Below are 57,671 nucleotides of genomic sequence, written 5' to 3' on the forward strand. Positions count from 1 at the left end.
TGCCAGCCCCACCCCGCCGCCCAGCGCCAGGGCCAACTGCCCGGCGAGTCCCGCCAGGATCACCGTGGCCGCGCCGATGGCGCCGGTGTACAGCAGCGCGCGGACCGGTTCGGCCCGGTGCGCGGAGACGGCCGGTCCCGGCACGGTCGGCAGGCTTTCTCTGATCATCGAATCTGGCCCCTCGGAACTGGTGTCGTCGGACCGCCCGCTGCTGGGTCCACCGCTGCGCCGGCTCAGTCGGTCGCGTCGGCGCCGAGATCCTCCTGATAGAGCCGGCGCGCGTCGTGCGGGGTGAGCGTCCCCTCGAAGAGCCGGACCGACCCGACCGATCCTGGCCAGTGGTCGACAGGACTGTCACGCCAGTACGCCCGGCCGATCTGGACCGGTGCGTCGGCCTGCCAGAAGGGCCAGTGGGAGACGAGCGTCGCGGTGCCGTGGTCGCCGCTGGCGGGCAGGTAGAGATGAGCGGTCAGCGACTCCCGGTCCACGACGCCGACCACGAAGACCCACCGGTCGAGTTCGGAGGAGTCGAGCTGGTTGGTGGAAAAGGCGTTCTCCCAGACGAAGGGCCATGGTGGACCGGGCGGATCGCCATCGACCGGTGCCACCTCCAGGCACCACTTCATCACCTCGGGGGTCTCCTCGTCGCGGGCCCGGACGCCGAGATAGAACGGCGAGTGGGTGAGCGAGTCGGCTGCCGGACCCGGCTGGCTGACCGCGGTGAACGCGTGCCACCCGGCCGGGAAGGCGAGGTGGTCGCCGAGGACCGAGACGTCCAGGCGCAACCACGCGGCCACGCTGAAGCTCTGGTCGGTACGGAGCACTGGTCCGGCCGTCTCCAGGTGCTGGTCCTTCCCGTTCAGCGCGATCGCGCCGCCGGGGACACCACGGATCCAGGCCGGATCGCCGACCAGGCGTAGGGTGTGGCCGTTGCCGGAGGAGTCACTGGCGACGTCCCCCGCTCCCTCGTCAAATCTCCACCAGGCCAGCAGGCGGGCTTGGTTGTCAGGGCTCGACATCTGGGCGACTCCGTTCTCCTTGGGGCCTGCCTCGCGGTTCGGCGATCATGGCCTGTGTGGGTAGCTTCTTCTCGGCATTGCCTGGGCACCGCGTCGTGCCTCGACGAAAGGCGGAGCGTTGGAGCGACACCAGATCGTCGTCGTCGGCCTGGGCCCGGGGCCGCGTGCCCTGGCCTGCGCGGCCGCCGTCGACATCGTCCGGTCGGCGGCCCGGGTCTTCACGACCGTGCCGGATCATCCGGCGATGTCGGTCGTCGAGAGGGTGGCCGTGCTGCCGTCGACCGAGCCGGCTGCGGTCGCGGACCGACTGCTCGCCGCCGCGGCCGACGGGGAGTCCCCCGCGGTGCTCGCCGTCGCAGGCTCGCCGTACGTCCTGGAGCCGGCCGTGGCGTGGTTGTCGAGCCAGCACCAGGCGGTGCTTAGGGTCATCCCCGGCACATCCTTCCTCGACCTGCTCTGGCAGCGCCTCGGCGTCGATCCGTTCGGTGGTGGCGTCCGCGTCCGTCCGGCCGCCGGGGTCACCGCCGCGTCGGTGCGCCGGGGTGGACTCGTCGTGGCGGACCTGCCGCCACGATGGGCATCCGTCTCCGGTTCTCGAATCGGTGTGGATCCGGCCAGCCCGGTCACCGTTCTGCACCGTCTGGGTCTGCCGGGTGAGTCGGTCACCGCCGTCACCTGGTCCGATCTCGGTGAGATCGCCACCGACGGGTACACATCACTATATATCCATGAAAACCGATCTGGGGTCGAGTCGCCACTGGCTGCGGCACTGCGGGCCCAGCGGCGCGGCGCGCGGCTGGGTTTCGGGCTGCCGGATCTGGCCGCCGCCCTCGCTGATGTCGAGGACGAGGTGGCTGAGGCCCGGGCAGACCCCAACGCCGCGGAGGTCGGCGACATCCTGTTCGCCGCCGTGCAGGTGGCGCGAGAGATCGGCGTCGATCCCGACGATGTCCTGGCCGCCGCCGTGCGGCGGTTCGTGGCCCGGCTCGACCACATCGAGGCGCGCGGGGAGGACACCGTGGCCGCCTCGCCCCAGCGGCGTCGAGAGCTCTGGGCGGAGGCGAAGCGCAACCACGGCTAGGGTGCGTCAGACCGCGCTAGGCGAACCGGTTCTCGCGTGCGGTCGACAGCCAACTTGGCCGCTTGTAGGCGGTGTCCGGACCGTCGGCCCCCCACGGCCACGCGCCGAGCAGACCCATGAGCGCGGCGAAGCGGGACGAGTTGCGTTCGAGCATCTCGCGGGTGGTCGAGGCGAAGAAGACCTCCTGGGGCAGCAGGTGGTAACGGATCATCGGCATCACGAGGGTCACCCGCTTGCCCGGCGCCGTGCGCGGCATGGCGCCGTGCCAGAGGCCGCCGTGCCAGATGATGACCGAGCCGGCCTCCGCCTCGATCACCCTGAGATCGGGATGGTCGTGCGCCATCTCGAACTCGTGGGGCACATCGGTGCAGAGCTTGTGCGTGCCGGGAAAGACGCACACCGCACCGTTCTCCCTGGTGTACTCGCTGAGCACCCAGGTGACCGTGCAGTACTGGGCGTCGCTCGGCCACGGAGCCGGCACCTTGCGGCTCTGATCGGCGTGGATCTCCATGGGTAGGACGGAGGTGTCTTCCTTGACGATCCCCCGGAACTGGCTCAGCTTGGCCCGGTATCCCATCAGGTACGCCACCAGTGCGAGGGGTGCCGGTGCCATCAGGGCCTGCTCGAAGAGCTGGTCCCGGGGGAGCAGGTGCCAGAGGTTCCGGCCACGGGAGTGACCCGGCTCGGGTGCGTCGGGCTGCTCCTCCTCGTCGATGGCGAGGATCAGGTCCCGGAGCCTGGGCCAGAGGTCCACAGTCCCGGCGACCCCGGGCGGAAGGACCGTGTACCCGTCGGTCTCCAGGTCGACCGCGTAGCTCTCCAGCCCGAGCCGGCTCAGCTCCTCGCGCACCCGGAAACCGGCCTCCAGACCGGTGGGCAGCCGGTCCTGTTCTACCCTCTCCGCCGCCACCTGCCTGAGTTCGGCGAGGTGACGTGACAGCTCCCGGTGATCGATCAACATCTCGGCTCCTCGATGACAGCATCCGCAGATGCCGATTGACGTGGCTACGGCGTCGCGTCCGTGTCGCCGGTCAGACGACCGGATCGGCGAGCACCTGGACCAGTACCCTCGTCTGGACGCCCTCCGGATCCGGACTGGAGAGGCCGGCCATCGTGGCCAGCGCCTTCCACAGCGCCCACCCGCGTGCGCGGCGCCAGGCGTCGGCCGGGAGCCCCACGGCGTCGGCGAAGACCCTTCGTTCGTCTCCGGCGAAGTAGGTCCAGGCCATCACCAGGTCGCACGCCGGGTCACCGACGCCACAGGTGCCGAAGTCGATGACGGCGGCGAGTCGGCCGTCGGTGACCAGGAGGTTGCCGGCCGCCACGTCGCCGTGGAACCAGACCGGGGCCGTCGGCCACGCGGTGGTCAGCGCGGCACCCCAGATCGTCCGGCAGGCGTCGGCGTCGACGGCGTCGCCGAGGCGGTCCAGTGCCGTCTCCACCTGTTCGCCGTAGACGCTCGGGTGACACCCTCGGAAGTGCGAGTGCCAGCCGCCCGCCGGCCCGTGCTCCGTAGGGACACGGCGCAGCGCGGTGAGGAAGTCACCGAGGCCGCGCGCCAGCGCCGTCCGGTCCACGGCCGGGCTGCTGTCGACCGGCTCGCCCGGCAGCCAGCGCCGCACCGACCAGGGGAACGGGTACGTCGCGGAGGGCGCGCCGATGGCGACCGACTCCGGTACGGCCAGGGGCAGGTGCTTGGCGAGGATCGGCAGGCAGCGTTCCTCCTTGGCCACGGCCGCCACGTACCCCTCGGCGCTGGGCAGCCTCACCGCCAGGGCGTCCCCGAGGCGGAAGGTTCGGTTGTCCCACCCCTGGCGCGGCACCGGAGCGATCGGCAGGTCCTGCCAGGCGGGGAACTGCTCCTGGATGAGACCCTGTACGACATCGACTGATATATCGATCACCGTCATATTCTCCTGTTTTTGGGGAAATCTGTCTAATCCCCGGGCGCGGATCCGGCCGGTACGACGCGGACCGGCAGGCGGGCTGGTCCCCGGACCACAATGGATGCTACCGACACCACGGGGCCCGCCGGCTCCACCCGGAGGCCGGCGTCGAGCAGTTCGGACAGGAACACGGCGTGCTGGATACGGGCCAGTGCCGCACCGATGCAGCCGTGAGCCCCCGCACCGAAGCTGAGATGGCGGTTGGGGCGCCTGGTCACCCGGAACTCGTCAGGCGCGACGAACGTCTCCTCGTCCCGGTTGGCCGACGGCAACCAGAGAACGACCCGGTCGCCGGGGGCGATGACCCGGTCGCCGAGCGACATCGGTGCCGTGGCCGTACGCAGGCTGTGGGTGGCGCTGGAGGTCCAGCGGAGCACCTCGTTGACCGCGCTCGGCACCTGGTCCGGATGTCGGGCGAGGAGTGCCCACTGCGCCGGGTGCTCGGCGAACGCCAGCATGCCCGCCGCGATCGAGAGGCCGGAGTTCTCCGCCGCCCCGATGATGTTCTCGCAGTTGAACAGGATCTCGACGTCGGAGAGGGGCGCACCGTCGACCGTGCCGGACACCAGCCGACCGACGACATCGTCGCCCGGCGCCGCCACCGACCGGTCGATGAGTTCGACCACGTACCGCATGAGCTCGTGGTGCGTGGCCAGCGAGCGGCCCGCCGTGAACGCCTCGTTGGTCCAGCGCAGCACGTCGTCGTGGTCCGACTCCGGTATCCCCAGGAGGGTGCCGATCACGACGACCGTCAGGTGTGCCGCGACATCGTGGACGAAGTCGCAGCTCTGGCGCTCCCGTGCCGTGTCGAGCAACGCACGGGCAGTCCGCCGGATGTTCCTCTCGAACGTCCGGACCTGCCGGCCGGCGAAGACGTCCGAGACCAGGGCGCGGATCCCGGTGTGCCGAGGCGGGTCGGTCAGTGCCAGGGTCAGGCCGGAACCGGGGTCGGCGCCGGCCGTGGTGGGGCGCAGCATCACGCCCCGTGCCGAGCTGAAGGTGGTGTGGTCGAGGTAGACGCGACGAACGTCGGCGTACCGGGTCACCGACCAGAAGCCCGGATACTCGCCCGGCTCGTGCCAGTGCACCGGAGCGTTGCGGCGCATCCAGCGCCAGAGGGCGTACATCTCGTCACCGGCGTGCGCGGCCGGATCGGTCAGCCGCGCCGGATCGGCGACGGCGTCATCGGCGATGGCGTCGACCGTCACCACCCCCGCGCCGTCGGACGCACGAGTGCGTCGACTCTCTCGACCAGCCGGCACGCGATCGCCTCAGCGGTCTCCCTGGCCACCGCGTCGACCCGGAACGAGACATCCAGCGACAGCTCCCCGCCCTTGCCCGGCCAGAGCTCGACGTGCAGGTCGGCCGGCAGGTCGAGGTACGGTTGCCGCACGAACCTGGTCGTCGTGTCCGTCAGGTCCAGCCGTGGCACCGGATCGTCCTGGAGCGCGAAGAGTGTCTGCGCGATCGGCGGGCGGGCGGGCCGCTGCGGGCCGGCGAGGTCGAGGATTCTCCCGAGCGGGACGTCCTGCGCGGCCCGCGCCGCCGCGACGGCGGCCGCCACGGCCCGTACCGCCGACGGGTCGCCGTCGACCATCTCGCCGCGCATCCGCACGAACACCATGGTGATGTGACACCCGATTGCGTCGACGGTCTCCGCGCTGGTCCGCTGGCTCACCGGCGAACTCACCAGGAAGTCGCCGTGCCCGGTCACGGTGGCGACGGCCCAGCCGTGGCAGGCGAGGAGCGCCACGTACGGCGAGGTGCCGAGCGTCGCCGCCCGGCGACCGAGAGCGTCCACCGTGGCAGCCTGGATGACGGCCGTGACGAGCCCGGTGGCCGGAGCGCCGGACGGTCTGCGCGCCGGGAGCGTGGGCCAGACCAGCTCCGGCACGCCACGGAGCCGCCGCTGCACCTCGGCGACGACTGCCTCGTCGGTCTCGACCGGGCAATGGCGGTAGGTCACGTCCAGCGGGATCGGCGGCCGGTCGCCGTCGCGACGCCGAAGGGCCCGGTGGTACGCGGCGCCGAGCTCCGTGGCGAGTACCGACTGGGATCGCCCGTCGAACGCGATGTGGTGCACCACGATGCCGAGCACCGTGGTGTCCTCGCCGACCGGGACCAGGGCGATCCGCCACAGGTCGGCCACCGTCACGTCGAGATCCTCGTCGAACGCGTCTCGCACCGCCGCGACGGCGGCCTCGACCGTCGCCCGCCCGGGGAGCTCCTCCACCGGCGGGGGGTCGATCTCCACCAGGAGCGTCCGTGGCGTCGGGTCGGGCAGGTAGCTGGCCCGCAGGGAAGTGTGACGGTGGTGCACGGCCGACACGGCGACCGCGAGGGCGGCCCGGTCGACTCGGCCCTGAACGGTCCAGGTCAGCAGGCAGTGCCCGGTCCGGTCGGCCGGGTCGACGAGGGAGCGGGTCAGGAAGACGGTCTGCATCGCGGTCAGCGGCACCGCCGCGTCCGGCGGCACCGGCCGACGCTGGTGCTCGTCCGCCGAGGTCCGGTCCAGCCAACCGGCGAGCGCCGCGACGCTCGGATGCCGGTAGAGCCGGGACAGGGGCACCGGGCGTCGGAGCGCCGTGCTCAGGCGGGCGCAGATCCGGCCGGCGTCGAGCGAGGACCCGCCGAGGTCGTGGAAGGACGACGCGGGTGACACCGGCGCGCGGAGCACCTCGCCGAAGACCGTCGCCACGAGCGCCGCCGATCCCTGCTCGATGCCGGGAGCCGACCGGGGCCGGTCCGACGACGGCTTGCCGACCGGATGGTCCGGACCGTGCTGGCCCCCCGCGTCGACCAACAGCCTGGCCTCGTCGAGCTTTCCGTTGGCGGTCACCGGGAACGCCTCGACGCTCTGCACGGCGGCCGGCAGCTGGTGCGGCACGATGGTCGCCCGCAGCACATCGAGGGCCCCGTCGAGCGGGTCCTCCGGGCGTCGCGGCACACAGAACGCGAGCAGGCGGTCGGGGCGCCCGTCCTGGGCGGGGACGGGGACGACGCGACACGCGCGGACCGGGAGCAACGCCTCGATCTGGCGCTCCACCTCGGCCGGCTCGACCCGATGTCCACGGATCTTCACCTGCCGGTCGGCTCGCCCGTGGAAGTGCAGCACGCCGTCGGACGTGAGGCTGCCCAGGTCGCCGGTGCGGTAGATCCGGGTGTCGCGGCCGTCGACCACCACAGAGGCGAACCTTCTCCGAGTGAGGGCGGGGTCGCCCACGTAGCGCAGGGCAAGGCCCTCGCCGGAGACACAGATCTCGCCGACCACCCCGACCGGGCACGGCTGATCGCCGCGCAGGACGTGGACCCCGGTGCCGGGCACCGGTCGACCCAGCGGAATTCCGTCGGGTAGGTCGCAGTCGGCCGGGCGGACGCGGTGCAGGGTGGTGAACACGGTCGACTCGACCGGGCCGTACCCGTTGAACAACGGGATCGCGGGATGGTGGTCCAGGAACCGGCGGACGTGTCGCGGCGAAAGCGCCTCACCCCCGGCGACGACGGCATGCAGGCCCGCGAACGAGTCCGGCTCCTCGTCCACGATCATGTTGAACAGGGTGCTGGTCAGCCAGGTGACGGTTGCCCCGTGCCCGACGACAGCCCGGCGCAGCCCGACGCCGGTGAGGTAGGGCTCGTCGTCGAGCAGGGCGGTGCCGCCGGTGAGCAGCGCCCACCACAGCTCCAGGGCGAAGGCGTCCCAGGGGGTCGGCGCGCCGATCGGCACGACGGCCCGCTCGGTCAGGGCGGGCAGTACGCCGCCCTGGAACAGGCGAGCGATCGCCCGGTGGGTGCTGAGGGCGCCCTTGGGCGGGCCGGTGGTGCCGGAGGTGAAGAAGACGCAGCACCCGTCGGTGTCCAGGGCGGGCCTCGCGAGCCAGTCGGGCGGCGGGGCGGACGCGCCATTCGGCGGCCGCCACCCGGCGCCGGTACCTGCCGGCGGGAGGTCGACGGTGACGACGACGGGACTGTCGAGCTGACCGAGGATCTGCGTGAGGCGGGAGACCGGCCAGCCGGGATCGAGGAGCGAGTAGGCGGCTCCCGCCTTAAGTACGGCCAGCAACGAGACGACGAGCTGCACGCCTCTGGGCAGCACGATGGGCACGAGGTGGCCGGGGCGGACCCCATGCCGCGTCAGATCGACCGACCAGGCCGCGGCGGTACGGTCCAGGTCGGCATAGGACACCCGGCGGTCGCCGGCGATCAGGGCCGTGGCGTCGGGCCGAATGCGAGCCACCGTGGCTACCCTCTCGTGAAGGCCGCCCCCGGGGCTGACCAGGGTCGACGCCGTATCCGAACGTGACCGCATATCACCCCCGTCGACGATCCATTCATGCTGGACTATAGGTCAGTACGCCGAGGGACGGGGCGAGCGGGAATGCACCCCCCACGTCCTCCGGGGCGCTGATATGCCGCTGCCGGCATTCGCCGTCGCTGGCGTGTTCACCTTCAGGGGGGGAGTTGGTAATGACACGCGACCGTTCACTCGACGTCGCCGTCGTCGGGGTCGCAGGCTGGTTTCCGGGCCGCCGTGACGTGGAGGGTCTCTGGTCCGCCGTCCGTCGGGGTGAACGGCTCACCACGACGCACAGCCGGGAGGCGCTGCTCGACGCGGGCGTGCCCGCCGATCTCGTCGACGACCCCGACTACGTGCCCGTCGCCGGTCATCTGCCCGACGCCGACCGCTTCGCGCACACGCTCTTTCGGATCACCACCCGGGACGCGGAGGTGATGGACCCGCAGCACCGACTGATGCTCCAGGCCGCCTGGGCCGGCCTGGAGGACGCGGCATCGGCCTTCGGCCGGGACGTGCCGGTGACAAGCGTCTTCGCCAGCACCAGTGGCAGCGGCTACCTGCGAGCCATACTGACCCGGGGGCCGCTCGACCCGGCCCGGCTGGACCAGGCACTGCACGGCAACGAACCGGATTTCATCGCCAGCCTCATCGCCTACAAGCTAGGCCTCAACGGTGCCGCCATCGCTGTGCAGACCGCGTGCTCGTCCGGTCTGGTGGCGGTTCATCTCGCCGTGCAGGCGTTGCTCAACGGAGAGTGTGACCAGGCGGTCGTCGTGGCCGCCGGCATCGGCTATCCGCAGGGTGGTTACCTCTACCTGCCCGGCGGTGTCCTGTCGCGCACCGGGGTCTGCCGGCCCTTCGACGAGGCGGCGGACGGCGTCGTACCCGGCGCGGGTGTGGCCTGTGTGGTGCTGCGGCGGCTCGCGGACGCGCTCAGCGAGGGGCCGCCGCCGCACGGCGTGATCGTGGGCAGCGCGGTGAACAACGACGGCGCGGCGAGGGCGGGCTACTTCGCCCCGTCGCTGGGGGGCCAGGAGAACGTCATCCGGGCCGCCTACGCGGCGGCCGGCATCGACGCGACGCACACCGGTTACCTGGAGACCCACGGCACCGGTACGCCGGTTGGCGACCCGATCGAGTGGTCGGCTGCCTCGACGGCGTTGTCCGGTCTGGGGGCCGCCCCCGGTGCGGTCGCCGTCGGGGCGCTCAAGGCCAACATCGGCCACACCGACGCCGCCGCCGGCGTCGCGGGGCTCATCAAGGCGCTCCGCGTCGTGCGGGAGGCCACGGTGCTCCCGGTAGCCGGATTCCGCCGGCTCAACCCGCTGCTGGAGAACGACGGCTCACCCCTGTACGTGCCACGGGCACCGGGGCCGTGGACCGGCCCCGGAACGCGCCGGGCGAGCGTCAGCTCGTTCGGCATCGGCGGCACCAACGCCCACGCCGTCATCGAGCAGGCACCGGCACCGTCGCGACCGCCACGTCCGTCGTCGGCTCCCCGGTTGCTCGCGCTCTCCGCCATGGACGCCCGGAGCCTGCGCGGTGCGGCCCGGCGGCTGAGCGAGCACCTGAGCACCACCGAGGTGCCGATCGAGGACGTGGCGCACACCCTGGTGCGCGGGCGTGCCGAGCTTCCGGTCCGGATGGTGACGGTCGCCGAGGACCGGACCGGTGCCGCGACCGCACTCACCACCGAGCTGGGGCGTGCCGCCGAGCGGACACCAAGCGCCGACCCGGCGCCCCTGGTCTTCCTCTTTCCGGGGCAGGGCGCCCAGCGACCCGGCATGGCACTGCCCTTCGCGGAGGCGCTACCCGGCTACCGAACCCGGCTACAGCGGTGCGTCGACGCGTTCGGCGAGCCGATCGCCGACCGGCTGCGTCGGGTCCTGTTCGACCCGTCCACGCCCGCCGACGACCTGCGGGACACGGGTCTCGCCCAGCCCGCCCTCTTCGCGATGGAGTACGCGCTGGCCCGGACCCTGGTCGACGACCTGGGACTCGTCCCGGCCGCCGTCGCCGGGCACAGCCTCGGCGAGGTCACGGCCGCGTGCGTCGCGGGAATGCTCGACGTCGCCACGGCGGCGGCGTTCGTCGCCGCGCGCGCGCAGGCCATGCGGTCGTGTCCGCCCGGCGGCATGCTGTGGCTGGGTTGTGACGAGCGCACCGCCACGGCACTCGTGGAGAAGTTGGCGCTGCCACTGGAGTTGGCCGCGGTCAACGGCCCGGCCATGTGTGTGGTCGCGGGGCCGTCCGCTGCGGTGACGGAGCTGCGGACGGCGATCGGCGCCGAGATCCGGTCCGGGGTCTTGCGGACGAGCCACGCCTTCCACAGTGTGCTGATGACACCGGCGGTCCGGACGCTCGCGACCGCACTGCCGCCCGGTGATCTCCCGCCGAGCCGGCTCGCGCTCGCCTCCGGCTTCACCGGCACGCTGCTTGCGGCGGGTACGCGACTGCCGGCCGACGCGCTCGTCGAGCAGATCCGCCGCCCCGTGCTCTTCGCCGAGGCGCTCGGCAGTCTGCTCGGGCACTTCGGCCCGGTGACGGCCGTCGAGGTGGGGCCGGGTGCCGCGTTGACCGCCATGGCGCAGTACTCCGGCATGGCGGCGATCCCGCTCGACGGCCCCCGGGACGGCGTGGCATGCGGGCCCCTCGGCGCCGTGGGAGCGCTCTGGGTCGAGGGCCATCCTGTCCGGCTGGCCAACCTCACCGGCGGGGGATCAGCGATCCACCTGCCCGGCTACCACTTCGCCGGGGAGAGATTCCTGGCCCCGGAGCTGGCCGCGCCGGCACCGCTTGACGGCCGGCGCCCGGATCGGCGCCCGGGAGCCGCCCCCGTGGTCCCGATCTCGCCGGAGCCGGATACGGGGCGGGGCGGGAAGCTCGACCCGGGGGCCCTTCTCCGTGGCCTCTGGTCCGACCTCCTGGGGGCGCAGGACCACCCCGGTACCGCCGACTTCTTCGACCTCGGCGGCGACTCGATGCTCGTGACCCATCTCGCTCGGGGTATCCGGGCGGCGACCGGTGTCACGTTGCCGCTGCGCGGTCTTCTCGCGGCACGGACGCTCGACGGGCACATCGCGCTCCTGACCGAATCACTGAACCGTCGGGTTGATTGAGGTTAATGGTCCGACTTTCGGTTCCATGGCTGTTCCGAGCGATAAGATATTCACATGGATCTACGTTCTACAGATCAGTGCATCCGTGAGAAGTCCCACGACACGGTGAATGTCTGGTGGCTGGTGAGGCCGGAGGAACTGCGGGGGGTGACCGAGGGCGGATATCTGGAGTACGTCACCGAGTTCGAGGTCGCCGGTGGCGACATGGTGGAGCCGCACCAGCATCCGTCTGTCGAGTTCTACTACGTCCTGCACGGTAGGGGTCGAATGGTGGTCGGTGGCGAGGAGCGCATTGTCGCTCCGGGCGACCTGGTCCACATTCCGTCCGAGGTGGAGCATTCCCTCGAACCGCTGACCGAACACGACTCGGTGCGTTGCTTCACGTTCGCCATCGCTGACCGGGGCAAGGCCAGCCACTACCGCTGAGGGCGGCACGATGCCCGCCCAGACAATGATTGGAAGTAGCCTGCGCCATGGTTGACGAGTCTGCGTTCCCCGCGTGCATCGATCGTTTCCCGACGGAGGAGGACTGGGTGGTCCAGGGCGACCTGAGGATCCCGGCCCGCAAACTGCCGGCCGACGGCTGCGACGTCGTCTTCGCCACCTATCCCGCCGGCCTGACCCTGACGCCGCACCGCCACGACGACCTCGACATCACCGGCGTGGTGACCAGGGGACTGGTACGGCTGACCATCGACGGCGACGAGCGACGGTACGGGCCGGGCGACTGGTTCCACGTGCCGCCGTCCGTGGAGCATTCGGCCCTCTACGAGCAGGAGACCTCCGAGGTGGAGATCGTCTTCCCGGTCGGCGCAGCCCCGGAGGCCACCCGGCGGTAGCCGGCGACGCCCCGGCTGGTCGTGGTGGCCTCGACCGGACCGTCACGACCAGCCGGAGCCGCTCCCGGCGGCGACGGGTGCCAGCGCGGCAGCCCTATCCGACGGCCCAAATCAGCTCCCGCTGCATGACACCGGGAAAACCGAGCAGGGCGCCGAGGTGCCGCACCTCGCCCATCGCGCCGACCAGGCTGAGCTGTGAGGCGTAACAGAGCACCGCGTCGCGTTTGCGCGACCACTGAGCCGCACCGAGGGAGACGCTCCGCGCGACCATCAGGTCACGCTCTTCCCGCAGGGCGCGGCACCCGGCGTCCCGGGCCGCCAGCTCCAACGCCAGGGTCTGCGCCGGGGCCGAGACCCAGTCGCCGACCAGCGCGGCGGCGTACGGAAGGTCGGCGTACAGCCACGGCGGACGACGGTCCGTCCCGTCCATCACCGCGAGCGCCGCCTCCCGCACTGCGGCATGGTCGGGCTGGTTGATGCCCATCGGCAGCAGCACCTGCACGTCCCCGTCCAGGCTTGCGAGCAGCTCCGACAGGTCGTTGAGCGGCCCGCCGGACCGGTACGGGTTGTCGGGGTTGTTCAGGGGCACCTGGTCGGCGCCGAGTACCGCGCACGCCCGGCGGTCCTCCGCCAGCCGCGTCGTGTATGCCTCCGCCGCCGTGGTGAAGCCACAGTTCCGGTCCCAGTCGGCCACCCGCGCCCCCGGGTCGGGTCGACCGCCGTGCACGGTCACCACCGCCCTGGGCAGATCGGTCCCGAGCAGGAAGCCGCCGATGGAGAGGGCCGCGTCGTCGAAGTGCGTGGAGACGACCACGAACCGCCAGCGGCGGTCGATCAGTGGCGACATGGCTCCAGGCATGGCGGTGTCCCTTCGGATGGATCCGTGGTCGGTCTGCGGGCTGAGTCGAGGACCTCGTGGGTCAGCCCGTCGTGTCGAGCAGGCCGTGCAGCGCACGATGCAGGTCGGGCCCACCGGCCAGTACGCCGGCACCGTGCTCCGTGACGACCCCGCCCGCCTCCTCGACGATCAGGCGCCCGGCGGACCAGTCCCACCGGGCCAACTCGTCCTCGTAGTAGCCGTCGAGCCGGCCGGCCGCGACCCAGCAGAGGTCGAGAGCGGAACTGCCCGTGCTGCGCACGTCGCCGACCTGCGGCGCGACGCGCACCAGGGCGGTCGCCTGCCGCTCGCGGCTCGCCGCGGAGTAGCCGAACTCGGTCGCCACCAACGACCGGGCAAGCGGTACGGGGTCGGTGACCCGGATCGGCCTGTCGTCGAGCCTGCTTCCACCACCGCGTACCCCGGTGAAGAGCTCACCACGGGTGACGTCCAGCACGACCCCGACAGTGGCGGTCCAGACCCCGCCGAGGTACGCCTCGCAGGCGACGCTCACCGAGATGTGCGGCACGCCGTGCACGTGATTGACCGTGCCGTCGAGGGGATCCACCACCCAGCGCAGCCCGGTGGCCGGCTCGACGCCGTCGCCTTCCTCACAGAGGAGGCCGTCCTGCGGGCGTTCGGCGGCGAGCAGGGCGCGGATGGCGGCATCACTGGCGAGGTCGGCCGCGGTGACGTGGTCGGTCGGGGTGGACTTCACCCGAACGCTGGTTCGGCCGCCGCGCTCCGCGCTGATCGCCGCGCCCGCGCGCCCGGCCAGCCTGGCCCCGAGCGCGAGCAGTTCGGCCGGATCTGCAGCGGGTACCGACGAGCTGGCGAGGGTCATGGTGTCTCCTCGGCGGCCGGGGCGGTCACCCGTCGGGCGGTGGCCCGGACCTTGGCGGCGTACCTGGCCGACAGGCCGTTGATCGTGGGGAGGACGTGACAGCTGGTCGTGCTCGCGTCCTCGTACGGCAGGGCCAGCCCGGCCAGGGGCAGGATCTCCACCGACGCCGCCGACCGCGCGGCGTCGGCGACCTCGGGATCGACGATGCGATGCCCGCGATCGAGCGGCACGCCCAGAAACAGGGTCGCGGTGTCGGTCGTCACGCGGACCGTGCCGAGCAGGTCCGCCCCGTCCGGTAGCACGTTCCGTACCTCGGCGAGGTAGTCCAGGTAGAGACCGTTGGCGTCGAGGTCGCTGAAGGCCGCCGCGAGTTCAACGTCGGGGCCCGGCCACTTGCCGAGGAACTGCCGGTAGGTGACGGCCTCCGTGACGAAGTTCGCGGCACTGTCCCGCACGTGTGGAAGGTGTATGGCATAGACGTCCGGTCGTAGCACGATCGGCGTGCCGGTGGCCGCGATGCGGTATCCCCACTCAATGTCGTCGACGCCCCATCCGACGAACGACTCGTCGAAATACAGGTCGTGCTCTCGGACCAACCGGGTCGGCAGCGCCAGGAGGCCGGTCCAGGCGAAGCTCCACGGGATGACGTGCTCGACCTGGAACCGCGGGTCGAGCGGACGGTCGGCGATTCCGTGCAGCTCGGCCAGACGCTTCCGCCAGATGTCGATCGGCTCCGTGACGACGTGTTCGACATCGCCTTCGTAGTTGTTGCCGTACCCGACGACCTGTCCCACCACGCAGGCACTCTGCCCGAAGGCGTAGTGCCTCTCGTAGAGGCGCTGTAGGGCGTCCGGCGGTAGCAGGGTGTCCGCGTCGATGTGCACGATCACTTCGCCCCGGGCCTGCCGCATCGCGATGTTCCGGGCGCGGGGGATCTCGAACCGCTCGTCGGACATGATGGTCACCAGGTCGACGCGGTCGAGCACCTCCCGGCACGCGGCGACATAGTCGTCGTCGTACTTCGTCGTGCCTACGACGACCTCGAAGTCCGACCGTGGCATCGTCTGCGAGGCCAGCCCCTGGAGGGCCAGCCGCAGGTTGTCCAGCCGTCGCTCGTACGGGACGATCAGGCTCAGCTTGGGTCGGCTCACCGGGCGTCCTCCTCACAGCCGGCTCGTCCTGTCTGGTCGAGCAGTCGGCGCAGCCAGGAGAGCCGGGCGGCCTGCGCCGCGCGGGAGACCTCGGCCTCCGGCACCCACTGGTCGAAGCTGTGGAACGCGCCGGCCCAGACGTGCAGCTCGGCAGCGACCCCCGCCTGGCAGAGGCGCATCGCGAACGAGATCGCCTCGTCGCGTAACGACTCCACCGCGCCGACGTCGACGAATGTCGGCGGAAGGCCGCGCAGGTCGGTGGCGCGAGCGGGCGCCGAGTACGGGGACACCTCGGCGCCACCTCGCCGCTGGCCGAGCAGCGCCTGCCAGCCGGTCCGGTTCGACCGGGTGTCCCAGAGCCCCACGGACTCCATCTGGCGGGCCGACTCGGTGTCGCAGCGGTCGTCGAGCATCGGGCACTGCAGCATCTGTCCCAACGGTCGCAGGGTTCCCCGGTCGCGGGCGAGCAGCGACACCCCGGCCGCGAGGCCACCGCCGGCGCTGTTGCCGCTGACGACGACGCGGCGGGGGTCGACGCGGAGCTGGTCGGCGTGCTCGACGATCCACCGCAGTGCGGCGTGGCAATCCTCGACCGGGACCGGATCGGGATGCTCCGGAGCGAGGCGGTACTCGACGGCGAGGACCGACATTCCCAGCGCCGCGGCCCGCCGAAGCTCGCCGTCGAGGTCGCTGCAGCGCGCGTCGCCGGCGACCATCCCGCCACCGTGGATGTTGAAGATCGCGGGACGTGGCCCGGCCGCCGCGGTATTACGGCAGACCAGGAGCCTGATCGGCGCGTCGCCGCTGGCCGCCGGCACGTCGTGCCACCGCACCTCGAAGGCACCGCCACGACTGATCTCGTCGTCGGACATACCGGTCGCCGCGGTACGGGCACGCCGATGGGGGATCGTCTCGAAGGTCAGCGGGGGCAGGTCGGCGAGGACCGCTCGGAGCGGATCGGCCAGCCGGGCGTCGAACGGGGGAGGGCTACCTGTCGTCATCGTCAGTTCCAGCGTGTCGGGGATGGTGCAGGTGCAGGCTGCGCAGGAGGCACCGGCGTCGACCGGGTCCGTCGCGGTAGGCGTCGCGCCCGTGCGAGATCCGGGTGTTGTCCATGACGAGCGCCTGACCGGCCACGAGATCGATCCGCCGGACGTACCGGCTGCCGATCTGCCGCGCACGGTGCAGGAACTCCGTACCCCGGCCGATGGCGTCGGCGTCGCCACCGGGCGGCACCGCCCAGCGGTCGGTCGCGTCGACGCAGTAGCGGCAGACCAACTGGCCCTCGTGCACGGTGAACGCCGGGGTCTCCCTGGTCTCCGAGGAGCCGTTGAAGGTGGCCCGGCGGACGAGGACGCCACGCGCCGTCAGGGCCCGAGCCGCCTCCGGGTCGGCGTCGAGGAGCTCGGTGAAGGCGCCGTGCGCGTTGAACAGGGTTGTCGTGCCGCCGTCGACCCCCTGGGACTGGCAGAGCAGGATGGCCGACCTCACCTCGCCGATCTCCTGCAGGGTGCCGTCGCAGTGCAGTTCCTGCCCGACGGTCGTCTCGAAGTGCGGGTGCTGGTCGGTCGAGGCTGCCCCGTCGGCGGGGGCACCGATCCGGGACACGGCGGACGAGGCGTAGCCACCCCTGGTGTACAGCGGCGGAACGAACGGCTCACCCAGGCCCAGTCCGGCCGCCAGGCGCTCGACCGTCCGCTCCGTCCAGGGCCCCGACGGGAACTGGGCGAGTGCGAAACCGTGGCGGCGGTACCGCCGGACGATCTCCGCGAGGGTCGCCGCCGAGATCGGATCGGGGTCGGCCGGTACCGGGACGGTCGGGACGGCGTCGAAGGTGATCGGCTGCGCGGCCGCACCGGCGCGCAACGCCTCCAGCCGGGTCAGTATGGGCATGCGACGTCTCCCTCCGCTCAGAAGACCCGGTGGACCGCGGGCGGCACGGCGACGGTCCCGTCGCCGATGACGAAGGCCCCGGCCAGGAGGGCCACGGCGGCGTCGGCGTCGCCGTCGTCGTAGTGCAGTTCCGCGAGCACGTCGCCACGGCCGACCCGGTCGCCGACCCGGCGGTGCAGCACCACCCCCGCGCCGTGGTCCAGTGCCGCGTCCTGGGTGAGCCGCCCGGCCCCGACGAGCAGCGTGGCGCGTCCGACCGAGCGGGGTTCGATCCCGCTGACCACACCGGAGTCGGTGGCCGTGACGACATGCCGACGCCGAGCTGTCGGTAGTCGTCCCGGGTCGGTGAGGGCCGCCGGGTCGGCACCCTGTGCCACGGCCCACCGTACGAACATCTCCCGCGCCGAGCCGTCGGTCACCACCCGATCGACCATCGCGTCGGCGGCCTCGTCCGACAGTTCCGGGTCGACGCTCTGGAGCATGAGCCGGCTGATGGCGGCGCACAACTCCCAGAGGCCGGGGCTGCGCTGGCCGCCGAGGAGAGCGAGCGCCTGCCTGATCTCCAGGGCGTTGCCCACGGCAGGCCCCAGGGGTTGACTCATGTCGCTGAGCACGGCCCGGGTGGGCAACCCGAACGACGCCGCCAGGGCGATCATCGTCTCGGTGAGCAGCACCGCGTCGGACTGGTCGGGAATCAGCGCGCCGGCACCGGTCTTGACGTCCAGGACCAGGCCGTCCGCGTGCACGGCGACCTTCTTGCTGATGATGCTGGCGGCGATCAGCGGAATGCTCTCCACGGTGCCGGTGACGTCCCGCAGGGCGTAGGTCGCACCGTCTCCCGGGGTGAGGTCGGCGCTCTGCCCGGTGATGACCATGCCCACCGTACGGATCATCGGGACCAGTTCGTCCGCGGCGAGGTGCAGGCGCAATCCGGGAATCGCCTCGAGCTTGTCCAGTGTGCCGCCGGCGAAGCCGAGCGCTCGTCCGGTCATCTTGGCCACCGGTACGCCGCAGGCCGCCACGATCGGCACCACGATGAGGGTAGTGGTGTCGCCGACACCGCCGGTGCTGTGCTTGTCCACGACGGGTACGCCGACCGCGCCGAGGTCCAGCCGCCGACCGTCACGCAGGTAGGCGCGGGTCAGGGCGGTGAGCTCGGTGGTGGACATGCCCCGGCAGGCGACGGTGGCGAGCCAGGCGGACATCTGGTAGCCGGGTATCCGTCCGGCGACGTAGTCGGCGACGACGCCCTCGATCTCCGCAGGCTCCAGTGCGACGCCGCGCCGTTTGCGGTCCGTCGCCTCGATCACCCGCGCCGACGATCGGGCCGTCACCGGGTCCGTGGCGCGTTCCCCGGCCGGGGTCGGGCTCATGCCGTCCCCTCCACGGACTGCCGGAGCCTGTCGAGGAGCGTCGTCGCGTCGGCGTCGTCCAGCGTGAGCGGCGGCACGGCCATGACCACCCCCCCCTGCCGGCGCAGCAGCAGGCCGTGCTCGGCGGCCGAGGTGACGGTGCGGATCGCCGCGTCCTGATCCTCGAACTCCAACGACACGAACAGTCCCAGCCCGCGCACGTCGATGACACCGCCGGTGCCGACCAGTCCACGGAGCGCCGCCAGAAAGCGCTCGCCGAGGTGTGCGGCGCGCTCGACGAGCTTCTCCCGCTCGATCAGTTCGAGGGTGGCCAGCGCCGCCGCGCAGGCGATGGCATGGCCGGACGTCGTCTGTCCGAACCGCAGCCCGCCCAGGACCGGGTCGCGGTCGAACGTCGCGTAGATCGACTCCCGCACGCTGACGGCGGCGACCGGTGCGTAGCCGGCGGCGAGTCCCTTGCTCGACACCACGATGTCGGGGGTCACGTCGTCGTGCTCGAATCCGAACATGCGTCCGGTGCGGCCATACCCGGTGGAGACCTCGTCGAGGACGAGCAGGGCCCCGTGCTCGTCACAGAGCCGCCGTAGTTCGCCGAGGAACGCGGGTGGCAGTACGACTCCGCCACCGACGTTGAGCAGTGGCTCGACGAGCACCGCGAGTGGCGGCAGGTCGGGCTCCCGCAGCAGGGCGTCCCGGAAGGCGGAGATCAACGGCTCCAGCGCCTCCGGGGCGCGCATCTGCCGGGGGGTCAGCGGCAGGTCGACCCGACTGACCGGTAGCGGGGTGACGAACGGGTGCGCGAGGTGCGGCAGGCCGGAGAGGCTCCGGGAGAGGAGGGTCGAGCCGTGGTACCCGGCGGTGAAGGTGATCACGCGGGTCCGTGGCCGGCCGACGTTCGCCGCGTGCATGGCGGCGATGAGCAGCGCCGCCTCGCATGCCTCGGTGCCACTGTTGGTGAGCAGGGTCCGGGAGAGCGCGGTGGGCATCAGCCTCGCCACGGCCTCGGCCAGGGCGCCGGCGAGGTCGTGACTCGCCACCGAGAGGTCGTAGCCGGGCAGAAGGGTCGCCTGCGCGGCGATCGCGCGGGTGATGTCCGGCGCCGCGTAGCCGCAGGTGAGGTTCAGAGAGGAGGCGTCGAGGAACTCCCGGCCGTCGACGTCCGTGACGTACGCGCCGGCTCCCTTGACCAACAGGGTTCGGGTCAGGTCGGCGGCCAGGGGTGACCAGACGTGCCAGAGGTGGCGACGGTCGCGTAGCCGTTCGGTTGCAACGCTCACGATGCGTACCGGCTTTCCGGGTGTGCGGATTCGAGGGGTTCGGTGCCGACGAGCGTCGGCCGTACGGCGTTCAGCACCGGGTAGGGCGGTTCGTCGACGAGATAGAAGTGGTCACCGCGGAGGGTGTGGCAGACCACCGGCGCCGTCGTCAGGGTGTGCCACGGTCGCGGGTCCGCCTCGTCGTCACGGTCGCCGGTCAGCACCGTCACGGGGCAGTGCAGGATCGGGTCGGTGGGCATCCGGTAGGCGTGGAACATCCGGCTGTCGGCCATCACGTAGGGGAGCACCAGTTCGCGGAACATGGGGTTGTCGAGCATCTCGCGGCTGGTGCCACCGATGCCGGCGAGCTGCTCGACGGCACTGCGTTCGTCGATCTCCGCGTCGTCCGTCGGGTCGGGTGGATCCGGCAGCGGCGCGTCGCGCGTGCCGGACGCGAAGAGGTGCTCGACCCTGGCGCCCCCCGCTTCGAGCGCGCGGGCGGTCTCCAGGGCCACGGCCGCACCCATGCTGTGGCCGAACAGCGCGAGGGGCAGGCCGGTGCAGGAGGAGGTCAGGGCGGTCGCGATCTCGCGCGCCAGGCGCACCAGGTTGGCCGGTGGCGGCTCCTCGATCCGTTCGGCCCGGCCCGGGTACCGGACCGCGAGCACCTCCGCGCCGGGCAGGTGCGTGGGCCAGTCGCGGTAGAAGGCCGCCGAGCCGCCCGCGTGCGGGAAGCACACCAGGCGGTACGCCGGCGCGGGGTGCGACGGCCATCGCTGGAACCAGGTCTCGGCGTCGGTCACTCGTGCTGCCCTCCCTTGGCCCGTCGGATTCGGGCGGATCGAGCGGCCTGGGCGCGTGCCTGGGTGGTCGCCGATCCGGCGGAGATCGGTGCGCGCCCGTCGATGTAGGAGACCTGCTCGGCGACGGTGGTGTGGCGGAACAGCGCCACGATGGAAGGGCGGGTGCCGGTGTGCTGCTCGAGCGCCTCCTGTAGCTCGAACATGGTCAGCGAGTGCCCGCCCAGGTCGAAGAAGTTCGCGTCCACCGGAACGTTGCCGACCTTCAGAACCTGCGCCCAGGCCGCACTCACCCGCGCGACGGTCGCGTCGGCGGCCGGCGCGGCGGACCGGGCCGGCTCCCCGTCGACCTGCCCCGCGTCGGCGGACCCGAGGACCTCCGCCAGCCGGGCGCGGTCCACCTTGCCGTTGGCGGTCAGCGGGAACCGTGGCACGGTGCGGACGGTGGCCGGCACCATGACGGGCGGGAGGTGCTCGGCGAGATGCTGCCGCAGGGCCGTCTCCGGAATCGCGGTCGCGACGGTGACGAAGGCCGCCAACCCGGTGTGCCCGGGGTCGGGTAGCACGACGGCGTCCTCGACGCCCGGCGCCCGGCGCAGTTCCGACTCGACGGCGCCGAGTTCCACCCGGTGACCGCGGATCTTCACCTGGTGGTCGCGGCGGCCGAGGAAGCAGAGCTCGCCGGTCGCGCTCCAGCGGACCAGGTCGCCGGTGCGGAACATCCGTCCGCCGGCGCGTGGTGCGAAGGGATCGGGGAGAAACGCCCGGGCGGTGGCCTCCGGTCGGCCCAGGTAACCCTCCGCGACACCCGGCCCGCCGACGTACAGCTCGCCGTCCACGCCGGGACCGACGTGTCGCCCCTGTTCGTCGAGGACGTAGAGGCGAGCACCGGGGATGGGGCGACCGATGGTCACCGCCGCCGGTGCGAGGTATCGCCGGTAGGTCGCGAAGACGGTCGCCTCGGTGGGCCCGTACTCGTTGACGAGCGCCACGCCGGCGCGCTGGACGGTGAAGTGACGCCGCAGAATCCGGTCGGGCAGCGCCTCCCCGGCCACGATCACGGTCTCCAGGGAGGAGATGTCCGCGGTGTCGTCACGTTCGGCGAGGTCCAGGATCTGTCCGTAGAGCGACGGGATGCAGAGCATCCGGCTGATGTCGTGCCGGGCGATCAGGCCCACCAGTTGCTCGATGTCGCGTCTCTGCTCGGCCGAGGCGACGACCAGTCGACCGCCCGTGGTCAGCGTGCCCCAGATGCCGGCTGCCGACGAGTCGAACGCCAGTGGGGAGACCAGCAGGAATCTCGCCGCACCGGGATAGGTCATGGCGCGCGCCGTGGTGGACGCGCCGAGCTGCTCGTGGCCCACCACGACGCCCTTGGGCTCACCGGTGGTACCGGAGGTGTAGATGACATACGCGGCGCCCGCCGTCGTCGCCGGCGCGGCGTCTGCCGGCACCTCGACGGCGGCGAGTTCCTCGGCGGCGGCCGGCCAGGACGCCCCCAGTCCAAGCACCTCCCAGCCCCGGCCGTCCGCGACCACGGCGCTCACCCCGGCGTCGGAAAGGATCGCCTGGATCCGTGCGGGCGGAAGCGACAGGTCGACGGGGACGTACGCGGCGTCGGCCTGGAGTACGCCGAGCAGCGCCGTGACCATGGCGACGGAGGGTTCGCAGGCGATCGCCACCCGGCTGCCGGGTCGGCACCCGAGGCCGACCAGCCGGTCCCGGAGCCGGTCGGCTCCGACCCGGAGGTCACCGTAGCTGAGTTGCCGTCCGCCGCCCTGTACCGCCACGACGGTCGGCGTCTCGGCCGCGATGGCCCACACCCGGTGGTGGACGGGGACGGTGGCCGCCGGCAACGCCGGACCGGTGCCCCAGCCGGTCGGGTCGCCGACGGATCCGAACGGCCCTGACACGCCGGTCACCCGACGACCTGGCCGCTCGGTGCCAGCCTCGCGTCGGGTCGCCGGGTCCGGGGTTCGGCCAGCCAGCCGACGATCTTGTCGGTGACCTCCTGGACGGCGCCCAGGTATCGTTCGTCCTCGTCCTCGAAGCCCACCGGCGCGCAGGGCACCGAGATCTTGAAGGTACGGGCGGCCAGCCGATCCGCGACGGGATAGTCGGCCCTCAGGCACCGCCGGTCGTAGGACGTCACGGGTGAGATCGGTGCCTGGAACAGGTGCAGGGTGTGCAACGGGGAGGTTGCCTTCGGCACGTCCACGTCGTCGAGGCCTTCGGCGTTGCAGGCGGCCACCAGCCAGTCCCGCCCGCCCGACAACACGTCCGGGTCGACCTCGAACAGGAGCGCGTAGTGCGCGGAGACCCGCCCGTCACGGGAGTGGGTGAGCGCGGTGACACCGTCGATGCGTTCGAAAAGCTCGGTCAGGCACCGGGCGTACCGCTGCTTGGCGCTGATCCAGTCGGTCAGCTCCGCCACCTGGCCCAGGGCGAAGGCGATGCCGAGCGGGTGCGCGCGGTACTTCAGCCCGTGACCGGTGGCCGCGTACGGGTACAGCGGCCCGTCGGGATCCATTTCCTTCATGGCCCGCTTGTTGAAGTGGCCGAGCAGTTGCGCCCGGTCGTACACGTCCCGCCGGTCGGTGGCGAGCACACCGCCCTCGCCGGCCGCGATCAGCTTCTGGGTCTGCAGGCTCCATGCCCCTGCCGCGCCGAAGGTGCCGACCCGCTGGCCGGCGTAGGTCGCGCCATGCGCGTGTGAGCAGTCCTCGACGAGGTCGAGATTGTGCCGGGACGCGAAGGACACGACCGCGTCCATCTCGCACGGCAGGCCCCACATGTGGGTGACGACGAGCGCCCTGGTTCGCTCGGTGACGAGGGCCGCCGCGGCCTCGGTGTCGAACGAGCCGTCCGGCCGGCAGTCCACCAGCACCGGGAGGGCGCCGAGTTGGAACAGGGGCACGGCGGTGGCGAAGAAGGTGTACGTCGGGCAGAGCACCTCGTCGCCGGGCCCGAGCCCGATGCCGTAGAAGGCGGAGTGCAAGGCGGCGGTGCCCGAGTTCGTCACCAGCGAGTACGGCAACGAGTGCCCCTCGGACCAGGCGTCCTCGAAGGCGGCAACCACGCCGGACCGGTCGTAGATCGACAGTTGGCCGCTGGCGAGCTGCCGGTTGACCGCCTCACACCAGGCCGGGCGAAGCTTGGGCCAGGGATACGCCGTCGGTTGGCCGAGAACCGGAACTCCGCCATCCACGGCGAGCGTTGTAGCAGTCACTGCACGTCTCCTGGCGCATCGGTTTGACGGGGGCTTGCTGCGCGATCGAGTGATAGAGCGACTCGATGACGGCGGTGATGTCCACCGCGGCGGTGACCTCCTGCGTGACCACCGTGCTGTCCCGCAGGCGGGCGACGGTGTCGACCAGGACGTCCGTGGTGGAGGCCCAACTGCTGTCACCAATAAGGTTCTCGACCCGGTTGTTCGACCGGTCGTAGCGCTCGAAGAGATCCCGCCTCAGCGTGATGTGGCCCTTGGTGCCGTACACCCGGATGGTCTCCTCCTTGGCCGCCTCGCAGAGGGAGAGGCGGAGGGTTCCGGTCGTTCCGTTGTCGTACCTGACGTTCGCCAGAACAGTCTCTTCGATCGTGTAGCTGGCCGTTGGGACGAGTTTTGGCGCGGTGGTCGCGTACACGACGGACGGGACTCCGAAGAACCAGTGCAGCAGGTCCACGATGTGATATCCCATATCGATTATGGCACCACCGCCGGCTGTTTCCGGGCTTGCCCGCCAACCGTCATGATAGGCGTTGGCATTGAGCTGGTACGACGCGTCGAAGTGCCTTATCTGGCCGAGCTCCGCCAGCGCCTCCTTGGCATGGAGATAGAGCGGATGGTAACGCCTCTGCACGCATAGGCGTACGTGTCCGTCGTGCTGCCAGACCAGGTGGGCGAGTTCGTGTGCCTCGGTCAGCGAGATGGCGAAGGGTTTCTCTTTCAACAGCGGGACGCCGCGGAGGATCAGGTTCTTGGCGACCTCGAGGTGGGTGTGGTGCGGCGTGGCGATCACTGCCAGGTCGGGGCGGGTCGCGTCCAGCGCCGCCGTCCGGTCGGTGAAGAAGAGCGGGCGCGCCTCTGCACGCCTGCCCAGCACCGCCGCGAGCCGCGCCTCTGCGGTGGGGTCGACGTCACAGGCGGCTACGAAGTCGATGGTCTCGGAGAGGTCGACCAACGCCGGGACGTAGTCCTCCAGCGCACGCCGGCCGACGCCTATGAGGATGCACCGGAGCCTCGGTGAACTACTCAATTGATCCTCCCGATGGACCGCGACGTTCACCGCAAGAATGTCCCGACATCAACGCCGCACGGGACAACGCAATCACTGCCGTCGATCGGTAGCGGATGTTGCTGCGGGACGTGTCCCGAGGCATATGGGTCCTCAGGTCCTCATCGCTTTGTCTGGGGCCAGACGCTACCACCGTTTTTCGGATGAGTACGTCGGCGGCTTTCCACCGCGTCTATGCCGGGGTGCCGGACGGCCGGCCCGGTCACGGTTGTTCGACTGTGCAAGGTGCGCAGTTGCGCGGTGGACGCCCGGCGCGGATGCGCGCGAAACGGGACCGGTGGACCGGTTCGCCGGGGCGCGACGGCACCAGGGCCGCCGGGTTCGGGATGGGCGTGACGCCACCCCGGAGACGCGCGTGTCGCGTTCATGTTCGTGCTCCAGAGCGGGTCGCGACCCGTGCTCGATCCGTCGATTCGGTGGGCGAGCCGGAAACCGCTTGCCCTGGGGGAGTGGATCGCCGAGGATGGCAGTGATGCAATCAGGGCGAGGGAATGCTGGGATTCACCGTAGCGAGTCGCCGGTGGCGGGGCCTCGCATGACCACGCAGAGTCCGTGAAGAATCAGTCTCTCGGAATCCTGGCGCACGTGGACGCCGGAAAGACCAGTCTCAGCGAGGCGCTTCTGCAGGCGGCCGGCGTCATCGAGACGGCCGGCAGCGTGGACGAGGGCACCACCCAGACCGACTCGCTCGCGTTGGAGCGCCAGCGCGGCATCACGATCCGGGCGGCCGTCGTCGCGTTCTCCGTCGCGGACGTCACCGTCAACCTGATCGACACCCCGGGGCACCCGGACTTCATCGCCGAGGTGAACCGGTCGCTCGGCGTCCTCGACGGCGCGGTGCTGGTCGTCTCCGCTGTCGAGGGGGTGCAGAGCCAGACGGTCGTGCTCATGCGCGCGCTGCGCCGGCTCGCGATTCCCACGCTCATCTTCGTCAACAAGATCGACCGTGCCGGCGCCGACCCCGAGCGGGTGCTGAACCGGATCCGGGAACGGCTCACCCCGGCTGTGGTGCCGATGGGCAGGTTCCTCGACGCCGGGACCAGGAACGCGTCGTTCGTTCCGTTCAGCCACGACGACGAGTCCTTCGTCGACGGGCTCGTCAACATCCTCTCCGATTACGACGACGCCCTCGTCGAGGCGGTGGTGGACGAGCGCCCGGCTCCCGTGACGCCCGCTGCGCTGTACGCCAACCTCGCCGCGCAGACCGGTCGTGGCCAGGTCTTCCCGGTCTTTTTCGGCTCCGCCATCACCGGCAGCGGAGTCGACCCGCTGATGGCGGCGCTGCCCGAGTTGCTGCCCACCGCGCCGGCCGCCCGCGATGCCCCGGCCTCGGGGCTGGTCTTCAAGGTCGAGCGGGAGCGCAACGGCGAGAAGGTGGCCTACGTGCGGATGTTCTCCGGCACGGTGCACCGACGCCAGCGGTTGTCCTTCGGCGATGGCCACGAGGCGAACGTGACCTCGGTGAGGACGTTCCAGCCCGGCGGTGCCGTGGAGGGCGGCTCGGTGGCGGCGGGGCAGATCGCCAAGCTGGCCGGGTTGACGGACGTGCGCGTCGGCGATCCGATCGGTACCGACCGGCGACCGTCGGGGGCCGACATGTTCGCGCCGCCGACTCTGGACACCGCCGTGGCGCCGGTCGATCCGCTCCAGAAGGGCGCGCTGCACGCCGCGCTCACCCAGCTCGCCGAGCAGGACCCCTTCATCAACCTCCGCCAGGACGACTCGCGCCAGGAGCTGTCTCTCTCGCTCTACGGCGAGGTGCAGAAGGAGGTCATCGAGCAGACCCTCGCCGCTGAGTTCGGGCTGCGTATCGAGTTCCGCGAGACGACGACGATCTGTGTCGAACGACCGAGGGGCCGTGGCGGCGCGCTGGAGCGGCTCGGCGGTCCCGGCAACCCGTTCCCGGCCACCGTCGGTCTCACGGTGGCACCGGGCCCGGTGAACAGCGGCATCGACTTCCGCCTGGCGGTCGACCTCGCCTCGATCCCGCTCTTCGTCTACAAGACGGTCGACGCGTTCCGAGAGGCGATGTTCCGGTACGTCGCAGACACCCTGACCCAGGGCCTCTCCGGTTGGCAGGTGTTGGACTGCGTGGTCACCATGGACGACTGTGCCTACACGGCGCCCGGCACGTCCGCCTCGGATTTCCGCAAGCTCACGCCGCTGGTGCTGATGGACGCCCTGGAGCAGGCGGGCACGGTGGTCTGTGAACCCATCCACCGGTTCCACGTCGAAGCCCCCGCCGAGACCTTCTCGGCCGTGCTGCGGCTACTCGGTCAGCACCGCGCGATTCCGGAGGCGCCGATGATGACCGACGCGTGGTTCTCCCTGGGCGGGAGCATCCCGGCGGCCGAGGCGACCGGGGTGCAGGTCCTGCTTCCGGGGCGGACGCACGGCGAGGGAGTGGTCGAGTTCCAGTTCGACCGGTACGCCCCGGTCAGCGGCCCGGCACCGACGCGACGTCGCTCGGACAACAATCCGCTGCACCGCAAGGAGTACCTGATGCGCGTCGCCGGGCGGATCTGACTTCCGGCAGCGCCGGCGCCCACCGTTCGATGGACGGACATCGATCGAGCGTCTTAACTGACCGGATGTCCCGACCCACACCAGACTCCGACCGGGAGAACCGACGCGATGTCGGATCGTCCTGGTCCCGGTACGAGCGACTGCGGGCTGTGACCGCCGCGGCGCTGACCGCCCCCGCCGTCACCACCGAGCTCTACGAGCGACTCTGCAGCCTGGAGCAGACCGTCTCGGACGTGGCCGCGGTGCTCGGCGAGGCGGGCGCGGGAGACCGCTGGCGCCGATGGGTCGAGGCCCTCCGGGCGGCCTCGGTCGACGCGGCGGGCGCGCTCTGGTTCGAGCGGGCGCTCGACGCCTCGTGGGCGGACCGGCTCCGGCAGTCGATCGCCGGGCTGCCCGGCGCCGAGGAGCTGCAGACACGTTGGCGCCGACATGTGCGCGACAGCGGGCGACTGCCCATCTTCGAGTACCTGGACACCTGGCCCATCTGGCCCGAGTGCCTGAGCACCGAACCGGTCGACTGGTGTCGCTACGCGCGCCGGGTCGCGGCCCTGGTCGCCTCGACCGGGTCAGCGCCCGATGCGGTCGTCGGCCTGCGCACCAGCGGCAGCTTCCTCGGCCCGGTCTGGGCAGCCGCCATCCAGGCCCGAGACGGGAGCCCGGCGGCGTACCTCACGGTCCGGCCCGTACACGCGTCGTTGCGGGCCCGCATTCCGGCCCTGCCGGCCATGCTCGACGACACGGTGGACCTCGGTCTGCTCCGGGGCCGGCGGGTGGTCGTCGTCGACGATCTCGCGGGTACCGGAAACACCGTCCGATCCACGCTGGACTTCCTCGCCGCGGCGGGTACCGAACGCGACGGGATCCTCGTGTCGCTCTACCGCTGCTCCTCGGTCGGCAGTGTGGCGGTGAAACTGGGCGTCTCACCGGCGAAGGTCCTGCTGGTCCACCGAAGCCATCAGCGATGGCCGCAGGCCACCCACCAGGCGCCGTCGGAGGCGGTCGTGCGGAGCTACTTCCAGCAACACCTCGCCCAGCGTCCCGAGCCGGCCGACGTGATGGACGTACGGCCCCTGCGGTACGGCTACGCGCTGCGGTACGCCGCGGCGGTGACCGGTGCGGCGCCGGCAGACCTGGCCCCCCACCTGCACGGAGCGGTCCGGCACCGGCGCTACCTCCTGCGCGTCCGCACCGGGGAGGGGGGAGAGTCGACCCTGGTCGCCAAGCCGCTCGGGTTCGGTTACTTCGCCGACGAGGAGCTGAGCCGGTTGTCGACCCTGCCGCACGCTCCGCGTGCCTACGGCATCGTCGGCGGCTACCTCCTGTACTTCTGGGAACCGGGGGCTCCGCTGCCGATGCGGGACCGATCCGGGCCGGGTCACCTCGACCCGACCGACCTCGACGCGGTCGGGGCGGTGGCGGCCTTCGCCGGACGGCGCGCACCCGGCGGGACGTACCTGCCCCGGGAGGCCGCGACGCTGCGGATCGGCGCCGTCGTCGAGGAACTGCGCGGGCGTGGCCTCCGCGGTCTTCCCAGGGCGGGCGAGGTTGTCGCGGCCATCGAGGAGCGGTGGATACCGGTGGTCGCGGCGCCGCCGAACAACGGTCACTGGCACTACGTACGCCGCCCGGACGGTGGGCTCGTGAAGCTCCACCGGGAGGTCGGCAACGTCCTTCGGCGCAGCGACCCCGCCGAGGACATCGCCGCCGCCGCCGTGGAACTCGATCTCACACCCACCGAGGTCGGACACGTCGCGGACCGGTTCTCGGAGTATTGCGGTGATCGTCCCTCCGCTGGCCGGCTGGCCTTCGGGGTGATGCAGCACGTCGGCCGGGCGTTGCGCGAGTTCGGCTACTACCGCGACCACGTGGCCAGCTGGGTGAGCCGTCCGGTCCGGGACGGAGACGACGGCTTCGCCCATCGGGAGTACGAGCTTCGTGACGCGGTGGGTCTGGCCCGGCAGTTGCTCGACCTCACCTGATCTGATCGATCGGGGGTCGCTACGATACTGCGGCTTTGCCGAGCAGCAACGCACTGAGTTGAGCCAACGACGTCACCTCGACGTCGGGGCGGCGGTGGTCGGTCGGGCTCGGCCGCCCGGTGCGGTTCAGCCAGACCGCGACGACTCCGGCCGCCCGGGCCCCACCCACGTCGTTGGTGAGCCCGTCACCCACGTGCCAGGCATCGCGCGGATCGGCACCGACGAGATCGAGGGCTGCGGCGAAGAGCGCCGGATCGGGCTTGGCACTGCCGATCTCGCCCGAGATCGCGACCGCGTCGAACGCCGACCCGAAGCCGAGAGTGCCGAGCTTGTCCCGCTGCACGTCCGAGGGGCCGTTCGTCACGAGGACGACGGGGACGCGTAGCCGGGTCGTCGTCGCCAACAGGTCGGCGACGTCCGGGAACGGGCGGTACGCCGAGCGCGAGATGCTCTGGTACCGCCGCACCGCGAACTCGGTCGCCCGCTCCTCGACGACACCGACGTGGCTCAGCACCCGACGCCAGGTTTCCCGGATCGCCGCCACGCCGTCCATGCGGCCAAGCCAGCAGGGCAGCTCGACCTCTGGTCGGTGCGCGGCCCACACTTCGGCGTACGCCTCGCGTAGCCGCTGCTGCGGCCGGGGTCCGGTGAGCGACGACGCCAGCGCGGCGCACGTGCCGTCGACCGCCAGGGCGGTGTGGGCGCCGTCGAGGAGCGTGTCGTCGAGATCGACCAGCAGCGCGCGCGGAGGCGCCAGCCCCGGGCCGGGTGGGCGCCCCTCGTCGGCCGTTGCCGCGCTCCCCGGGGGGTCGCAGTTCGCGCTCATGGTGTTGGCCGCCCTCCCCGCCGGTGGTTGCCGGCCTCTGGTACCCGGTAGCTCGCGAGGTCGGTCAGGACGGATCCTCCGGCGGGTCCCGGCGCGGCGCGGCCTCGTCCACCGGCCGGGGCAGCAGGAACGACGCCAGCCGTGCGGACGCCGAGAACACCAGATAGAGGTCGTGTCGGCCGTCGACCGGGGCGAGCGGCGCCGACACCGTGGCCCAGCCGTACCCGTCCGCCCCGTCTAAGGCGTCGACGTGGCCGAGCAGCCGGCCCTGCACCGGATCGTCGAGTCGGAGCTCGACCCGGGCACCGGGCTCGCCACCGCCGAGGCGGGCGACCACCTGGTCCAGGCCCGAGTCGAGTGCCACGTCCCGGAACAGCAGCCAGGCGCCGGGGCCGGTGGCGAGCACCGCCTCACCCTGCCGTGGGGTCTCGTCGACGATCCGTACCGCCTCGTAGTCGTCGAAGTCGACCGCGCGTACGATCGCGGTGCTGAGGTCGCGCGGTGGCAGCGCCGGCGCCGAGACCGTGAGGATCGCGCTGCACTCGATCGCCGCCGCGCTCCGGCCGAGCATGATCTCGTACCGGCCGGGTGCCACGGTGAACCGGCCGCGGCCAACGTCCCAGAAGCTGAGGCGTTGCACCGCCAGCGAGAACTCGACCCGCCGACTCGCGTCGACCGGCACCATGATCCGCTCGAAGCCCACCAGCTCGCGCCGGGGGCGTGGCACCGGGGAGTCGAGTGCGCGGACGTAGAGTTGGACCACCTCGGGGGAGTCGACGGGGCCCAGGTTGTCGATGACGCCGGTGATCCTCACGGTGGCGCCGGGAGTCGCCACCGGCGGCTCGACCGCCAGGTCGCGGTAGCGCAGGTCAGCGTACGTGAGGCCGTGCCCGAACGCGAAGAGCGGCTCCCGGTCGGAGTAGAGGTACGTCAACCGGCTCTTGATGATGTCGTACTCGTAGATGTCAGGCGCCTCCTCGACGCCCCGTGGCCAGGTCTGGGTCAGCCGTCCCGAAGGACTGCACGCGCCGAGGAGGATGTCGGCCAGTCCGTTGCCGAACTCCTGCCCGCCGTGCGACGACCAGAGCAGGGCACGGGCCCGTTCGGCGATCCGTGGCACGGCCACCGGGTGCCCCGTCACGAGGACGACCGCGGTGTCCCTGTTCGCGTCGAGGACAGCGTGGGTCAGCTCCTCCTGCCTCGCCGGCAGACCGAGGTCGTCGCGGTCCCTCGTCTCCCTGCCGTTGATGTGCGGATAGGTACCGACCAGGACGATCACGGCGTCGGCCGCCCTGGCGATCTCAGCGGCCGTCGTCGTGCCCCGGTGCACGATCTCCAGGTCCAGCCTGACTGCGGCGTCCACCTCGGGGACCACGACGACCACGCCGTCGCCGCCGATCGCGGCGTAGTGGTTGGTGAAGTGGTTCTGGAGCAGCCACCGGGACCCGTCCTGGACGAGCCGGAAGGTCTCCATGATGTTCCAGGCGTACGGCTCCAGCTTGTCGCAGCGCAGTTCCTTGCCATCGGTGCGGGACAGGAACCGCCCATTGCCGACCGATCGCAGGCAGAGACCGCCCTCGCCCCAGTCGAACACGTCGAAGCCGGCGGCCTCCGACCGCTCGCCGGAGACCACCCGTAGCGCGTCGTCTTGGGGTCTTACCGCGAGGTAGCCGCCACCCGCCGGTAGCCGCAGGGCGATGCGGTCGAGGCCCGACGTGAAGACCAGCCTGGCGGCACCCAGCTGGGCCCGGAGGCCGTCGAGAGGCGTGACCCGGTAGGGGGGAACGCCGCAGTACCAGTCGCGGCAGACCCAGTCGCCCAACGGCCCGACGACGGCGATCGTGCCGCCCTCCTCGGCACGCAGCGGCAGCAGGCCGTCGTTGCCGAGCAGCACGACGGACTGCCGTACCGCCTCCCGGGCCAGACGCCCGTGTTCCGGCGTGTTCAGCCGCTCGGTTCCGGTCGGCGCCGGCGTCCGGTCGGCATCCGCGAGCCGCAGCCGCATGTCCAACATCCGCCGAACGGCGGAATCGATCTCCTCCTCACCGAGCAGGCCGAGTCGGAGCGCGTCGTGCAGGGCCTTGATGGTGATCTCCTGGTCGCCGGTGAAGCTGTCGAGGCCGGCCCGGAGAGCGCCCGCGAAGGCCGGCGGGAAGTCCGGATAGAAGCGACTCTTCTTGACGATGTCGGCCGAGGCGTAACCGTCCGCCACGATCACCAGGTCCGCGAGTTCGTCACGGAGCAGTCGCAGGTGCTGACTGACGTGGTTGGGCCGGCCGTTGACCACGTTGTACGAGGGCATGACGGAGGCCACCACGCCGGCCCGGATCGGCTCCAGGTACGGCGGCAGGTCGTACTCGCGGAGCACCCGCGGCCGTACGCTGACGGACCTGGTGAACTTCTCGTTCTCGTGGTTGCTCGCGGTGAAGTGCTTGAGCGTCGGCGCGATCCGCCAGTTCGACGCGTCACCGCGCAGGCTGCGGCAGTACGAGATGGCCAGCGTGGCTGTCAGGTACGGGTCCTCGCTGTAGCCCTCCTCGTTGCGGCCCCAGCGGGGATCGCGGAGCAGGTTCACCACGGGCGCCCAGACGTTGCGGCCGAGCCGTGGATCCGGTGGGTCGGCGTGCAACAGGGCCTCCAGTTCCGCCTGGACGACCGATCCGACCTGGCTCATCAAATCCGGGTTCCAGCTTGCGGCGAGCCCCACTGCCTGCGGAAACACGGTGGTCGGGGAGGAAGCCACCAGCCCGTGCACCGCCTCGCACCCGGTGTGGAACTCGGTCAGCCCCAGTCTGCGCAGCGCGGGCATCGCGCTGTAGAGCATGTCGATCTTCTCGTCCAGGGTGAGTTGCGCGAGAATCGCCCGGGCCCGGCTGTCAACGCTGGTCATGCCCCACCTAACTGTCGATTGTCCGACCGGTCGACGGTTGCATTGTTGACCGGTACCCGATGCGTTCCGCGCGGACTATGCGGTCGACCCGACCTGGCGTTCGATCGTCGACGCGAACTCCAGCCACTGGATCCCGCAGTTGCGGGCAGCCTCGGCGACGAGATAGCCGCAGTGCGGCGGAACCCCGTCCATGACCTCTTCCCATCCGGCGGGCCCGGCGGCCCGCGCGTAGAGCCAACGAAGCATCGTGCGGCCTGATTCGCTGAACCTCAGCGACGGGTCCTTGGAGAGGTTCCGCAGCAGTCCGGTCTGGTCCTTGACCGACTCACCGTCGGTTTCGGCGCAGGAGCATGCGCCGGCTGCCGGGTTCGCGGGTGGCAGGCGTTCCTTCGTCACGCCGCGGACCGTGGCGGGCGCGGGAACGTCCTCGGTCGGTTCGCTGCCGCGCCGCATCTTCGCCGGGACCGGATCGTCACCGCGGCGCATCCGTTCCCGGACGTCGCGGGCGGTGGCGAGCGAGATTCCGGCGCCGCGCGCGATCTCCCGAAGCGATGCCTCGGGCTTCCTGGCGATCTGCTCGCTCGCTATCCGCCGGCCGTCCGCGCTGTTCAGTGGTCGCACCCTGCCGTCGCGCCCGACCCGGCTCACTCCGTGCGCGTCCGGGACGTCGGCGCGGCGGCGGATCGCCGCCACGGTCCCCGGCGCGAGCCCGGTGATCGCGGCCACCGCCCGGTCCGATCGCTGGGGCCCGGACCGGAGGACGCGCACCGCGGCGGCCTCCCGGTCGGCGAGCGACATCGGCAGGCCGTGCGCCTGGTTGGCGCGGACAGCCTCGACGAAGGCACGCTCGTCGTCCCCTTCGAAGAAGCGGACCGCGATGGTGGCCTGTCCCCGCCGTTCGGCGGCGCGCAGCCGGTGATTGCCGTCGATGACACGCATGGTGGTCTGGTGTACGAGAATGGGCGGGAGCGGCATTTCCGTTTGGGCGAGGAAGTCTATGTGTCCGGGATCTTCGCCCGCTAAACGGGGGGAGTCCCCGCGTCGAAGCGCTTCGACGGGCACGAAAAAAACGCCCGGCTGTGAGTAGTTGATTTCCTCGACACTGGTTCGAGACTCTGATTGATTGAGGCTGACTAAATGCCGTGGGCTATGTGCTGTCAATCCGTCCCCCCATGTGTGCTGATCTCAATGTGCGAACGCATCGCTATCCGAGGTGCGTGGTTTGCACGATTTAAATGATACACACCTATGTGTTGATGGTCCAATGGCTCGATCGTCGAGGCGCGGCCGGATAAGATCACCCGTCCGGTGTCGAGTCGGCCAGGGTGGCGTGCAACCGCTCGTGCGCGGCGGGCGGGGCGTCGAACCAGTCGAGGGCGTACCGGGCGGCGCCGAGCACCGGCCGGGCATCCACGATGACGAGTGTCGCCGACGCCGGTAGCCGGCGCTGGACGGCCCGGAGCAACATCGGGTGGCGTGGCCGGATCACGCCGCCGCCGAGAGCGACGTCGTGGGACGAATCCAGGATGCCCAACCGCCGGCCGGCGACCGTCGCCAGCATGACGATCTCCCTGGCCAGCCGAGACACGAGCGAGGCGGAGACCCGATCACCCTCGGCGGCGTGCATGAAGATGAGCGGAGTCAACTCCTGGCGGCGCTCCGGGGCGATGTGCCCGTAGTGGAACGCGGCGATCACCGCGTCCATGTCCGGCAGGTCGAAGTGGGCGGCTACCGCTCCGCCCAGCGTTGTCGACGGCCCGCGACCGTCGTGGTCGCGGGTGGCGTGCCACAGCGCCAGACTGCCCAGGCTCCATCCGCTGCCCCAGTCGCCGGAGACCTCGCCGATCGACCAGAAGCCCGTGGTGCGCCCGTCCGCCGCGCGCGCCACGCAGTTGATTCCGGTGCCACAGACGATGCCGATCGCGTTCGGCGCGGCCGTACCGGCACGCAGCACGGCGTAGGTGTCGTTGCCGACGTGGATCGAGTGCCCCCAGCCGAAGCCCGCCACCGCCGAGGTCAACATCTCGACCTCGGCCGGCAGGTCCGCCCCGGAGAGGTAACACTCGACCCGGTCGAACGCGGTCGAGTCCGGCAGCCCGGCTCGGGTGAGCGTCGAGCGGACGAGTTCCCGTAGCCGCCGCATTGCCTCCGGCAGGCCGATCATCTGGTGGCAGGTGGGTGGACCCTTGGCGACCGCCAGCACCCCACCGGTCTCGTCGCCGATGACCACGTCGGTCTTCGAGCCGCCGCCGTCGACGGCCAGGTAGAGCCTCATCGGACCCACCCGAGATAGTCGGCGTTGGCGGCCAGCAGACGGTCGGTCAGCGCGTCGGCCAGGTGGTGCTGGCCGACGAGCGGATGCGCCAGCAGCGCCCGGTAGACGCGCTCGCGGCCACCGCGAGTCGCCGCCGCCAGGGCCAGCTCCTCGTAACCGGCGACGTGGCTGACCAGCCCAGATATCTCGGGCGGTAGCGGTCGGAGCCGCCGGGGGCTGGCCCCGGTACCGTCGATGTCGCAGGTGACCTCGATGACGGACTCCTCCGGCAGCTGCGGGAACGTGCCGCGGTTGCGGACGTTCGCCACGTGTGGGCCCGGTGCGTCGCCGGTCAGCGCGGCGATCAGGCCCACCGCGGCCTCCGAGTAGTAGGCCCCGCCCCGCCGGTTGAGCAGTTCCGGCTTCGTGCTGACCTCCGGGTCGGCGTAGATGTCCAGCAGGGACCGTTCGATGGCGGCGACCTGCTCCCCCCGGGTCGGCACGTCACGCTCCGCCTCGACCACCGCGTCGTGGAAGTAGAAGTAACGCAGATAGGAGGAGGGGACGGCACCGAAGAAGGTCAGCAGTTCCGGCGGCAGCCCCACCTCTGCGGCGAGCGCCTCCGGCTGTTCGCGAAGGAGCTCCGGCAGGCGGTCGTCGCCGGCGACGACCGCCTGCCGGGTCCAGGTCAGGTGGTTGAGCCCGGCGTGGTCGAGGACCACCTCCTCCGGTACGACGCCGAGCAGGTGCGCGAAGCGGCGCTGCAGTTGGATGGCGACGTTGCAGAGCCCGACGGCCCGGTGGCCGGCGTCGAGCAGTGCCCGGGTGACGATACCGACCGGGTTGGTGAAGTCGATGATCCACGCGTCCGGCGCGGCACGCCGAGAGGCCAGCTCCGCCACCTGCAACGCCACGGGCACGGTTCGCATCGCCATCGCCAGGCCACCGGCTCCCGTGGTCTCCTGGCCCACGCACGCGCACTCCATCGGAAAGGTCTCGTCCGAGATCCGCGCCCGTGTCCCTCCGACCCGGAGCTGGATCAGGACCACGTCCGCGGCGTCGAGACCCTCGTCGGCGACCGTGGTCCAGGTGACCCGGCCCGGGTGCCCCTGCGCGGCGAAGAGCCGTGCCGCGAAGCGGCCGATCACGCCGAGGCGGTCCGGTGCGGTGTCGACGAGCGCAAGTTCGGTCACCGGAAGGACTCCCCGGAGCCGGGCGAGCCCGTCGGCAAGCTCGGGCGTGTAGGTCGAGCCGCCGCCGACTACCGCGATTTTCATCATTTACCTCGCTCGGAGGAGTCGATTGGCTCGGCGCTCACCGTGCTGCGACGCCGCCGAGTGACACGGCGAGTACCGGACTGCCGCCGCCTGACGATAAGCGATTCGTGGAATGTTCGCGTACGTCGACGGAACAACCGCGACGGCTGCCCGATAACCCAGTCGTGGATATAGTGATGTCGATCGACGGGCATGGGGGTATCTGCATGGCGTCAGGTTCTTATCGGGGTACGCGGCTGCTGCTTTTCCAGGTTCGACCGCTGCTGGCCGAAGTCGCTCAGGACGGCTCGCAGGCGGTGCTGGTCGACGTGCTGCGTTATTTCAGTCGGCTGGGTGTGCGCGTCACGGTGTATTGCGGAACGTTGCCGGGGGCGCCGACCGAACTCGACCTATTTCCTGGCGTGACGGTACGACCGGTGCTCGGCTTCAACAACGGGGTCGGTGACCCATATTGGACTCCGCCGTTCCGACTGACGGACATGGTCGACGTCCTGCTCGACGAGGCGAAACGCCATGACCTGCTCTATGTACACGATCTCAACCTGCGGTTTGACTTCGTGCGCGCGGACCGGCCGCTCGTCGGCGGAGTATACGACTTCGTCTATCCACACACTCTGGCGGGCACGATCGCGTTCAACGGTGACCGCCTCGTGACGAATTCCGACTACGTGGGTGCCTGTGTCCGGGAAACACTGCGACGGCACCGATCGCTGCCCGACGACGCGATCCGCGTCGTGAACACGGGCTTCGACACGGCGCGGTACCGGCCGGGCGCCGGTGCGATGGGCGAGCGGCTCGGCCTGGCCCCGGACGTCGTCGCGGTCCTGTTCCCACACCGGCCGGAGGAGAGCAAGGGCCTGCCGGACACGATTCGGGTTCTCGCGGCCCTGCGCGACCGGCTCTCCCCGGACGTGTTCGCGCGCGTGCGACTGCTCGTGCCGGTCTGGCCCGACGTGGCGGTCGACAACGAGGAGTCCGCGCACACGAGGGCGTACGCGGCGGCGAACGACGAGGCGGCCCGGCTCGGCGTACGGGACAACCTCCATTTTCACGACTGGGTGCCACGATCCGAGATGCCGCACTACTACTCGACGGGCGTGGCCACGCTCTGCATCGGCAGTTTTCCCGAGGCATTCGGCAATGTGCATGTGGAGTCGATGCTCTGCGGCGTTCCGGCGATCGTCTCACGGGTGGCCGCGCAGCGGACGACTGTGCCGGACGAACTCGTCCGCAAGGTCGATCCGGGCGATGTCGACGCCGCTGCCGATCATCTCGCGGAGGTGATCGGCCGCCGCGAACGGGTCGGCGAGGACCTGATGGCGTACCTGCGCCACCGGTACTCGCTCGCGACCGCACTGCGCGGCTACTCCGATGCCATTCTGGGCTGCGAGCGCGACACGGGCCCGGTTCTCACCCCGCAGCCCCCGCTTTCCGCGGACACCCTGCTGCGCATTCCGCCCTGGGCCGCCCGGCTGCAGGGGGGCTACTACAACGACTACACCGGGTTCTGCGCCGACCCCACACTTCGGTCGTGTCTCGCCGACATCGAGGGGGGCGTCAGAGTCGGCAACCTGATGCGGGCTCATGGCATTACCGAGGACCACGTCGCGCGCTGGACGGCGGATGGCCTCGTGGTCGCCGGTCCCGTTGCGCCGGGAGCACCGAACCGCGCCGGGAGCGCCGATCGCGACGACGGACCAGAAGAGAGTGAGAGCGTATGAGCAACGTCCTCGGAGTCTCGGCCCTCTACCACGACGCCGCAGCGGCGATCATGGTCGACGGCCGCCTCATCGCCGCCGCGCAGGAGGAGCGGTTCTCTCGTCGCAAGCAGGACCGTACGGTGCCGTGGCGAGCGGCGCGAGCCTGCCTCGACCTGGCCGGACTCACCATGGCCGAGATCGACTGTCTTGCCTACTACGAGGATCCGGCCATGAAGCTGGATCGGCAGATGTCCATGCTCGCCACGGAGACGAGGCCGCAGGTAGCCCGGGAACTCGCGGCCAGGATCGATCCGTACCGCCCGTTCCGGGCGCTGCGGGAGAGCCTCGGCTGCGATCGTCCGATCAGATTCGTACCGCACCACATGTCGCACGCGGCGAGCGCGTTCTATTTCTCCGGCTTCGAGTCGGCGGCCGTCCTCGTGCTGGACGGGGTCGGCGAGTGGTCGACGTCGTCGTACGGCTTCGGTCACGTGGACCGGGGCATCGATCTGGTCGAGGCCGACCGGTTCCCGCATTCCCTGGGGCTGTTCTACAGCACGATCACCGCCTACCTCGGGTTCGACGTCAACGAGGGCGAGTACAAGACGATGGGGTTGGCGCCGCTCGGGAAGCCGGTGCTAGCCGACCGGCTGCGACACATCATCGGGTGGAACGAGGACGGCGACGTACGGCTGGATCTCACATACTTCGACTTCCTCGGGCTGCGCCGGATGTGGTCTCCCCGGTTGGTCGAGTTGCTCGGCCAGCCACCACGCGCCGGCGAGGAGGCGCTCACCGACTGGCACGCCGACCTGGCCAGCAGCGCGCAGTCGATCCTGGAGAGCGTGGTCCTGCAAAAGGCTAGCAGGGTCAGGGAACGCACCGGGGCCAGGAATCTCTGCATGGCCGGCGGGGTGGCGCTCAACTGCGTCGCCAACGCCCGCCTTCGGCAGAGCGGGCTCTTCGACGACATCTTCGTGCAGCCGGCCGCCGGCGACGCGGGCGGCTCGCTCGGCGCGGCCGCGCAGGTCTCCCGCGACCTCGGCAGCGCTCCGCCGGTCCGACGCCTCCGGGACGTGTACCTGGGCCCGGAGTACTCCACCGAGCGGGACGTCATTCCCGTCGTACGGGCCGCGAACCTGCCCTTCGGTGACTTCAGGATCCGACCCGACGAGTTGCTCGACGACGTGGTGCGGCGGCTGGCGGCGGGTCAGGTGGTCGGATGGTTCCAGGGCCGCATGGAGTTCGGGCCGCGGGCGCTCGGGAACCGCTCCATCCTCGCCGATCCCCGCGTCGCCGGCATGCGTGACCGGATCAACGGCCTGGTCAAGCTCCGCGAGGCGTTCCGGCCGTTCGCGCCCAGCGTCCTGCGCTCACACGCGTCGACGTACTTCGCCGGTGGCGAGGAGCACCCCTTCATGCTGGAGACCGTCCAGGCACTCACCGACAGCCTGCCGGCGGTGACCCACGCCGACGGTTCCGCCCGGGTGCAGACCGTGGACCCGCAGACCAACCCGCGCTACGCCGCGCTGCTGGAGCGGTTCTGGTCCCAGGAGGGCTGCGCCGTCCTGCTCAACACGTCGTTCAACCAACGCGGTGAGCCGATCGTCTGCACGCCGACCGACGCGCTGGCCTGCTTCGCCCGGTCGCGACTCGACGCGGTCGTCCTGGGCGACGTACTCGTCGACGTGGCGGACGTACCGCCGTCGCTGACCGCGTCGATCACCGCGCGCGGCAAGGTCTCCGCCTTCAGCGACGAGCCGGAGTCCGGCCGGGCGCTCGCCGTGTACGAGCTCGCATGACGCCGCCCGGTGGGGGCGTCTGGCTATCGGGAGGGGCCATGGAAGAAACGCAGCCGCCGAGCCGGATCGGCGTATGGGACCACCGGCCAGCCGACGACAGGTACGTCCGGTCGGCGGGCGACTTGCCCAACTGGGGGGACCGCACGGACTTCGGCCGGCGGCCGGACGGGCGGCGGATCCTCCTCCTGGGCGAATCAGTGGCGCGGGGCCTCTGCTACGAGCCCGTGATCACCCCGGCGAAGCTGCTTGAGCAGGCACTGCGGGGAAGTGCGTCCGAGGGGATCGAGGTCGTCGACCTCGCGCTCAGCGGTGCGCGGATCTCCGATGTCCGGGAGGTCGCCGCCTCCGCACGGCACCTGGAGCCCGACCTGGTGGTCGTCTTCGCCGGCAACAACTGGAAGTACGAACTCAGCGAGTGGGCGCCGACCGAGGCCAGGGCACGCGACGCGCGGGCGCTGGAGGGCGGCGGTCTCCAAGCCGTGCTGCGGCAGCGCGAGAATGCCCTCACCGAACTGGCCGTCGGCTTCGTCGAGCAGATCTGCGCACTGTTCGAGAACGTGGCATCGGTGGTCTTCGTCCTGCCGGAACGGAACCTCCTCGACTGGCACCCGGCGCCGTTGGCCCCCGTCCTCGGCGGCGGCGCGGAGCTGTCCTGGTGTCGACTGCTCGACGAGGCGCGGGCCTTCGCTCGCGCCGGCGACTGGGACGGGGTGCTCGGCGCGGCCACGGCGCTGCACGACCTCGACGGGGGCCTGTCCGACGAGGGATTCCGGCTCAGGGCGGAGGCACATCGTTTCCGCGGCGACCTCACCGAGGCACTGGCCAACTACCGGCGGGCATTCGACGTTCGACTCTGGTGCGACGGCATCGATCCGTCGTGGCTGCCCTCCGCGGGGGCCGCGGGTGCCCGTAAGGCGGTCGCGGATCGCGGTGCCCAGCTCGTCGACCTGACCACGCTGCTACCGACGTACGCCGCGAGCGGGATTCCGGACCGGTCGCTCTTCTACGACTTCTGCCACCTCAACGGGCGAGGTCTGCTGCTGGCCGCGACCGAGATCGCGCACGGTATCGCGCCTCTGGTGGGCGTGACGGTGACCCGGGAAACCTGCGCCGCGCGCCTCACCCCGCCGGACCCCCGGACCGAAGCGGGAGCGGCCTTCTGCGCCGGCTTCGTCAACGCCGACTTCGCGCAGCCGGAGGAGACGCTGACCCACTTCGCGCGGACGGCGGCAGCGGCGGACGCCGAGATCGTGACCGCGATGGCGGCGTACTGCTCCGCGCCCGCGACCTCGGTGCCCTGGTGGATGCGGACGATCGAGGTGCCGGGCTTCCCGGCCGCACAGCGTTTCCTGCGCGGCATCGGGCGTACCGGCCGCTACGTCCACGACGACGCCCTCGTCGAGGCGTTCATGTCGCAGCTGCGCACGGTCGGCGTCACCGCGCCGGCCGAGCCGGCGGTGTCACCGGAGCGGGTACTCGCCGGCGGCGTCCGGACCAACCTGCTCGACCCCATCTTCGCGCCGGCCTGGCGGCCGCTGGACTGGGAGGGCATCCTGCCCACCCTGCCCGGTCGGCCGACCGGCTACCGCCACTACTTCCGGGCACACACCGAGGTGAGCACGTTCTCCTTCGGGCTGGACGCCGCCCGGCCGGTGCAGCTGCAGATCGTGGCCCGCCTGGGCTCACCGGGCTCGGGCACCCTCCGCGTCCGGGTCAACGGAGCCGACGCGGGCGACCTCGAACTCGCGGACGAGTGGCGACCGCTCGGGATCACCGTCGGACCGCCGGACGTGCGGGCTGGCCGCAACAGGATCGAGATCCGCTGGTGCCGGACGGAGATCCGGACGCCACCTTTCGTCACGACGGCACACCGACTCGAGCAGGGGCTGGGACAGGAGCTGTCCGTGGTGTACGGGGAACTGCACTCCGTCCACGCCTGGGTACCGGCCGACGAGGCGTCGACGGCCGACCGGTGACGAGCAGGGGTGCCTCAGTACAACTCCACCGTCTCCAGCCATACCGACCCGGTCGCCACCAGGAGGATGTCCCGGCGATCCATCCCGGTGCAGATCGGGACTTCGATGACGTCGCCGTCGACGCCGCCCACGACCGGCGCGACGGCCAGCAGCCGACCGTCCGGGTCGTCCAGCCGGAACTCGATCGCCGCCCAGCCTGCGGTCGGGCGGACGGCCCGCACCCGGACGCGTGTGCCCCGTACGGCGACGTCCCGGAAGAGGAGCCATCCGCCGGCGTCACCGCAGGTCATGGTGGTGAGCCCGGTCTCGGCGTCGTCCTGCGGCCAGAAAGCGTGGTAGTCGTCGAAGTCGGACGCCCGGACCGGGCCGCCGTCCAGCCGACGCGGGCCGACGGGTTCGGCGCGCACCGTCAGACGCCTGGTCGTCACGATGTCGGCCGATGACCGTCCGAGCATGATGTCGTAGTCGCCGGGCTCCACGACGAACTCGTGCCGATCCACGTCCCAGACCGCCAGTTCCCGCAGCGCGATGGTGAACAGCGCGGTCTGGGCGGTGCCCGCCGGGACGTGCACCCGGCGGAACGCGAGGAGCTGTCGTAGCGGGCGCGGATGGCGGGACCCCCGCGCGCGGCCGTATATCTGGAGCACCTCGTCGCTCTCCACCGGGCCCGGGTTGCCGACCTCGACCGACAGCTCGATCGGGTCCTCGACACAGACAATCGGGCGCAGCACCTCCAGGTCGTACCAGAAACACGGGTACGTCAGGCCGTGCCCGAACGGGAACAGCGGCTCGACGTCCGCGTAGAGGTACGTCTTGCGGGCCTTGATGATGTCGTACTCGTACATGTCGCCGAGGTCCGCCACCTGGCGTGGCCACGTCTGGGGCAGACGCCCGGCCGGTGCTCGGACCCCGAAGACGGCGTCCGCCAGGGAGGTGCCGAGCTGCGGTCCGGCATGGCTGCTCCAGAGCATTGCCGGTACCGCGGCGGCAAGTTCCGCCACCGCCAGCGGGTAGCTGCTGACGAGCGCCACCACGGTGGCCTGGTTCGCTGCGGCGGCGGCGCGGGCGACCTTCTCCTGGGCCGGCGCCAGCCTGATGTCAGTACGGTCCTCCGCTTCCCGCCCGTTGATCAGCGGGTGGTTTCCGACGATCGCGACGACCACGTCCGCGTCCACGGCCGCCGCGCCGACGGTGGCCGCGCCGTCGGTGACCAACTCCACCCGAAAGACCGCGGCGGCCTCGGCGGTGGCGGCGGCCGTGCGCAGCACCCCGTCGGAGGCCGGTGGCGCCACGTAACGCCCGGTGGAGACATCGAGCAGCACCGCACCGGCGCCCTGTGGTACCAGCCGGAACCGTTCGCGAACCTGCCAACCCTCCGGGGCGGCGCGGTCGTTCACCAGCGTCCGGTTCGACCTGCTCCGGAGGAAACGCCCGTTGCTCTCCGCGCGCAGGGAACAGACCTCGGAGCCCCAGTCGAAGATGGCGAAGCGCTGTGCAGCCTCGGCGACCGCCACCTGCCGCACCGTGAGCGGCCCTCCCTCGGGCGTCGTCGAGGACGTAACGTACCCGTCCTGCCACCGTAGGGCGATCACGTCGACCCCCTCCACCAGAGTGACCCGGTCGGCACCCAGCAGTCCGGCGATCCCCGCCATCGGCGTCCGGCCGTCGTCGAACTGGGGGGCATACCAGTCGCGGCACACCATGGCGGCGAGTTGGCCGACGACGACCACCCGACGGACTGCGGCCCGGTCCAGGGGAAGCAGGCTGTCCCGGTTGCTCAACAGGACGATCGCCTCCGCTGCCGCGCAGGCGGCGAGGCGCCGGTGCGCCGGCAGGTCCGGGCTGTCCGGCCCGGACTCCCCGGCGTCGGTCGCCTCCGCGTCGAACTGGCCCCACCGCATCCGCATCCGCAACAGCCGGCCCACGGCGGCGTCGAGCAACTCCTCGCGAACGAAACCGTCCGCCACCGCGCGGCCCAGGTTGTCGGTGATGACGTGGCTGCGGTCACCCTGGTCGACGAAGAGGTCCAGACCTGCCCGGACGGCGGCGGCATAGGCCTGGAGCCGACTCGGAAACGACGGTCTCTCGTCCAGCGCGAGGAAACTGGGCGCCCACGCGTCGGACATCACGACGGTGTCCGGATCCCAGTCCCGCAACTGGCCGCGGATGTGCGGGCTCAGGTGGTTGGGTACGCCGTTGACCCGACTGTAGGAGAGCATGACGCCGTCGGCGACGCCGTCGACGATCGGCGCCTTGAAGGCTCGTAGATCGTATTCGTGCAGCACCCGGGGGCGGAGAAGCACCGAGTGGGTGCCGCGTTCGTTCTCGTGATTGTAGGCCAGGAAGTGTTGCAGGAGCGGCGTCGTCGCCCGCTGCGCACCGGCGTCGCTCTGCCCGGACAGACCCCGGCACATCGCGGTGGCCAGTGTGGACGTCAGCACCGGGCACTCCGAGTAGCCCTCCTCGTTACGGCCCCAGCGGGGATCACGCAGCAGGTTGGTGACCGGACCCCAGATCGCCAGCCCGATCGTCGGCTGCCGGTGGTAGTGGGCGCGGATCTCGGCCGCGATGGCGGCACCGACGCGGGTGAGGAGATCCGGGTTCCAGGTGGCGCCGAGACCGACTGCCTGCGGGAAGACCGTCGCGCCCGGTACCGGGTCCGCGCCCCGGCGGACGGCGATTCCCCAGACGAGGGGTGGGATGCCGAGCCGGGGTACGCCGGGGGAGTACTGGTGCATCATCGCCAGCTTCTCGTCTCGGGAGAGCAGGCCCAGCAGGTGGCGGACACGCTCGGCAAGCGGCAGCCCGGTATCCCGGAAGTCTGTCTCCGCGTCCCTCGGCGCGTCGTGCTCGGTCACGTCGGCAACCGGTCCGCATAGACGACGTAGGTCACGATGGCCGAGGGGATCATCGGCGCCTGCATCACCGTCGGTCGCAGACCGTGCTGGATGAGCAGGTCGCACATGTCCTCGAGCCGCCCCGCGAGATCCTGCACCTCGATGACGACCTGATCGATGAGGGCCCAGTGCGACTGGTCGATGCCGAGCAGGATGTCGAGTTCGGCGCCCTCGACGTCGATCTTCAACAGGTCGATGCGGCGGTCGTCCGGCAGGAACGACGAGAGCCGGCGGACATCCACGCGCACCTCGTAGCCGCTGTGCAGGCGGTCGATGTAGTCGGTCGGCTCGAAGTCGTAGAGCACACTCTTCTGCAACTCCTTCTGCTCCGGATACCGGGTCGAGTTGCCGGGCAGCAGCGGGTAGTAGGTGAACGGCACGTCGGCCTCGTCCTCCCGACCGAGCGCGCACTGGTGCAGTGTGATCTTGGGCCAGCCATAGTGTTCGATGTTGTGGAGCAGGGATCTCGCCGGCTCGGGCATCGGCTCGAACGCGAGGATCTCAGCCGATTCCTGACGCTGCCTGACAAACAGCATGAAGAGCCCGATGTTGGCGCCCACGTCTACCACGAACGGCTGTTCGGGAAGCTGGATCACGTCGTAGCAGCCGTGTTCGAAGATCTCCTTGTACTGCCACATGATCTCCTTGACGCTCGGCCCGACCCAGGTCAGGTTCTCCCTGAGTTGTGCCACCTTCATGTCCGGCACCCTTGCCACCTCACCTCTCGTCGCCGCTCATCGCGCGATAGTGCTGCCACAGGTCGTAGTAGGGCAGCGTTCCGCCCTCGGTGCGGATCCGGTGCCACTCCCCGGCCCAATGGACCAGTAGCACCCGGTTCACCTGGGATGGAATGAGCCGGCCGGCTTCGACCCGACCGATGTCGTGGCCGGCCCACTGTTCCTGAGGAATGTCAGGATCGTTTCTCTCGGCGGCGATGACCGAGAGACTGGAGTACGGCCGACCTGATGTCACTATCAGATAGTTCAACAGAGGTTGCTCCCGGCAGAGCAACTCCATGTGCGGCGCCAGGGACAACGGTGCAGCCAGGTTCTGCCAGACCGTCGAGGGATCCAGCAGCCCGGCGCGGGACACCAGGAAGCCGGTGTTGGTGGCGTACTCTATCTGCTCGGCGCTCAGCGCCTCGGTCCGGTAGATGGAGTCTCGCCACACCCAGTGCCGTATGCGCGGGATGTTGGAGTGCGAGGTGACGAAGTCGTGCCGCGAGAGGTGATCGAAGGTGAAGTCCACCGAATCGAGCACGATCGTATCGGAGTCGATGTAGACGAACTCGTCGAAGGGGCCCTTCCAAATCGCCAGCTTCCGGTACTGGCCCATCGTTCTGCCGTCGTGGAAGCGTCGACTGATCTCGTCGCACCGCCGAAGGATGCCGTCGTCGCGCCATACCGTGAAGTCGTACCGGGCGGCCAGGGCGCTGACGTGCGAATGTTCGTCCGAGAACGGCACCAGGCACAACGGGATGGTCGGGTTGTGGAGCCGGAAACTGTTGAGGAACCCGACGGTCTGTTCAAAGATCGCGTCATTGGCGAGGAAATAGGCGCCGCGCTGCATGTTGCCTCCGGAAAGTGGGCCGCGATAAGTCAGTTCAGGCTCGTCGAGGCTCCGTCGGAATCGTCGGCTGGGTGCTCAGGGGTGACAGCGGAACCGCCCGCCCCGGGCGTGATGCATTGCAGTCCTATCCGGCGTGAGCGTCAATCTGCGGACAGTGTTTTCGCGTTCTTTGTCGGTGATCGTACGCCTTGGTCGGGCCTACGCAACACCTACCCCGATCCAGTGGGCATGACGGGTGTCGATGGCGTTCGAACGTTTGTCCGGTGCGGCTATTGCGATGCTCGGGTAGGCCGATACATATAGCGACATCCGGCTCTTGGGTGAGTGTTACGGTGAGCAGTGAGTCTGCGAGGCGCAGATTCGGTCTGCCCAGTCACTCCTGGGTGCCAGTTTTTGGGTCTCGATTGACGACGGTATCGGGAGCTTCGAGATGGATCTGTCAGACACGGTGGTGGCGCGCTTCCTCGAAGGATTCCACACAGCGTGGGAGACGGTCTTCTTCGTCCAGATAGGCTCGAACGACGGAGAGCACAATGATCCGCTCAGGCCGTTCATCCTGGCGGGTGGCTGGCAGGGAATCATGGTCGAGCCGGTGCCGTACGTCTTCGAGCGGCTGACATCGAACTATGGCGACCGGGCGGGGCTGAACCTGGTCAACACGGCCGTCACTGACCATGACGGGGTTTCGGACTTCTACTGCCTGGGGGAGAGCGCTGATCCCTTGCCGGAGTGGTACGACCAACTCGGGTCGTTCACCTTGGAGAGCATGCTGGACAGTTGGATACAGCAGGTCATCCCGGATATCCGAGACCGGATTATCACCATCACGGTGCCCTGCGCCACTTTCGAGTCCCTGTGTCGGAGGCACGGTGTGGGGGAGATCGATCTGCTGCACATAGATGCCGAGGGTCATGACTACGAGATCATCAGGACGATCGACCTTCAGCGTCGCAAGCCGACCGTGCTCCTCTACGAACACAAACACCTGAGCCGCCGAGATCGGCTGGCCTGTCGTCAGCTGCTCGCGAGCGAGGGCTACCTCACGCTCGACCTGTCTCACGACACCCTCTGCCTGACCCGGCAGGCTGCGGCTTCGTCGAGGCTCGGCCTGGGTCGGGCATGGCAGGATGCCGTCTCGGCCATGCGGGTCGCCGGGTGGGGTACCCGATGAGGGCGCGGCAGGGGTGGGCCCCTGGGCAGTGACTCGTCACCACCGGCGTTCGACTGTCCGCCCTGCGCAGTCGAACAGGGATGGTTGACCGCTCCGCGACGCTCGACCCTGCTTGGGTCCGCTCGCCGGTGCGGCGGGCACGCGCGACCGGAGCCGATCGAAGGCACTCCTAGATAGTAATAGCCTTCAATGTCAGAACAGGGGCCGCAGGGCGGATCCCCGTACGGAGTGCAGGCGGCTTCCGGCGTTCTCGATGCGTCCCTTCCACTGACCAAGAACATGTCCGCACAATGGCCTGGGAGTAACTCTATGCCTTACCACCCGCCGCTGGTGCAACGCGAGTACTTCGTCGCACCGCCACCCGAGCTTCCGCTGCGAGCCTACGGGGAGGAGGGGCTGTCGACCGTGCAGTTCGCAGCGGTCGTCGCTCAACAACCCGCCTCAATCGCCCTGAGGGCGACGACTTCCACAGGTGAGGAACTCTACGTCGATCTTGCCGCCGTAGCGGAAGGTGTCGTCAGAGCACGGCTCTCCGCCGTGCCGGCAGCACGGCCGAAAGTAGCCCGCGTTCTTGAGTTGGTCAATGCCGGCGTTTACGAACACGCCAGGGTGTCGGTCGACGACGGTGTCGTTCTGGTGGATGCCGGCTCGGTCCGTGCGGTCGCCACGCTGAATCCCTGGTCGCTCTGCTATCTGGACGCCACCGGCAGGGCTTTGGTCAGTCAGAACCGTGGCGAGAGAGACATCTCCACCAGGCTGCGCAACCTGCCGTTCGGTCGCTCGTTCGTCGATGGCGAGCCGGTGGCGTATCATGAGTCGTTCACTTCTTCCCCCAACGAGGCCTTCGCCGGATTCGGCGAGCGTTCCGCGCCGTTGAATGCGCAGGGTCAGCGTCCGCTGATGTGGAACTTCGACGCGTTCGGGGCGGATTCCATTCGCGCCTACAAGAATATACCGATCTATCTCTCGAATCGCGGCTACGGAGTCCTGGTCAATTCCGGAGCACCGGTCGAGTTCGACATGGCACAGTCCACGCACGGCGTGGTCGAGTTCGTCGTGCCCGACGACGCGCTGGAGTATTTCCTCGTCGCGGGGAAGCCGGTCGAGATCCTGGACCGCTACAACCGCCTGACCTCGCGTCCGGCCCTGCCGCCCAAGTGGGCCTTCGGCACCTGGATATCCTCCGGCTTCGCCCGGGACGACCAGCAGCGTTTCGTCGCGCGGGCCGCGAAGATCCGCGAGCACGGGATCCCCTGCGACGTCCTGCACCTCGACACCTACTGGCAGACCGGCAGGCACTGGTCGGACATGCGGTGGGACGAGGCCAACTTCCCCACACCCGAGAGGATGTTCGCGGATCTCGCAGAGCAGGGTTTCCGGGTCTGCCTCTGGATGAACCCCTACGTGTCCCACGAGTCGCCGGTCTTCGCCGAAGCAGACGAGCGGGGCTTCTTCCTCAGGCGCAGCGGAGGCGGGACCTATGTGGCTGACGTCTGGCACGGGTACCAGCCGGCGAGCGGCATCCTGGACTTCACCAATCCCGAGGCTGTCGCCTGGTGGAAGGGACTGCTGCGCGGGCCGCTGCGCGCGGGCGCGGCGTTGTACAAGACCGACTTCGGTGAGGGCGTGCCGGCCGATGCGGTCGCGTACAACGGCATGACCGGAACGGAGTTGCACAACGCCTACACGCTGCTGTTCAACGACGCCGTCTGTGAGGTCACCCGGGAGGTGCACGGCTACGAGTTTGTGTGGGCGCGTTCGTCGTTCCTGGGTGGTCAGCGACACTCCGCCCAGTGGTCCGGCGACGTCCAGACCTCCTGGGCCGGGCTGGGAGCCACCATTCGAGGGGGCGCGAGCCACGGCCTGTCAGGAGTGCCGTTCTGGTCGCACGACGCCGGCGGTTTCAACGGCAGGCCCAGTGACGACCTGTACGTCCGCTGGGCCCAGTTCGGTGCACTCTCCCCGCTGCTGCGATTCCACGGCACCAAGACCCGGGAGTTGTGGGAGTTCAGTGCGGAGGTCGAGGAGCTGGTCGTTCGGGCCCTGAAGATCCGCCACCACCTTGCTCCCTATCTCTACTCGGCGGCGGTGCGGTCCTCGCGTACGGGCGAGCCGATGCTCCGCGCGCTCAGTGTCGACGACCCCGACGACCCGGTCGCGTGGAACGCCGACCAGGAGTACAGGTTCGGGCGAGACTTGTTGGTCGCGCCGGTCAACGATCCGTCCGGGGAGCGCATGGTCTACCTGCCCGCCGGGAGGTGGGTCGACTACTGGACCAGGGTGGTCATCGAGGGTGGTCGGTACGTCAGGACGAGGCACGGGCTGGAGACCTTTCCGCTCTTCGTCCGGTACGGCGCCGTCATCCCCACGGTCGAACCGGGGCAGCGCATCGGAAACGATCCCTTCGTCGCGATCACGCTGCAGGTGTGGGGTCGTCCCGAGGCGGGAACCACCATCTCCGACGTCAACGGCGACACCGTCGTGCAGCTCCGCGGCGGAGCCGTGGCGACCCTCGTCGCCACCGGACCCGCCGACATCAGTGGCGTGGCAGTGATCGATGTCGACGGCGCTCCGGCCGAGATCAGGTTCGTGCGGGCCGGCTGAACATGAGGCTGGTTGGCGGACAGTCGACGTCGGGCATGCTTCGCACGACAGGAGAAGATCGGCTCCATCAGCTGTGCCAAGGTGAAGGCCCAAGTCCTGCGCTTCGACCATCTTCACTCCGAGAGAGACCATGGTCCGATCCGCGTTTCGCCGCGGCCTGCCCGCCGCCGTCGCGGCCGTGGCTGTCGTCCTGTCGCTGGGGGTCGCCGCCCCCGGTGCGCAGGCCAGCCCGGCGCCGTTGTCCTCGACGACCCAACTGTGCGACTGCCTGTTCCACGGTCCCGAGGACCTCCACGGCTGGGCGTTCCATCACGAGGACATGGCGTTTGCCGCCGCGGTCGCGCTCGCTGATCTGACGGTGCGTTCCGTGCCGTGCCTCGCCGCGATGCTGCTCGACCGTCTGGCGGTCGGCGGCGAGGATGCGAGCCGCTTCTTCTACGCCGTACGGCTGCTGCTCAGCCTGGTCTTTCCGCAGGGCCCGCTGCCGGACGGGACCACGCCGGCCGACCTTACGGCGCAGCAGTACGCCGCCCATGCCGTTTTGCACAGCGGGCTCATCGACCATGCCCCAGTCGCCCGCCTGCTCCGGGAGTGCAATCTCCCCGGCGACGAGGAAACCCTCCGCACCTGGTGCCCACCCCCGGCGTGAACCACCGGCAGCGACGAACGGTGCCAGCTATCGCACTGCCAGGACCGCCGACAACAAGCGAGGCAACCGGCCAGCGTGGCCGCTGACGACAGCCGAGCCCTCCGCCACTACCTCGACCAGGCAAACCGATCCGGTCAACCCGGACGATCGACGATCTACCGACGCTGCACACCATCCGGATCCGACGGCGCCACTGCTGCTCGCAAGAATGGGCATCTCGGCGGCCGACCTCATCGAAGCGTCGGCGAAGCGCCCGTTGGCGCCGACATTCGCCGAATACGTTCCGGTCGTGGCAGCGGCGGTCTGTGCGGGTACGCGGCGAGCCTACGGCTCCTACTGGAAACGCGTGGTGGAGCACTGGGGACAGCGGAGGCTGAACGAGCCCACACCGTCGGAGATTGAGCGTTTGGCGGAGTATGTCAAGACGCATGTGGTGGCTCGTCGGAATGCCCGCGTAGGTCGAAGCGCAGCGGAGCACCTGGTTGCCGCGCTGCGTTGTCTTTACAGGAGGGCGGTCGCTGATGGTTTCATCGCGGCGTCGGACAATCCTGCGTTGAAGGTGGCGAAGCCGCGTCGTTTGCCGAGCACGCGGCGGGCGGTGGCGGACGTTCGGCTGGCGGAGATCAACGCTGTGGCAGCCAGCACAGGCGACGATCCGGCGCTCGATAGCCTGCTCTTGCGGTTGCATACCGAGACGGCGTGTCGCCGTGGCGGAGCTTTGGCGCTTCGTCCTGTTGATTTGGACCCGGACCAGTGAGCTGATCTCAGCAACGCGAAAGTGTTGATTGACGCGATACGGGCGAAGGCGATGAGATCGGACAATGCTGGAAAGGGACGTGGGGCCCTCGGTAGGTAGTTCTCACCACAAGATCACCCACACGGTGAGGACCCCACGTGATCGCATATCGTGCCATGATCGATGTCCCGAGGGAACTCGTGCAGTACCTCGGCCGGCTGCTCGCCGCGGAGCGCCGAGCCAAGGGGACACGGCGCGGTACCCGCGCGTTGACCTGCTTCTACCAGGCCCTGATGGTGTGCTGTGGACGCCAGAAGGTGCCGCCGGTACTCGTCCCCTGATTCTAATGGGACACGGCGGCGGCCAGCACAAGAAGGCCCCCCGGTATCGTGGCCCGTGCGCGCCGCTTCGTGGCCGAGTGTGATTTCGCGGTGGCGGCGGTGGACGTGCCCGGCCATGGCGACCGGCCAAAGGATGAGGAGTACAACCGGATCGCGACCGAAAACCAGGCGCGCGTGGATGCCGGGGAAGACCTGGCTCCGTTGATCGCTGGTTTTCAGGCGCTCGTAGCCCGCCAGACCGTCCCGGAATGGCAGGCGGTGCTGGACGCGGTCCAGCAACTCGAGCCTGTCGGCGCTGGCCCGGTTGGCTACTGGGGCGTGTCGTTGGGCTGCGGGCTCGGCGTTCCATTCGTTGCCACCGACCCCCGGGTCCGGGCGGCAGTGTTGGGCTTGGGCGGGGCGTTGGCATCGGCGGAGGCCGCCGCGCGGATCACGGTCCCGGTGGATTTCCTGCTGCAGTGTGACGATGAGCGGGTGCCGCGGGCCCAGGGCTTGGCGCTGTTCGACGCCTTGGCCTCAGCCGAGAAGACGCTTCACGCCAACCCCGGCAAGCACGGGGAAATCCCGGCATTCGAGCTGGACAGCACGCTGCGGTTCTTCGCCCGGCACCTCGGCTGATACCGCCACCCGCAGTCGGCGACGCGCCGATCGGGATCAGTTCCCGATCGGCGCGGGCAGCGAACACTGGTCGGCGTGGTCGACAGAGTTCAGGCTCGGGAGATCGACGATGACGAGGGCCACGCCTGCTGCGGATCGTCCCCAGAGGCACGGGTCGGTGGTGACCTGGCGGCGGGCCCAGATGGTGCTGCTGTCCGCGCAGGGCATGCCCGCGGCGAAGATCGCCGAGGCGACGTTGACCAGGCCGCACGGGGTCCGGCACGTCCGGGTCAACCCGCGCTGGTACTGGTACTGGCGACAGGCGCGCTGCCGGAGCGGGTCGCGCTGTTCGTCTCGCCCGAATCCGACTTGTGGCGGGCAGCCCACGAGCGGTGGATGGCGGTGCTGGCGCTGGCTCTGGCGGCGCTGGCATGGGCCAGCCGCCAATGACCATGCGTGAGACTCCGCCGAGTGCTGGTGGAGATGAGCCTGCCGGCCGGTCGGCGTCGCGGCGGCCGGGTTGTGGCGGTGGCAGATCCTGTGCGTGTTCGGCCGCTGAGTGATCCTCGTACACCTGCGGCCTGACGGGAACGAACCTTCGTTCGAGTGATCCAATGGTGACGGCGTCAGCAACGATGAGTAGCGGGTCCCGGTGGCGATCATCCAGGATGCCGGGCGTGTACCACGCGTACGACTGCCGCCAGCACCGCCTCTTTCCCACCGGCTCGGCTTCAGCCGACCTCAGGTGCCCCGCGAACGTTCGCACCAGAATCGCCGGCGAGGCCATCCACGACCCGGCCGGCCGGGTCACCGTCTGACGCGTCCGGCGGGTACGGCCATCACCCCCTCGCCTTCCGGTCCCGTACCGCCAGGCTCTCCAGCTGCTTGGGGGTGACGGTCGGGTCGTCTCGTCCGGCGAGCGTGGCCGCGTCGTTGTGTTCCGCAGCCCGTGCGTGCAGAATGTCGCTCCGGCCGTCGGACGGGGCGTCGCTTGACGTGAGCTTGCTGGCGCGCGCCGTCAACCGATCGACGGACAGATCGACCGCGTCGTGCAGGTCCTTGTGCCACGTGCCCTTCTGCGCTTTTAAGCTGGTGGCCGCGGATTCCATGGCGGCGGCCAGTTCGGCGCGCTGGATGGGGTCGGCGACCTCGTTGCGGTGGGTGTCGGCGGCCTCGATCAGCGACTCCGCGTCGATGTGGTCTTTTGCGTCGTTGCTGCTGCCCTCGGCCTTGCCGCCGCGGTCGCCGTCGTCCACGGTGGCGTACGGCAGCTGGTTGCGGAACCGCAGGTAGGCCGCCGCCGCCTCGGTGACGGTCTTGGCCTTCATCAGGCGGTCCGCCTCCCGGAAAATCGCGGTGACCTGCCCGCTACCCAGCTGGTAGGCGGGCAGGAACTGATCGAGTTCCATCACGGCGAGGACTGGCTTCCCGTCCCGGGCATCGGAGTCGGGTGTGCCCAGCTCGGTGAGCATCCGGGTTTGCAGCGCCTGAACCGGGTCCAGCTTCTTGGCGAGGGCGTCCCGGACGAGCGCGTTGACCGCTCGCGTCTCCGTGTCCCAGGAGGTGCTGTGCGAGCCCATCCCGGTGACCCCCGGCGGGTTGGGCGCCCGCCCGTTGATCGTCAGCGGCCGGGCCGGGTCGCCGGAGTCGGTCACCACCAGGGTGCCCGAGGTGACCTTCGCCGCCCAGGTGCCTTCGCCGCCCAACGTGATGCCGCCCGGGTGCCGGCTCGCGAGGACGTCGAGCAGCTTCTTGATCGAGGCTTTCGTATCGTCGTCGACGGCCGGGTCCGTGGCCTCGCTCATGGCTTCGCCGGTGGTCGGGTCGGCGGTCTCGTCCGTGGCCTCGCTCATGGTCTCGTCGGTGGCCGCGTCTGTCGCCTCGCCCATGGTCTCGTCCGTGGCGGCGGTGGCTTTGCCCGCCGGGGGGAACATGGCCTTGACCATGGCGTCGACTCTGGCGCTGTCCGTGACACCGAGCCGTTGCACGATGGCGGCGGCGAGCCTCGTCCTGGCCGCCACCCCGCCGTCGAGGAAGTTCGCCTCCTTTGCCGCCCGCGGGTAGGTGGCGGCCACCATCCGCTGGTGTTTTACCAGCAGGTATGACAGGACCGTCGGCGCCAGGTCGTCGAGATCCGTGATGCGCTTGTCGATCCGGTCGAGCTCGGCCTGCGCGGTCGCCAGAAGACTCTCTACGGACCGGCCGTCATGCAGCGCCTTCGCCACCCCCAGCAAGGTCGTGAGCAGGTCACGCACGGCGGGCTGGTCCTGGTCGACCGGCCTTCTCAGCATGGCCTCCAGGGTGGCCCGCCACCCGCGCTCGGGTCCCTGCTGCCCCCGCTTCGATAGCTCTCCCTTCGCGTTCCTCGCGGCGAGCGCTAGCATCTGGCCGAGAAGCTGCCGGGCCTCCTCCAGCCGGCCCTTGTCGATCGTCAGCATCGCGTCCGAGGCGCGCAACGCCGCCTGCATGTCGAACATGCCCCACAGGTCGTCGAGCAGGGCGGCGCGTTTGGCGTTGTTAAGCTCGCCCTCGAACGCGCCCGCCTCGAACTCCACGAGCCGAGTGCGACGCCCACCCTCTCCCTTGCCGGAGGAGCCCTTCTCGCTGCCAGCCGGCACGGTTGAGAACGGCAGATAGTTGAGCAGCTCCAGGAACAGGGTGGTGGCCTGGGCCAGCGTGTCGGCACCGCCGGCGCCCGGCTGGATCTTGTCGAGTTCGGTCGTGAGGTCGGCGAACGTGGAATTGATCAGGTTGGCTCGGTAGTTCCCGGTCTCGGGAGCCTCGCTGAGCAGAACGCCCCCCGGCGGAGCGGCGAAGTAGTTCACGGCGGACGCGGCGGCGGACCTGAGATTGGCCGCGGCGGTGGCCAGTGGCTGTCCGACCACGAGAGCGCGCGCGTAATCGAGGGTGACCGCCCAGCTGATCGTGTGGTCACCCATCCTGCCGTTCGGCAACGGCGTCGGGGTCCGCACCTGTCTGCTGATCATCAGGTTGGACACGGTGCCGGTGGTGGCGTCCAGCTCGGCCGCGGGGTGCAGCCGGTTCGGGCTCCGGATGAAGGTGGGATCAGCGTGCTGCGGGCCGAGTTTCCACGAGTGCTCCCCGGCGGTCACTAGATCAGCTTTCTTCGCCAGCTCTTCCTTGGTCGTCCTCTTCCGCCTCTTCTCGGGCGGGGCCGGGGGGCCGCCCGTCCGCTGGCGCTTCTTGGTCGATTGCGTCATCGTGGGTGGCTCCTGTGCGTCCAGTCGGGATAGGTGAGTGGTGTTCCGGCGGTGAACGACGTCGGTGCGCCGGGTGCGGATGAACCGCGGGCACGGTTCGAAGCGGCGAAAGTTGGAGCAGTGACGACCTGACCACGGTCGCGAGAGAGCGCACAGCCGACCGGGAGACCGGGAGACCGGGAGACCGGCGGGCCGGCGGGCCGCAGGCCCCTGGCCCTACCCTCAGTGATCATCATCTTTCCGCCCCGACTCAGCGGGCCGCGCGGTAGGCGACGATCAGAATCAGGCCGGACACTGTGCTGCGGTCGCCGTCCATGGTGAGTAGCAGGCCGGAGCCGTCCGACGGCAGCGTCAGACCCGGCGTGGCCAGCAGCCGCCCGTCGGCGAGCGGCAGCGCCCGGTCGCCGTTGAGCAGGAACCTGGCGGTCCCGTCCGCGCCGGTGCGGACCACGGCCGCGCCGAGCCCGGTCACCTGGCGGCCCACGATGCCGGGCAGGTCCGCAGGGGTCAGCGGCAGCCGAAGCGGACCGTCACCGGTGCGGAACATCTCCCACGCCTCCGGGAAGTCGGCCGCCACGTCGACATAGCGGGACGCCGGCTGCGGGGGCAGCAGCGCACGGACCGCGTCGGCGAAAATCCGCCCGCCGTCCTCGGCCGTGTAGCGGACGGTCAGCACGACGTCGTCCGGCGTTCCGGCAGGCCGTGGCCCGGTCAGCTCCAGCCGCCATGTCGAGACCGCGCCGGTGCCCTCGAACGGCAGGTACCGCTCGTCGTCGTACCGCAGCTCGAAAAGCCCGTTGTTCTCGGTCCCGTCGGCCGCGTCGGACAGCGCGATTCGCTGATCGGCGCGCCAGTCCGCGCGCAGCGTGGCCGGCGGCGCGCCCTGCGGGTCGAGCAGGTGCCGGACGGCTTTCGTTTCCGCCTCCAGGACCGTCCGGTGCCCGGTCTGGGTGAGCACCGCGGTGGGCGTGGCCAGCTCGCCCTGCGGGCCGGTGAACGCGACGCTGATCGTGCGGATCTGGCGCCGGTAGTGGCCGGGGAAGTCCCGGTCGTACCACTGCTCGGTCAGCGCGATGTCGCAGGCGCCGACGGCGCGCAGCCGCAGCAGCGCCAACGGGTCCAGGTCGCGAAGCGACACGCGTTTGGTGATCTCCAGGCCGCGGTGGTGCCCGGACAGGTACGCAGCGGCCAGCCGGTCCAGGTCCCGCGCCAGGGACTCGGCGGCGAGCAGCCCGGCGCGGCGGCCGTCCCAGTGCCCGCCCTGGATGATCGACGACTCGGCGCCGCGCTCGAAGCGGTACGCACGCTCGGCAGACCGGGCCGTTTCCTCGGCCAGCGCGTACGCCTCGAAGTACAGGTCGCCGAGCCGCGACGCGGTCCACTGGTGCAGCTGCAGGCCGGTGAACCGGTCACGCAGGAACGCGGCCACGTCCGTCTGATGCTGGATCTGCCGGGCCGCCAGATCCAGCTCCCGCCGGGCGACGGCGACGGCCAGCTCGGCCGCGGTGACCTGCGGGCTGAGCTGGGCCAGGTCGGCGCGGGCGGTGGCCAGCTGCAGTTCCCAGTCCCGCCGGGTGTTCTCCTGCTCGGCCCGGACGCCGAGCGCCTCGCCGAGCATGCTCAGCCCTTCGCCGACGGACTCGGCGACCCCGGCCGCGTCCTCCAGCGCGTCACCCACCTGCTTGCCGCCGAACTCGGTGCCGACGATGAACGGTCCGACCAACGCCTGCGGCGTGCCGTGCGCGATCGACGCCCCGATCCTGAGCACACTGGCGCTCAGGTGCGAGGCGGCGGCGCGTGACATCAGGTCCAGTTGCGCCCGCTGCACGCCGGAGGGCCCGTCGTCGATGAGCTTCTGGTAGTAGGCGA

Annotated in this window: 42 protein-coding genes (1 of these 42 running past the window's edge); 15 read left to right on the top strand and 27 right to left on the bottom strand. The window is 70.4% G+C overall.

The window, feature by feature from the left end; genetic code table 11:
• Positions 1-233 precede the first annotated feature (233 nt).
• Positions 234-1,019, bottom strand: coding sequence for a LamG-like jellyroll fold domain-containing protein (locus E1193_RS02325; RefSeq protein ID WP_132179744.1), 786 nt, complete (start codon positions 1,017-1,019; stop codon positions 234-236).
• A gap of 118 nt (positions 1,020-1,137) precedes the next feature.
• On the opposite strand from E1193_RS02325, the gene E1193_RS02330 reads away from it, so the two are divergent.
• Positions 1,138-2,100 carry an SAM-dependent methyltransferase gene (locus E1193_RS02330; RefSeq protein WP_132179746.1) on the top strand — a complete coding sequence of 321 codons (963 nt, stop codon included), beginning with the start codon at positions 1,138-1,140 and terminating at the stop codon, positions 2,098-2,100.
• A 16-nt stretch (positions 2,101-2,116) separates the two neighbouring features.
• On the opposite strand, the gene E1193_RS02335 is transcribed toward E1193_RS02330, so the two are convergent.
• The 4 genes from E1193_RS02335 to E1193_RS02350 all read right to left on the bottom strand — a co-directional run bounded on the left by E1193_RS02335 (position 2,117) and on the right by E1193_RS02350 (position 8,280).
• Positions 2,117-3,061, bottom strand: coding sequence for a phytanoyl-CoA dioxygenase family protein (locus E1193_RS02335; RefSeq protein WP_132179748.1), 945 nt, complete (start codon positions 3,059-3,061; stop codon positions 2,117-2,119).
• A gap of 70 nt (positions 3,062-3,131) precedes the next feature.
• Entirely contained in the window at positions 3,132-4,004 is an 873-nt protein-coding gene (locus tag E1193_RS02340; RefSeq protein ID WP_132179750.1) for an aminoglycoside phosphotransferase family protein, read from the bottom strand.
• Positions 4,005-4,036: 32 nt separating this feature from the next.
• On the bottom strand, positions 4,037-5,254 hold the full coding sequence (locus E1193_RS02345; RefSeq protein WP_243707236.1) for a cytochrome P450: 1,218 nt from the start codon (positions 5,252-5,254) through the stop codon (positions 4,037-4,039).
• Complete coding sequence (locus E1193_RS02350; protein ID WP_207922517.1) at positions 5,251-8,280, bottom strand: AMP-binding protein; 3,030 nt, start codon at positions 8,278-8,280, stop codon at positions 5,251-5,253. Before E1193_RS02350 ends, E1193_RS02345 begins: the two co-directional genes overlap by 4 nt.
• Positions 8,281-8,510: 230 nt before the next feature.
• Here E1193_RS02350 and E1193_RS02355 point away from each other — a divergent pair, with 230 nt between their 5' ends.
• From E1193_RS02355 to E1193_RS02365, 3 genes are read left to right on the top strand one after another with little or no spacing between them, the layout of a single operon-like run.
• Positions 8,511-11,459, top strand: a complete 2,949-nt coding sequence (locus E1193_RS02355; protein ID WP_132179754.1) for a type I polyketide synthase — start codon at positions 8,511-8,513, stop codon at positions 11,457-11,459.
• Positions 11,460-11,513: 54 nt separating this feature from the next.
• Entirely contained in the window at positions 11,514-11,885 is a 372-nt protein-coding gene (locus tag E1193_RS02360; protein WP_132179756.1) for a cupin domain-containing protein, read from the top strand.
• 47 nt (positions 11,886-11,932) lie between these two features.
• Positions 11,933-12,298 carry a cupin domain-containing protein gene (locus tag E1193_RS02365; RefSeq protein WP_132179758.1) on the top strand — a complete coding sequence of 122 codons (366 nt, stop codon included), beginning with the start codon at positions 11,933-11,935 and terminating at the stop codon, positions 12,296-12,298.
• 94 nt (positions 12,299-12,392) lie between these two features.
• Here E1193_RS02365 and E1193_RS02370 read toward each other — a convergent pair whose 3' ends face one another.
• The 11 genes from E1193_RS02370 to E1193_RS02420 form a co-directional block, all read right to left on the bottom strand.
• Entirely contained in the window at positions 12,393-13,157 is a 765-nt protein-coding gene (locus E1193_RS02370; RefSeq protein WP_132179760.1) for a PIG-L family deacetylase, read from the bottom strand.
• A gap of 61 nt (positions 13,158-13,218) precedes the next feature.
• Positions 13,219-14,019 carry an inositol monophosphatase family protein gene (locus E1193_RS02375; protein WP_132179762.1) on the bottom strand — a complete coding sequence of 267 codons (801 nt, stop codon included), beginning with the start codon at positions 14,017-14,019 and terminating at the stop codon, positions 13,219-13,221.
• Positions 14,016-15,170: a glycosyltransferase gene (locus E1193_RS02380; RefSeq protein WP_132179764.1), complete on the bottom strand. Its 1,155-nt coding sequence runs from the start codon at positions 15,168-15,170 to the stop codon at positions 14,016-14,018. Before E1193_RS02380 ends, E1193_RS02375 begins: the two co-directional genes overlap by 4 nt.
• The gene (locus E1193_RS02385) at positions 15,167-16,171 is read right to left on the bottom strand and encodes an alpha/beta hydrolase (RefSeq protein WP_132179766.1); all 1,005 of its coding nucleotides are present in this window, start codon (positions 16,169-16,171) and stop codon (positions 15,167-15,169) included. Before E1193_RS02385 ends, E1193_RS02380 begins: the two co-directional genes overlap by 4 nt.
• Positions 16,158-17,063, bottom strand: coding sequence for a TauD/TfdA family dioxygenase (locus E1193_RS02390; protein WP_132179768.1), 906 nt, complete (start codon positions 17,061-17,063; stop codon positions 16,158-16,160). The genes E1193_RS02385 and E1193_RS02390 overlap by 14 nt, the downstream gene beginning before the upstream one ends.
• 17 nt (positions 17,064-17,080) lie before the next feature.
• Complete coding sequence (locus E1193_RS02395) at positions 17,081-18,436, bottom strand: thymidine phosphorylase (RefSeq protein ID WP_132179770.1); 1,356 nt, start codon at positions 18,434-18,436, stop codon at positions 17,081-17,083.
• Positions 18,433-19,713: an aspartate aminotransferase family protein gene (locus E1193_RS02400; RefSeq protein ID WP_207922518.1), complete on the bottom strand. Its 1,281-nt coding sequence runs from the start codon at positions 19,711-19,713 to the stop codon at positions 18,433-18,435. The genes E1193_RS02395 and E1193_RS02400 overlap by 4 nt, the downstream gene beginning before the upstream one ends.
• On the bottom strand, positions 19,710-20,495 hold the full coding sequence (locus E1193_RS02405) for an alpha/beta fold hydrolase (protein WP_132179774.1): 786 nt from the start codon (positions 20,493-20,495) through the stop codon (positions 19,710-19,712). Before E1193_RS02405 ends, E1193_RS02400 begins: the two co-directional genes overlap by 4 nt.
• Entirely contained in the window at positions 20,492-22,414 is a 1,923-nt protein-coding gene (locus tag E1193_RS02410; RefSeq protein ID WP_165945601.1) for a non-ribosomal peptide synthetase, read from the bottom strand. Before E1193_RS02410 ends, E1193_RS02405 begins: the two co-directional genes overlap by 4 nt.
• Positions 22,411-23,721 carry an aminotransferase class I/II-fold pyridoxal phosphate-dependent enzyme gene (locus E1193_RS02415; protein WP_165945602.1) on the bottom strand — a complete coding sequence of 437 codons (1,311 nt, stop codon included), beginning with the start codon at positions 23,719-23,721 and terminating at the stop codon, positions 22,411-22,413. The genes E1193_RS02410 and E1193_RS02415 overlap by 4 nt, the downstream gene beginning before the upstream one ends.
• Positions 23,627-24,778 (bottom strand): Gfo/Idh/MocA family oxidoreductase, encoded by a 1,152-nt coding sequence (locus tag E1193_RS02420; protein ID WP_132179780.1) that lies wholly within the window; start codon positions 24,776-24,778, stop codon positions 23,627-23,629. Before E1193_RS02420 ends, E1193_RS02415 begins: the two co-directional genes overlap by 95 nt.
• A gap of 561 nt (positions 24,779-25,339) precedes the next feature.
• On the opposite strand from E1193_RS02420, the gene E1193_RS02425 reads away from it, so the two are divergent.
• The gene (locus tag E1193_RS02425) at positions 25,340-27,313 is read left to right on the top strand and encodes a TetM/TetW/TetO/TetS family tetracycline resistance ribosomal protection protein (protein WP_132179782.1); all 1,974 of its coding nucleotides are present in this window, start codon (positions 25,340-25,342) and stop codon (positions 27,311-27,313) included.
• Between the two features lie 65 nt (positions 27,314-27,378).
• Positions 27,379-29,292, top strand: a complete 1,914-nt coding sequence (locus E1193_RS02430; protein ID WP_132179784.1) for a phosphoribosyltransferase — start codon at positions 27,379-27,381, stop codon at positions 29,290-29,292.
• A 19-nt stretch (positions 29,293-29,311) separates the two neighbouring features.
• Here E1193_RS02430 and E1193_RS02435 read toward each other — a convergent pair whose 3' ends face one another.
• The 5 genes from E1193_RS02435 to E1193_RS02455 all read right to left on the bottom strand — a co-directional run bounded on the left by E1193_RS02435 (position 29,312) and on the right by E1193_RS02455 (position 36,539).
• Positions 29,312-30,118: an HAD family hydrolase gene (locus E1193_RS02435; protein ID WP_132179786.1), complete on the bottom strand. Its 807-nt coding sequence runs from the start codon at positions 30,116-30,118 to the stop codon at positions 29,312-29,314.
• A gap of 64 nt (positions 30,119-30,182) precedes the next feature.
• Positions 30,183-33,008 carry a glycoside hydrolase family 3 protein gene (locus E1193_RS02440; protein ID WP_132179788.1) on the bottom strand — a complete coding sequence of 942 codons (2,826 nt, stop codon included), beginning with the start codon at positions 33,006-33,008 and terminating at the stop codon, positions 30,183-30,185.
• A 75-nt stretch (positions 33,009-33,083) separates the two neighbouring features.
• The gene (locus E1193_RS02445; RefSeq protein ID WP_347877006.1) at positions 33,084-33,983 is read right to left on the bottom strand and encodes a ParB N-terminal domain-containing protein; all 900 of its coding nucleotides are present in this window, start codon (positions 33,981-33,983) and stop codon (positions 33,084-33,086) included.
• Between the two features lie 322 nt (positions 33,984-34,305).
• Complete coding sequence (locus E1193_RS02450; protein WP_132179790.1) at positions 34,306-35,283, bottom strand: BadF/BadG/BcrA/BcrD ATPase family protein; 978 nt, start codon at positions 35,281-35,283, stop codon at positions 34,306-34,308.
• A complete protein-coding gene (locus E1193_RS02455) occupies positions 35,280-36,539 on the bottom strand; it encodes a 6-phospho-beta-glucosidase (protein ID WP_132179792.1) in 1,260 nt (419 codons plus the stop codon). The genes E1193_RS02450 and E1193_RS02455 overlap by 4 nt, the downstream gene beginning before the upstream one ends.
• A gap of 176 nt (positions 36,540-36,715) precedes the next feature.
• On the opposite strand from E1193_RS02455, the gene E1193_RS02460 reads away from it, so the two are divergent.
• Genes E1193_RS02460 through E1193_RS02470 form a run of 3 tightly spaced genes read left to right on the top strand, consistent with a single transcriptional unit; the run spans position 36,716 to position 42,017 of the window.
• Positions 36,716-38,260 (top strand): glycosyltransferase family 4 protein, encoded by a 1,545-nt coding sequence (locus tag E1193_RS02460; protein WP_132179794.1) that lies wholly within the window; start codon positions 36,716-36,718, stop codon positions 38,258-38,260.
• A complete protein-coding gene (locus tag E1193_RS02465) occupies positions 38,257-40,041 on the top strand; it encodes a carbamoyltransferase C-terminal domain-containing protein (protein WP_132179796.1) in 1,785 nt (594 codons plus the stop codon). Before E1193_RS02460 ends, E1193_RS02465 begins: the two co-directional genes overlap by 4 nt.
• A 38-nt stretch (positions 40,042-40,079) precedes the next feature.
• Complete coding sequence (locus E1193_RS02470) at positions 40,080-42,017, top strand: SGNH/GDSL hydrolase family protein (RefSeq protein WP_132179798.1); 1,938 nt, start codon at positions 40,080-40,082, stop codon at positions 42,015-42,017.
• Positions 42,018-42,031: 14 nt separating this feature from the next.
• On the opposite strand, the gene E1193_RS02475 is transcribed toward E1193_RS02470, so the two are convergent.
• The 3 genes from E1193_RS02475 to E1193_RS02485 are packed head-to-tail and all read right to left on the bottom strand — an operon-like array spanning position 42,032 to position 46,483.
• On the bottom strand, positions 42,032-44,875 hold the full coding sequence (locus E1193_RS02475) for a glycoside hydrolase family 3 C-terminal domain-containing protein (RefSeq protein ID WP_132179800.1): 2,844 nt from the start codon (positions 44,873-44,875) through the stop codon (positions 42,032-42,034).
• Entirely contained in the window at positions 44,872-45,612 is a 741-nt protein-coding gene (locus E1193_RS02480) for an FkbM family methyltransferase (RefSeq protein WP_132179802.1), read from the bottom strand. The genes E1193_RS02475 and E1193_RS02480 overlap by 4 nt, the downstream gene beginning before the upstream one ends.
• A gap of 19 nt (positions 45,613-45,631) precedes the next feature.
• Positions 45,632-46,483, bottom strand: a complete 852-nt coding sequence (locus tag E1193_RS02485; protein WP_132179804.1) for a hypothetical protein — start codon at positions 46,481-46,483, stop codon at positions 45,632-45,634.
• A 430-nt stretch (positions 46,484-46,913) separates the two neighbouring features.
• On the opposite strand from E1193_RS02485, the gene E1193_RS02490 reads away from it, so the two are divergent.
• From E1193_RS02490 to E1193_RS02515, 6 genes are all read left to right on the top strand, one after another.
• Entirely contained in the window at positions 46,914-47,654 is a 741-nt protein-coding gene (locus E1193_RS02490; protein WP_132179806.1) for an FkbM family methyltransferase, read from the top strand.
• A 309-nt stretch (positions 47,655-47,963) separates the two neighbouring features.
• Positions 47,964-50,258 (top strand): TIM-barrel domain-containing protein, encoded by a 2,295-nt coding sequence (locus E1193_RS02495; RefSeq protein WP_132179808.1) that lies wholly within the window; start codon positions 47,964-47,966, stop codon positions 50,256-50,258.
• A 130-nt stretch (positions 50,259-50,388) separates the two neighbouring features.
• Positions 50,389-50,907, top strand: coding sequence for a hypothetical protein (locus E1193_RS02500; protein ID WP_132179810.1), 519 nt, complete (start codon positions 50,389-50,391; stop codon positions 50,905-50,907).
• 208 nt (positions 50,908-51,115) lie between these two features.
• Positions 51,116-51,664: a hypothetical protein gene (locus tag E1193_RS32810; protein ID WP_243707237.1), complete on the top strand. Its 549-nt coding sequence runs from the start codon at positions 51,116-51,118 to the stop codon at positions 51,662-51,664.
• A 137-nt stretch (positions 51,665-51,801) separates the two neighbouring features.
• A complete protein-coding gene (locus tag E1193_RS02510; protein ID WP_132179812.1) occupies positions 51,802-51,984 on the top strand; it encodes a hypothetical protein in 183 nt (60 codons plus the stop codon).
• Positions 51,985-52,032: 48 nt separating this feature from the next.
• Complete coding sequence (locus E1193_RS02515; RefSeq protein ID WP_243707238.1) at positions 52,033-52,602, top strand: hypothetical protein; 570 nt, start codon at positions 52,033-52,035, stop codon at positions 52,600-52,602.
• Between the two features lie 36 nt (positions 52,603-52,638).
• Here the strand turns inward: E1193_RS02515 and E1193_RS31675 are convergent, their stop codons facing one another.
• The 3 genes from E1193_RS31675 to E1193_RS02530 form a co-directional block, all read right to left on the bottom strand.
• Positions 52,639-52,875, bottom strand: a complete 237-nt coding sequence (locus E1193_RS31675; RefSeq protein ID WP_165945603.1) for a hypothetical protein — start codon at positions 52,873-52,875, stop codon at positions 52,639-52,641.
• Positions 52,876-53,420: 545 nt separating this feature from the next.
• A complete protein-coding gene (locus tag E1193_RS02525) occupies positions 53,421-55,802 on the bottom strand; it encodes a hypothetical protein (protein ID WP_132179814.1) in 2,382 nt (793 codons plus the stop codon).
• A 250-nt stretch (positions 55,803-56,052) separates the two neighbouring features.
• Positions 56,053-57,671, bottom strand: partial view of a hemopexin repeat-containing protein gene (locus tag E1193_RS02530; RefSeq protein ID WP_132179816.1) — the 3' end only. 11,092 nt of this gene lie beyond the right edge of the window; 1,619 of the gene's 12,711 nt are visible here — the last part of the coding sequence; its start codon lies off the right edge, out of view; it ends in the stop codon at positions 56,053-56,055.

It is taken from the genome of Micromonospora sp. KC606 (genome assembly GCF_004348675.1).
Taxonomy (GTDB): domain Bacteria; phylum Actinomycetota; class Actinomycetes; order Mycobacteriales; family Micromonosporaceae; genus Micromonospora.

Bases quoted from the DNA above. Each gene is read 5' to 3' on its own strand.
- E1193_RS02490 (WP_132179806.1), top strand. From the start codon at position 46,914: ATGGATCTGTCAGACACGGTGGTGGCGCGCTTCCTCGAAGGATTCCAC.
- E1193_RS02390 (WP_132179768.1), bottom strand. From the start codon at position 17,063: ATGCCCATACTGACCCGGCTGGAGGCGTTGCGCGCCGGTGCGGCCGCG.
- E1193_RS02385 (WP_132179766.1), bottom strand. From the start codon at position 16,171: ATGACGACAGGTAGCCCTCCCCCGTTCGACGCCCGGCTGGCCGATCCG.
- E1193_RS02370 (WP_132179760.1), bottom strand. From the start codon at position 13,157: ATGCCTGGAGCCATGTCGCCACTGATCGACCGCCGCTGGCGGTTCGTG.
- E1193_RS02450 (WP_132179790.1), bottom strand. From the start codon at position 35,283: ATGAGGCTCTACCTGGCCGTCGACGGCGGCGGCTCGAAGACCGACGTG.
- E1193_RS02430 (WP_132179784.1), top strand. From the start codon at position 27,379: ATGTCCCGACCCACACCAGACTCCGACCGGGAGAACCGACGCGATGTC.
- E1193_RS02365 (WP_132179758.1), top strand. From the start codon at position 11,933: ATGGTTGACGAGTCTGCGTTCCCCGCGTGCATCGATCGTTTCCCGACG.
- E1193_RS02440 (WP_132179788.1), bottom strand. From the start codon at position 33,008: ATGACCAGCGTTGACAGCCGGGCCCGGGCGATTCTCGCGCAACTCACC.
- E1193_RS02470 (WP_132179798.1), top strand. From the start codon at position 40,080: ATGGAAGAAACGCAGCCGCCGAGCCGGATCGGCGTATGGGACCACCGG.
- E1193_RS02435 (WP_132179786.1), bottom strand. From the start codon at position 30,118: ATGAGCGCGAACTGCGACCCCCCGGGGAGCGCGGCAACGGCCGACGAG.
- E1193_RS32810 (WP_243707237.1), top strand. From the start codon at position 51,116: ATGGGCATCTCGGCGGCCGACCTCATCGAAGCGTCGGCGAAGCGCCCG.
- E1193_RS02480 (WP_132179802.1), bottom strand. From the start codon at position 45,612: ATGAAGGTGGCACAACTCAGGGAGAACCTGACCTGGGTCGGGCCGAGC.
- E1193_RS02495 (WP_132179808.1), top strand. From the start codon at position 47,964: ATGCCTTACCACCCGCCGCTGGTGCAACGCGAGTACTTCGTCGCACCG.
- E1193_RS02355 (WP_132179754.1), top strand. From the start codon at position 8,511: ATGACACGCGACCGTTCACTCGACGTCGCCGTCGTCGGGGTCGCAGGC.
- E1193_RS02445 (WP_347877006.1), bottom strand. From the start codon at position 33,983: ATGCCGCTCCCGCCCATTCTCGTACACCAGACCACCATGCGTGTCATC.
- E1193_RS02335 (WP_132179748.1), bottom strand. From the start codon at position 3,061: ATGTTGATCGATCACCGGGAGCTGTCACGTCACCTCGCCGAACTCAGG.
- E1193_RS02375 (WP_132179762.1), bottom strand. From the start codon at position 14,019: ATGACCCTCGCCAGCTCGTCGGTACCCGCTGCAGATCCGGCCGAACTG.
- E1193_RS02395 (WP_132179770.1), bottom strand. From the start codon at position 18,436: ATGAGCCCGACCCCGGCCGGGGAACGCGCCACGGACCCGGTGACGGCC.
- E1193_RS02460 (WP_132179794.1), top strand. From the start codon at position 36,716: ATGTCGATCGACGGGCATGGGGGTATCTGCATGGCGTCAGGTTCTTAT.
- E1193_RS02455 (WP_132179792.1), bottom strand. From the start codon at position 36,539: ATGAAAATCGCGGTAGTCGGCGGCGGCTCGACCTACACGCCCGAGCTT.
- E1193_RS02500 (WP_132179810.1), top strand. From the start codon at position 50,389: ATGGTCCGATCCGCGTTTCGCCGCGGCCTGCCCGCCGCCGTCGCGGCC.
- E1193_RS02325 (WP_132179744.1), bottom strand. From the start codon at position 1,019: ATGTCGAGCCCTGACAACCAAGCCCGCCTGCTGGCCTGGTGGAGATTT.
- E1193_RS02485 (WP_132179804.1), bottom strand. From the start codon at position 46,483: ATGCAGCGCGGCGCCTATTTCCTCGCCAATGACGCGATCTTTGAACAG.
- E1193_RS02465 (WP_132179796.1), top strand. From the start codon at position 38,257: ATGAGCAACGTCCTCGGAGTCTCGGCCCTCTACCACGACGCCGCAGCG.
- E1193_RS02360 (WP_132179756.1), top strand. From the start codon at position 11,514: ATGGATCTACGTTCTACAGATCAGTGCATCCGTGAGAAGTCCCACGAC.
- E1193_RS02525 (WP_132179814.1), bottom strand. From the start codon at position 55,802: ATGACGCAATCGACCAAGAAGCGCCAGCGGACGGGCGGCCCCCCGGCC.